56 protein-coding genes, 3 tRNA genes and 3 pseudogenes (1 of these 62 cut by a window edge) are annotated in these 54,823 nt (G+C 72.9%); 33 read left to right on the top strand and 29 right to left on the bottom strand.

What is annotated here, in order from left to right:
- Positions 1-72 precede the first annotated feature (72 nt).
- Positions 73-279 carry a hypothetical protein gene (locus JT723_RS07260; RefSeq protein WP_205043669.1) on the top strand — a complete coding sequence of 69 codons (207 nt, stop codon included), beginning with the start codon at positions 73-75 and terminating at the stop codon, positions 277-279.
- A 202-nt stretch (positions 280-481) separates the two neighbouring features.
- Here the strand turns inward: JT723_RS07260 and JT723_RS07265 are convergent, their stop codons facing one another.
- The gene (locus tag JT723_RS07265) at positions 482-979 is read right to left on the bottom strand and encodes an RrF2 family transcriptional regulator (RefSeq protein WP_251513292.1); all 498 of its coding nucleotides are present in this window, start codon (positions 977-979) and stop codon (positions 482-484) included.
- Between the two features lie 184 nt (positions 980-1,163).
- Here JT723_RS07265 and JT723_RS07270 point away from each other — a divergent pair, with 184 nt between their 5' ends.
- The 5 genes from JT723_RS07270 to JT723_RS07290 all read left to right on the top strand — a co-directional run bounded on the left by JT723_RS07270 (position 1,164) and on the right by JT723_RS07290 (position 6,111).
- Positions 1,164-1,904 carry an SDR family oxidoreductase gene (locus JT723_RS07270; protein ID WP_205043670.1) on the top strand — a complete coding sequence of 247 codons (741 nt, stop codon included), beginning with the start codon at positions 1,164-1,166 and terminating at the stop codon, positions 1,902-1,904.
- 302 nt (positions 1,905-2,206) lie between these two features.
- Positions 2,207-2,512, top strand: a complete 306-nt coding sequence (locus JT723_RS07275; protein WP_205043671.1) for a hypothetical protein — start codon at positions 2,207-2,209, stop codon at positions 2,510-2,512.
- A gap of 214 nt (positions 2,513-2,726) precedes the next feature.
- The gene (locus JT723_RS07280) at positions 2,727-3,587 is read left to right on the top strand and encodes a DUF1906 domain-containing protein (protein WP_205043672.1); all 861 of its coding nucleotides are present in this window, start codon (positions 2,727-2,729) and stop codon (positions 3,585-3,587) included.
- Between the two features lie 225 nt (positions 3,588-3,812).
- On the top strand, positions 3,813-4,337 hold the full coding sequence (locus tag JT723_RS07285) for a SigE family RNA polymerase sigma factor (protein WP_205043673.1): 525 nt from the start codon (positions 3,813-3,815) through the stop codon (positions 4,335-4,337).
- 124 nt (positions 4,338-4,461) lie between these two features.
- The gene (locus JT723_RS07290; RefSeq protein WP_205043674.1) at positions 4,462-6,111 is read left to right on the top strand and encodes a long-chain fatty acid--CoA ligase; all 1,650 of its coding nucleotides are present in this window, start codon (positions 4,462-4,464) and stop codon (positions 6,109-6,111) included.
- Between the two features lie 446 nt (positions 6,112-6,557).
- Here the strand turns inward: JT723_RS07290 and pdxR are convergent, their stop codons facing one another.
- Complete coding sequence (pdxR, locus tag JT723_RS07295; protein ID WP_205043675.1) at positions 6,558-8,021, bottom strand: MocR-like pyridoxine biosynthesis transcription factor PdxR; 1,464 nt, start codon at positions 8,019-8,021, stop codon at positions 6,558-6,560.
- A gap of 47 nt (positions 8,022-8,068) precedes the next feature.
- On the opposite strand from pdxR, the gene JT723_RS07300 reads away from it, so the two are divergent.
- Entirely contained in the window at positions 8,069-8,563 is a 495-nt protein-coding gene (locus tag JT723_RS07300; RefSeq protein WP_205043676.1) for a carboxymuconolactone decarboxylase family protein, read from the top strand.
- A gap of 30 nt (positions 8,564-8,593) precedes the next feature.
- Here JT723_RS07300 and JT723_RS07305 read toward each other — a convergent pair whose 3' ends face one another.
- Complete coding sequence (locus tag JT723_RS07305; protein WP_205043677.1) at positions 8,594-12,145, bottom strand: hybrid sensor histidine kinase/response regulator; 3,552 nt, start codon at positions 12,143-12,145, stop codon at positions 8,594-8,596.
- 349 nt (positions 12,146-12,494) lie between these two features.
- Positions 12,495-12,995, bottom strand: coding sequence for an SSI family serine proteinase inhibitor (locus tag JT723_RS07310; protein WP_240165245.1), 501 nt, complete (start codon positions 12,993-12,995; stop codon positions 12,495-12,497).
- Positions 12,996-13,209: 214 nt separating this feature from the next.
- On the opposite strand from JT723_RS07310, the gene JT723_RS07315 reads away from it, so the two are divergent.
- Positions 13,210-13,303, top strand: a tRNA-Ser gene (locus JT723_RS07315).
- 158 nt (positions 13,304-13,461) lie between these two features.
- Positions 13,462-13,534: transfer RNA gene (locus JT723_RS07320), tRNA-Arg, on the top strand.
- Positions 13,535-13,616: 82 nt separating this feature from the next.
- Here JT723_RS07320 and JT723_RS07325 read toward each other — a convergent pair.
- Positions 13,617-14,033, bottom strand: a pseudogene (locus tag JT723_RS07325) (site-specific integrase); the annotation flags it as partial.
- Positions 13,988-14,095 (bottom strand): annotated as a pseudogene (locus JT723_RS07330) (mobile element transfer protein); the annotation flags it as partial. The pseudogenes JT723_RS07325 and JT723_RS07330, both read right to left, overlap by 46 nt.
- A gap of 407 nt (positions 14,096-14,502) precedes the next feature.
- On the opposite strand from JT723_RS07330, the gene JT723_RS07335 reads away from it, so the two are divergent.
- Positions 14,503-15,009, top strand: a complete 507-nt coding sequence (locus tag JT723_RS07335) for a hypothetical protein (RefSeq protein WP_205043678.1) — start codon at positions 14,503-14,505, stop codon at positions 15,007-15,009.
- A 244-nt stretch (positions 15,010-15,253) separates the two neighbouring features.
- Complete coding sequence (locus tag JT723_RS07340; RefSeq protein ID WP_205043679.1) at positions 15,254-15,880, top strand: DUF6461 domain-containing protein; 627 nt, start codon at positions 15,254-15,256, stop codon at positions 15,878-15,880.
- Between the two features lie 396 nt (positions 15,881-16,276).
- Here JT723_RS07340 and JT723_RS07345 read toward each other — a convergent pair whose 3' ends face one another.
- Positions 16,277-16,609 (bottom strand): hypothetical protein, encoded by a 333-nt coding sequence (locus JT723_RS07345; protein WP_205043999.1) that lies wholly within the window; start codon positions 16,607-16,609, stop codon positions 16,277-16,279.
- Positions 16,610-16,861: 252 nt separating this feature from the next.
- Complete coding sequence (locus tag JT723_RS34920; protein WP_240165246.1) at positions 16,862-17,638, bottom strand: ATP-binding protein; 777 nt, start codon at positions 17,636-17,638, stop codon at positions 16,862-16,864.
- A gap of 228 nt (positions 17,639-17,866) precedes the next feature.
- Between JT723_RS34920 and JT723_RS07360 the strand changes: the two genes are divergently transcribed.
- A complete protein-coding gene (locus tag JT723_RS07360) occupies positions 17,867-19,120 on the top strand; it encodes an NsdA family TPR-like regulatory protein (protein ID WP_205043680.1) in 1,254 nt (417 codons plus the stop codon).
- Between the two features lie 71 nt (positions 19,121-19,191).
- Here JT723_RS07360 and JT723_RS07365 read toward each other — a convergent pair whose 3' ends face one another.
- Both JT723_RS07365 and JT723_RS07370 read right to left on the bottom strand, forming a co-directional pair.
- Positions 19,192-19,662, bottom strand: coding sequence for a hypothetical protein (locus tag JT723_RS07365; RefSeq protein WP_240165247.1), 471 nt, complete (start codon positions 19,660-19,662; stop codon positions 19,192-19,194).
- 51 nt (positions 19,663-19,713) lie between these two features.
- Positions 19,714-20,103, bottom strand: coding sequence for a hypothetical protein (locus tag JT723_RS07370; RefSeq protein WP_205043681.1), 390 nt, complete (start codon positions 20,101-20,103; stop codon positions 19,714-19,716).
- Between the two features lie 66 nt (positions 20,104-20,169).
- Here JT723_RS07370 and JT723_RS07375 point away from each other — a divergent pair, with 66 nt between their 5' ends.
- The 8 genes from JT723_RS07375 to JT723_RS07410 all read left to right on the top strand — a co-directional run bounded on the left by JT723_RS07375 (position 20,170) and on the right by JT723_RS07410 (position 29,059).
- Positions 20,170-20,796 (top strand): histone deacetylase, encoded by a 627-nt coding sequence (locus tag JT723_RS07375; protein WP_205043682.1) that lies wholly within the window; start codon positions 20,170-20,172, stop codon positions 20,794-20,796.
- Between the two features lie 103 nt (positions 20,797-20,899).
- A complete protein-coding gene (locus JT723_RS07380) occupies positions 20,900-21,403 on the top strand; it encodes a GNAT family N-acetyltransferase (RefSeq protein WP_205043683.1) in 504 nt (167 codons plus the stop codon).
- Positions 21,404-21,493: 90 nt separating this feature from the next.
- Positions 21,494-22,249, top strand: a complete 756-nt coding sequence (locus JT723_RS07385) for an aminoglycoside 3'-phosphotransferase (protein WP_205043684.1) — start codon at positions 21,494-21,496, stop codon at positions 22,247-22,249.
- Between the two features lie 44 nt (positions 22,250-22,293).
- Positions 22,294-22,956, top strand: coding sequence for an HAD-IA family hydrolase (locus JT723_RS07390; protein WP_205043685.1), 663 nt, complete (start codon positions 22,294-22,296; stop codon positions 22,954-22,956).
- Between the two features lie 404 nt (positions 22,957-23,360).
- Entirely contained in the window at positions 23,361-24,149 is a 789-nt protein-coding gene (locus tag JT723_RS07395; RefSeq protein ID WP_307794092.1) for a response regulator transcription factor, read from the top strand.
- The gene (locus JT723_RS07400; protein ID WP_307794091.1) at positions 24,146-25,720 is read left to right on the top strand and encodes a sensor histidine kinase; all 1,575 of its coding nucleotides are present in this window, start codon (positions 24,146-24,148) and stop codon (positions 25,718-25,720) included. Before JT723_RS07395 ends, JT723_RS07400 begins: the two co-directional genes overlap by 4 nt.
- Before the next feature lie 25 nt (positions 25,721-25,745).
- Positions 25,746-27,038: a bifunctional glycosyltransferase family 2/GtrA family protein gene (locus JT723_RS07405; protein WP_205043686.1), complete on the top strand. Its 1,293-nt coding sequence runs from the start codon at positions 25,746-25,748 to the stop codon at positions 27,036-27,038.
- On the top strand, positions 27,035-29,059 hold the full coding sequence (locus tag JT723_RS07410; RefSeq protein ID WP_205043687.1) for an ArnT family glycosyltransferase: 2,025 nt from the start codon (positions 27,035-27,037) through the stop codon (positions 29,057-29,059). The genes JT723_RS07405 and JT723_RS07410 overlap by 4 nt, the downstream gene beginning before the upstream one ends.
- Before the next feature lie 374 nt (positions 29,060-29,433).
- Here JT723_RS07410 and JT723_RS07415 read toward each other — a convergent pair whose 3' ends face one another.
- A complete protein-coding gene (locus JT723_RS07415) occupies positions 29,434-29,895 on the bottom strand; it encodes a PPOX class F420-dependent oxidoreductase (RefSeq protein WP_205043688.1) in 462 nt (153 codons plus the stop codon).
- Positions 29,896-30,095: 200 nt separating this feature from the next.
- A pseudogene (locus JT723_RS07420) lies at positions 30,096-31,613 on the bottom strand (MDR family MFS transporter); the annotation flags it as partial.
- Positions 31,614-31,806: 193 nt separating this feature from the next.
- On the opposite strand from JT723_RS07420, the gene JT723_RS07425 reads away from it, so the two are divergent.
- Positions 31,807-31,995 carry a hypothetical protein gene (locus tag JT723_RS07425; RefSeq protein ID WP_205043689.1) on the top strand — a complete coding sequence of 63 codons (189 nt, stop codon included), beginning with the start codon at positions 31,807-31,809 and terminating at the stop codon, positions 31,993-31,995.
- A gap of 25 nt (positions 31,996-32,020) precedes the next feature.
- Here JT723_RS07425 and JT723_RS07430 read toward each other — a convergent pair whose 3' ends face one another.
- The 4 genes from JT723_RS07430 to JT723_RS07445 form a co-directional block, all read right to left on the bottom strand.
- Positions 32,021-32,860 carry an RNA polymerase sigma factor SigF gene (locus tag JT723_RS07430; RefSeq protein WP_033173262.1) on the bottom strand — a complete coding sequence of 280 codons (840 nt, stop codon included), beginning with the start codon at positions 32,858-32,860 and terminating at the stop codon, positions 32,021-32,023.
- 166 nt (positions 32,861-33,026) lie between these two features.
- The gene (locus JT723_RS07435; protein WP_205043690.1) at positions 33,027-33,848 is read right to left on the bottom strand and encodes an RNA polymerase sigma factor SigF; all 822 of its coding nucleotides are present in this window, start codon (positions 33,846-33,848) and stop codon (positions 33,027-33,029) included.
- Positions 33,849-34,037: 189 nt separating this feature from the next.
- Positions 34,038-34,331 (bottom strand): Dabb family protein, encoded by a 294-nt coding sequence (locus JT723_RS07440; RefSeq protein ID WP_205043691.1) that lies wholly within the window; start codon positions 34,329-34,331, stop codon positions 34,038-34,040.
- A 23-nt stretch (positions 34,332-34,354) separates the two neighbouring features.
- On the bottom strand, positions 34,355-34,519 hold the full coding sequence (locus JT723_RS07445) for a hypothetical protein (RefSeq protein ID WP_198535697.1): 165 nt from the start codon (positions 34,517-34,519) through the stop codon (positions 34,355-34,357).
- A gap of 160 nt (positions 34,520-34,679) precedes the next feature.
- Here JT723_RS07445 and JT723_RS07450 point away from each other — a divergent pair, with 160 nt between their 5' ends.
- Complete coding sequence (locus JT723_RS07450) at positions 34,680-35,666, top strand: NAD(P)/FAD-dependent oxidoreductase (protein WP_205043692.1); 987 nt, start codon at positions 34,680-34,682, stop codon at positions 35,664-35,666.
- A 12-nt stretch (positions 35,667-35,678) separates the two neighbouring features.
- On the opposite strand, the gene JT723_RS07455 is transcribed toward JT723_RS07450, so the two are convergent.
- From JT723_RS07455 to JT723_RS07475, 5 genes are all read right to left on the bottom strand, one after another.
- A complete protein-coding gene (locus tag JT723_RS07455) occupies positions 35,679-36,893 on the bottom strand; it encodes a GNAT family N-acetyltransferase (RefSeq protein WP_205043693.1) in 1,215 nt (404 codons plus the stop codon).
- Between the two features lie 93 nt (positions 36,894-36,986).
- A tRNA-Ser gene (locus tag JT723_RS07460) sits at positions 36,987-37,073 on the bottom strand.
- A 41-nt stretch (positions 37,074-37,114) separates the two neighbouring features.
- On the bottom strand, positions 37,115-37,552 hold the full coding sequence (locus JT723_RS07465) for a nucleoside deaminase (RefSeq protein WP_205044004.1): 438 nt from the start codon (positions 37,550-37,552) through the stop codon (positions 37,115-37,117).
- A gap of 83 nt (positions 37,553-37,635) precedes the next feature.
- Positions 37,636-38,175 (bottom strand): tRNA adenosine deaminase-associated protein, encoded by a 540-nt coding sequence (locus tag JT723_RS07470; RefSeq protein ID WP_205043694.1) that lies wholly within the window; start codon positions 38,173-38,175, stop codon positions 37,636-37,638.
- Positions 38,176-38,430: 255 nt separating this feature from the next.
- Positions 38,431-38,595 (bottom strand): hypothetical protein, encoded by a 165-nt coding sequence (locus tag JT723_RS07475; RefSeq protein WP_205043695.1) that lies wholly within the window; start codon positions 38,593-38,595, stop codon positions 38,431-38,433.
- A gap of 158 nt (positions 38,596-38,753) precedes the next feature.
- On the opposite strand from JT723_RS07475, the gene upp reads away from it, so the two are divergent.
- Positions 38,754-39,389 carry a uracil phosphoribosyltransferase gene (gene upp / locus JT723_RS07480; RefSeq protein WP_205043696.1) on the top strand — a complete coding sequence of 212 codons (636 nt, stop codon included), beginning with the start codon at positions 38,754-38,756 and terminating at the stop codon, positions 39,387-39,389.
- 497 nt (positions 39,390-39,886) lie between these two features.
- Here upp and JT723_RS07485 read toward each other — a convergent pair whose 3' ends face one another.
- The 3 genes from JT723_RS07485 to JT723_RS07495 form a co-directional block, all read right to left on the bottom strand.
- On the bottom strand, positions 39,887-40,552 hold the full coding sequence (locus JT723_RS07485; protein WP_205043697.1) for a LytR C-terminal domain-containing protein: 666 nt from the start codon (positions 40,550-40,552) through the stop codon (positions 39,887-39,889).
- A gap of 21 nt (positions 40,553-40,573) precedes the next feature.
- Positions 40,574-40,870 (bottom strand): type II toxin-antitoxin system VapB family antitoxin, encoded by a 297-nt coding sequence (locus JT723_RS07490; RefSeq protein ID WP_033173270.1) that lies wholly within the window; start codon positions 40,868-40,870, stop codon positions 40,574-40,576.
- Positions 40,871-41,015: 145 nt separating this feature from the next.
- Positions 41,016-41,915, bottom strand: a complete 900-nt coding sequence (locus tag JT723_RS07495) for a LysR family transcriptional regulator (RefSeq protein ID WP_205043698.1) — start codon at positions 41,913-41,915, stop codon at positions 41,016-41,018.
- A gap of 153 nt (positions 41,916-42,068) precedes the next feature.
- Between JT723_RS07495 and JT723_RS07500 the strand changes: the two genes are divergently transcribed.
- The 4 genes from JT723_RS07500 to JT723_RS07515 all read left to right on the top strand — a co-directional run bounded on the left by JT723_RS07500 (position 42,069) and on the right by JT723_RS07515 (position 46,409).
- Complete coding sequence (locus JT723_RS07500) at positions 42,069-43,517, top strand: MFS transporter (RefSeq protein ID WP_240165248.1); 1,449 nt, start codon at positions 42,069-42,071, stop codon at positions 43,515-43,517.
- Between the two features lie 27 nt (positions 43,518-43,544).
- Positions 43,545-45,251, top strand: a complete 1,707-nt coding sequence (locus JT723_RS07505) for a SpoIIE family protein phosphatase (protein ID WP_205043700.1) — start codon at positions 43,545-43,547, stop codon at positions 45,249-45,251.
- Between the two features lie 66 nt (positions 45,252-45,317).
- Positions 45,318-45,815, top strand: coding sequence for a DnaJ family domain-containing protein (locus JT723_RS07510; protein ID WP_205043701.1), 498 nt, complete (start codon positions 45,318-45,320; stop codon positions 45,813-45,815).
- 12 nt (positions 45,816-45,827) lie between these two features.
- Complete coding sequence (locus JT723_RS07515) at positions 45,828-46,409, top strand: hypothetical protein (protein WP_240165249.1); 582 nt, start codon at positions 45,828-45,830, stop codon at positions 46,407-46,409.
- A gap of 15 nt (positions 46,410-46,424) precedes the next feature.
- Here JT723_RS07515 and JT723_RS07520 read toward each other — a convergent pair whose 3' ends face one another.
- Positions 46,425-47,459 (bottom strand): TolB-like translocation protein, encoded by a 1,035-nt coding sequence (locus tag JT723_RS07520; protein ID WP_240165250.1) that lies wholly within the window; start codon positions 47,457-47,459, stop codon positions 46,425-46,427.
- A 288-nt stretch (positions 47,460-47,747) separates the two neighbouring features.
- Here JT723_RS07520 and crcB (JT723_RS07525) point away from each other — a divergent pair, with 288 nt between their 5' ends.
- The 4 genes from crcB (JT723_RS07525) to JT723_RS07540 are packed head-to-tail and all read left to right on the top strand — an operon-like array spanning position 47,748 to position 49,261.
- Entirely contained in the window at positions 47,748-48,176 is a 429-nt protein-coding gene (crcB, locus tag JT723_RS07525) for a fluoride efflux transporter CrcB (RefSeq protein WP_205043703.1), read from the top strand.
- Between the two features lie 14 nt (positions 48,177-48,190).
- Positions 48,191-48,577 carry a DUF190 domain-containing protein gene (locus tag JT723_RS07530; protein ID WP_205043704.1) on the top strand — a complete coding sequence of 129 codons (387 nt, stop codon included), beginning with the start codon at positions 48,191-48,193 and terminating at the stop codon, positions 48,575-48,577.
- Complete coding sequence (crcB, locus tag JT723_RS07535) at positions 48,574-48,948, top strand: fluoride efflux transporter CrcB (protein ID WP_205043705.1); 375 nt, start codon at positions 48,574-48,576, stop codon at positions 48,946-48,948. Before JT723_RS07530 ends, crcB (JT723_RS07535) begins: the two co-directional genes overlap by 4 nt.
- 40 nt (positions 48,949-48,988) lie before the next feature.
- Entirely contained in the window at positions 48,989-49,261 is a 273-nt protein-coding gene (locus JT723_RS07540) for a hypothetical protein (RefSeq protein ID WP_205043706.1), read from the top strand.
- 79 nt (positions 49,262-49,340) lie between these two features.
- Here JT723_RS07540 and JT723_RS07545 read toward each other — a convergent pair whose 3' ends face one another.
- A complete protein-coding gene (locus tag JT723_RS07545; RefSeq protein ID WP_205043707.1) occupies positions 49,341-49,844 on the bottom strand; it encodes a DUF5949 family protein in 504 nt (167 codons plus the stop codon).
- Between the two features lie 179 nt (positions 49,845-50,023).
- Here JT723_RS07545 and JT723_RS07550 point away from each other — a divergent pair, with 179 nt between their 5' ends.
- Positions 50,024-50,308 (top strand): chaplin, encoded by a 285-nt coding sequence (locus tag JT723_RS07550; RefSeq protein ID WP_205043708.1) that lies wholly within the window; start codon positions 50,024-50,026, stop codon positions 50,306-50,308.
- A 186-nt stretch (positions 50,309-50,494) separates the two neighbouring features.
- On the opposite strand, the gene JT723_RS07555 is transcribed toward JT723_RS07550, so the two are convergent.
- On the bottom strand, positions 50,495-51,364 hold the full coding sequence (locus tag JT723_RS07555; RefSeq protein WP_205043709.1) for a tyrosinase family protein: 870 nt from the start codon (positions 51,362-51,364) through the stop codon (positions 50,495-50,497).
- Between the two features lie 34 nt (positions 51,365-51,398).
- Positions 51,399-51,794 (bottom strand): tyrosinase family oxidase copper chaperone, encoded by a 396-nt coding sequence (locus tag JT723_RS07560; protein ID WP_307863924.1) that lies wholly within the window; start codon positions 51,792-51,794, stop codon positions 51,399-51,401.
- A 432-nt stretch (positions 51,795-52,226) separates the two neighbouring features.
- Between JT723_RS07560 and JT723_RS07565 the strand changes: the two genes are divergently transcribed.
- The gene (locus tag JT723_RS07565; protein WP_205043711.1) at positions 52,227-53,642 is read left to right on the top strand and encodes a glycoside hydrolase family 26 protein; all 1,416 of its coding nucleotides are present in this window, start codon (positions 52,227-52,229) and stop codon (positions 53,640-53,642) included.
- Positions 53,643-53,663: 21 nt separating this feature from the next.
- Here JT723_RS07565 and JT723_RS07570 read toward each other — a convergent pair whose 3' ends face one another.
- On the bottom strand, positions 53,664-54,823 hold the 3' portion of the coding sequence (locus JT723_RS07570; protein ID WP_251513287.1) for a GNAT family N-acetyltransferase. 43 nt of this gene lie beyond the right edge of the window; 1,160 of the gene's 1,203 nt are visible here — the last part of the coding sequence; its start codon lies beyond the right edge, outside the window — the gene reads right to left on this strand; the stop codon is at positions 53,664-53,666.

Consider the following 54,823-nt stretch of genomic DNA (forward strand, 5'->3'; position numbering starts at 1 on the left):
CTGTGGCTGTACCCGGGCAACGGCCGCGGAGGGTTCGGTGCGCGAAAGCTTGTCGGCGCCGGATGGAATGCCATGGCTGCTTTCATCTCCGTGGGTGACACCACGGGAGATGGCAGGAGCGACCTGCTGACCGTCACCAACAGCCAATACCGGAGCCAGAACCCCCAGACGCCCGGTGGCGCCGGTCAGCAGATCAGCTATGCGGCCAACGGGCGCGGCTCGTTGTACGGCCCCACCTGGGTCGACAACTCCTGGTTCGGGCTCCACGGGGTGTCGTAGCGCCGGCAGGGCAGGGGAGTGCCTGATTGCGGGCGCTCGGTGGGTCGTTGTGGTGCTCGGGAACTGCCCCGCCACCTGCTCGGCGGACTCCGCCGCCATGGGCGGCCTCAAGGCGGACGGACCCGGTGACCCGGATGTCGTGGCCACCGCGGCGGCTCCCGCTGAGGCCGCGGGGCTGACGGCTCCCGCCGAGGCCGCGGGGCTACAGCGAGGGTGAGCCGGGGGCCGGGGCGGACAGCCATGTGCTGATGCCTGCCATCGTCTCGGGCCCGTAGTCGTCGTTGACGCTCGCCGCCAGGTCGGCGACGGTTATCGCCCGCAAGGTGGCGCGCCATGCCGCGTCGGCGGCGGACATCGCCCGGGAGATGGGGCAGGGCCGGGTGCAGGCCTCCTCGGGTGCGGCCAGCGGGCCGCGTTTACGGATCTCCGTGCAGACGAAGGCGGGCTGCGGGCCGTCGATCGCCGTGACGACGTCGAGGACGGTGATCAGCTCGGGGGACCTGGTCAGGACGTATCCGCCGGCCTTGCCCTGGACGGAGCGTACGAGATCGGCGCGGGAGAGCGCCTGGAGCTGCTTGGCCAGGTAACTGCCGGACACGTCGTGGAGTTCCGCGAGGCGGGCCGCGGGGACCGGCTCGTCGGCCGCGGTCAGGACGACGCAGCAGTGCAGCGCCCACTCGACGCCACCGGACAGCTTCACGCCCCCGCACCTCCTCGGCTTGACCCGGACCTCGGCTGGACCCCTACTTCGGCTCGGCTCAGGCCCCGGCTTGACTCGGACAAAGACTATCCGACTATTATCTCGGATAAGAAGTGTCCGAGTTGCGGAGGCGGCGTCCTCCCTCGACCCTGCGTGCCCTCGGCACGCGCGAAAGGCGGCAGACATGAAGGTCACCGTTATCGGCGGCACGGGACTGATCGGCTCGCAGGTGGTCAGGCTGCTGACCGGCGCCGGGCACGAGGCGGTGCCGGCGGCGCTGTCCACCGGGGTCGACCTGATCAGCGGGGAGGGCCTGGACGAGGCGGTCGAGGGCGCCGACGTCGTCGTCAACCTGTCGAACTCGCCGACCTTCGACGCCGCCTCCCTGGACTTCTTCCGCACCTCGATGGGCAACCTGCTGGCCGCCGGCGAGAAGGCGGGGGTCGGGCACCAGGTCATCCTGTCGATCGTCGGCGTGGACAAGGTGCCCGCTCTGGACTATTACCGAGCCAAGGCGCTCCAGGAGGAGCTGCTGCAGCAGGGGCCGACGCCGTACTCGATCGTGCGCGCCACGCAGTTCTTCGAGTTCATGGACGCGGTCCTGTCCTGGACCTCGGACGCGGAGACCGTACGGCTGCCGGCGACGCCCGTGCAGCCTATGGCCGCGGCCGACGTGGCCGCCGCGGTCGCCGAGGTCGCGACCGGTGCGCCGCTGCGGGGCATCCGCAACGTCGCGGGTCCCGACGTCTTCCGGCTCGACGAGCTGGGCAAGGTCACGCTGGACGCGCAGGGCGACGGCCGGCCCGTCGTCACCGACGACCAGGCCGGGATGTTCGCGGCCGTCGAGGGCGACGTCCTGATCGGCGGCCCGGACGCGCACCTGGCGCCCACCCACTACCGCGACTGGCTCCAGCAGGCCCGCTGAGTACGCCCCCGGGTGCGCCTGCCGCTCAGTCGCTACGGGTGCGCCTGCCGGCCTCGCGCGACCCGTGGTGAGGGGGCGCGCGCCCGGCGCCCGGATGCCCCCAAAACGGGCATCAAGCAGGTTTGTCGACAGATCGTCACGCGTGCGAGGGAAATGGATCAAGCGGGCGCGTTCCGCGCGGATGCCCTGGGCAAGTCTGGATTCGGCGACGCCGTCAGAACACCAGGTGGAGCGGTCGGCCGGCCGCTCCACCGCAGACAGCAGGTCCGAGTTCGGAATTCTGTCCCCTGGGAGGGAACACCATGGCAAGCATCCGTACCGTCCGTGTCCTGGCCGCCGTGGCCGCACTGCCTGTCGCGGCAGTGCTGTTCGCCGGCACCGCCGTGGCCGACGACGGCGCTTTCGCGGGTGGCCACTCGAACGCGACGGTCGTGAGCAACTCCGGCGGCAACGTCGGCGGCTTCAACTTCGGCAACGTGACGACGACGCAGCAGGCCGCCACCGGCGACGGCGCGTCGAACCAGAACAACACCGCGAGTGTGGCCGGCGCCGGCTTCACCGCCATCGACCAGAACACCGTCAACATCCACTTCTCACCGCTCTGGTGACCCATCGGGGGGCCTCGACGCCCGCGCGCTGAGGAGGTGCGGGCCGGCTGGCAGCAGCCAGGGGCGCGCGACGGCATCCCCGTGCCGTCGTGCGCCCCGCTGGTTTTCCACAGGCTGTGGACAATGTGCGGCCGGCAGGTCGAAGGGCGTCACGGACGGGTGTGCGGCGGCGTGTCTGCGTGCCACGGGGCCGCTCGCCACGTTCACTCACGGAATGAGCGAAACAAGTACTTTTATCCGTTATGTCCGCCGCCTGCTGGTCGGCACCCTGACGCTGACCGGTCTGCTCCTTCCCGCGGCGACCGCCGCAGCCGCCTCGGGGGCCGGCGGTGCCAACCGGGGCGACACCGCACCCCGCATTTTCCAGGGTCGCGGCTTCGACACGTGCCAGGCACCCGACCTGGCGACGATGCGCGCGTGGCGGGCGTCCTCCGCCTACCGCGCCGTCGGCATCTACTTCGGCGGCCGGGCGCGCGCCTGCAAGAGCCAGCTGAACCTGACCACCGACTGGGTGCGGCAGACCACCGCGGCGGGGTGGAGCCTGCTGCCGATCTACGTCGGGTCGCAGAGCCCCTGCGTGGGCGGCACCAACAAGAACCCCTACCGCATCGACCCGGCGAAGGCGGCGTCACAGGGCGGCACCGAGGGCGGCGACGCGGTGACCGCCGCGAAGGCGCTTGGCCTGGGCAAGGGCAGCGCCCTCTACCTCGACATGGAGGCGTACGACATCGGCAACACCGCCTGCGCCGCCACCACCCTGACGTTCCTGCGCGGCTGGGACCGCCAGGTGCAGGCCGCCGGCTACCTGGCCGGCTTCTACAGCAGCGCCGACTCCGGCATCAAGCACGTCGAGAGCGCCCGCAGGGCCGGTGTCGCCGACCTGCCGGACGCCGTCTGGTACGCCCGCTGGGGCGTCAGCGCGACGCTGACCGACGAGCCCGCGCTCAGCCCCACCGCGTGGGCGTCGCACGCCCGCATCCACCAGTACACCGGCAGCGTCACCGAGTCCTACGGCGGCAAGAAGCTGACCATCGACCGGGACCTGATCGACGCCCCGGTGGCTGTGGTCGACTGACGCGGGACGGTACGGCCGGCAGGCCGCCGGGAGGCGTCCCCGGTTGCTGCCGGGTGCCGCTGGGAGGCGTCCCCGTACGCCCTCGGGTGTATCCCCTGCGGGAAAGGCGCGTGCGGCTCCCCCCTCGGGGGGTGGGGAAAGCCCCCGCCCTACGACCTGAGGGTGATCCCGTTTCGGCACCTGCGGCCGATCCGCGAGGGGTGCCCGGCAACCTAGCGTGGAGCCATGACCACGCCTGTGTGCACCAGCGCCAGCACGACGCAGTTCACGGCCTACGTACGCACCAAGGGTCCGACGCTGCTGCGCACCGCGCGCTCCCTGACCCCCAACCCCGCCGACGCAGAGGACCTGCTGCAGACCGCCCTGACCAAGACGTACCTCGCCTGGGACCGGATCGACGACCACCGGGCCGTCGACGGGTACGTCAGGCGCACCCTGGTCAACACCAGGACGTCGCAGTGGCGCAAGCGCAAGGTCGACGAGTTCAGCACCGACGAACTGCCCGAGCCCGCCCCCGTCGGCGCTCCCGACCTCACCGAGCAGCAGGCGCAGCGCGACGCCCTGCTGCGCGCGATATCCCGGCTCCCCCCGCGCCAGCGGGCCATGGTCGTACTCCGCTACTACGAGGACATGAGCGAGGCGCAGACCGCGGAGACCATGGGCGTGTCGATCGGCACCGTCAAGAGCGCGGTCTCGCGCGCACTGGGCAAGCTGCGCGACGACCCCGAGCTGGAGCTGTGCGTGGCCTGAGGGCATAGGGCCGGGGGTCCGGGCGCCGCAGGCCGCGCGGGGGGTAGTGACATACCACCTGGTATGCCAGCACAATCGCGGGATACCGACCTCGCCGACCTCACGTAGCCGCCGGAGGCCCGCTGTGCTGAGCACCATGCAGGACGTACCGCTGACAGTGACCCGCATCCTCGTGCACGGGACGGTGGTCCACGGCAGGTCCCAGGTCACGACGTGGACTGGCGACGGCGAACCGCAGCGCCGCACCTTCCGCGAGGTGGGCCTGCGTGCGGTGCAGCTGGCGAACGCACTCCGCGACGAGCTGGGCGTGGCCGAGGGCGACCGGATCGGCACCCTCATGTGGAACAACGCCGAACACCTGGAGGCGTACCTCGCCATCCCCTCCATGGGCTCGGTACTGCACACCCTCAACCTGCGGCTGCCCGCCGACCAGCTGGTGTGGATCGTCAACCACGCCGCCGACCGGGTGGTCCTGGTCAACGGGACGCTGCTGCCGCTGCTCGCCCCGCTGCTCCCGCAGCTGGAACCGCTGGAGCACATCGTCGTCGTCGGCCCCGGCGACCGCGGCCTGCTCGACGGCTGCCGGCCCGCGGTGCACGACTACGAGGAGCTGATCGCCGGCCGCCCCGAGACCTACCCCTGGCCCGAGCTGGACGAACGCAGCGCCGCCGCCATGTGCTACACCTCCGGCACCACCGGTGACCCCAAGGGCGTCGTCTACTCCCACCGCTCGGTCTACCTGCACTCCATGCAGGTCAACTCGGCCGAGTCGATGGGCCTCACCGACCACGACACGACACTGCCGGTCGTGCCGATGTTCCACGTCAACTCGTGGGGACTGCCGCACGCGGCCTTCATGAGCGGCGTCAACCTGCTCATGCCCGACCGCTTCCTGCAGCCCGCGCCGCTCGCCGAGATGATCGAGAGCGAGCGGCCCACGCACGCCGCCGCCGTACCCACCATCTGGCAGGGGCTGCTGGCCGAGCTGACCGCCAAACCCCGCGACGTCAGCTCGCTCAAGCGGGTGACGATCGGCGGGTCCGCCTGCCCGCCCGCCCTGATGAAGGCCTTCGACGAGCAGCTCGGCGTGCAGCTCTGCCACGCCTGGGGCATGACGGAGACCTCCCCGCTGGGCACTGTGGCGCTGCCGCCCGCGGGCGTCGACGGCGAGGAGGAGTGGGCGTACCGCATCACGCAGGGCCGCTTCCCCGCGTCCGTCGAGGCCCGGCTGATCGGCCCCGACGGCTCGGTGATGCCCTGGGACAACGAGTCCGCGGGCGAACTGGAGGTCCGCGGACCGTGGATCGCCGGTGCGTACTACGGCGGCGCCGGCGCCGAACCGATCCGGCCCGAGGACAAGTTCAGCCCCGACGGCTGGCTGCGTACGGGCGACGTCGGCGTCATCTCGCCCGACGGCTACCTCACCCTCACCGACCGGGCCAAGGACGTCATCAAGTCGGGCGGCGAGTGGATCTCCTCCGTCGCCCTGGAGAACGAGCTGATGGCGCACCCGGACGTCGTCGAGGCGGCGGTCGTCGCCGTCCCCGACGAACGGTGGGGCGAACGGCCCCTCGCCACGGTCGTCCTGGCGGAGGGCTCGGCCGCGGGCTACGCGGAACTGCGGGAGTTCCTCGCGGGGCGGGTGGCGAAGTGGCAGGTGCCGGAGCGGTGGGCGATTATTTCGGCGGTGCCGAAGACGAGTGTGGGGAAGTTCGACAAAAAGGTGCTCCGCAGGTCGTACGCCGACGGTGAGCTGGACGTCACCCAGCTCTAGCGCGGGGGCGGCGCCCCCTGCTGGCCGCGGTGGGTGTGCGGCTCCCCTTCGGCAGGGGGTGCCCACCAGGGGCGCGGGGAACTGCGCGCTCAGCCCTCCCCCAGGGCTTTGCCTGGGGGTGCCCCCATCTCGCTTCGCTCGCGGCCGGTGGTCCGGCTCCGGACCGAAGAGCCCCTTCGGGTCGGTGACGACCCGCGCCCCGGTGGGGGCTGGTCGCGCAGTTCCCCGCGCCCCTGGGGTGGTTGCGGTCCGTCGCCACACGACGGTTGTGGTGGGCTGGTCGCGCAGTTTCCCGCGCCCCTATGAGCTCGGCCCAGGCGCAGGGGCGCCCTGCGGGTAGCGCGGCCACGCGGCGGCAGCCGCAGATCAGGTGCAGCCCCGTGGCCCTATGTGCTTGGCCCCGCCGAAGAGGCAGCCTGCGGGGGCGCCCCCCCGCGTAGGGGGCGTTACCACGGAGGGGGCGGGAGGATGTCGGTGAGGGCGGTGAGGGCTGAGGGGAAGGCGGGGTCGGGTGGGGCGGCGTAGCCGACGACGAGGCCGTCGGGGGCCGGGGAAGTCGCCGACGGGTGGCGGAAGTCGGCGAGGGGGTCCAGGGCGAGGCACTGGAAGGCTGCGGCCCGGGCCGCAGCCGCCTCGGTGCCCGGGGGCAGGCGGAGCACCGCGTGGAGGCCGGCCGCGATGCCGGTCACCTCGATGTGCGGGGCCAGTTCGGCCAGGACGGAGGCGAGCTGGTCCCGGCGGCGCCGGTAGCGCTGCCGCATGCCGCGCAGGTGGCGGTCGTAGCCGCCGGACTCGATGAAGTCGGCGAGTGTGAGCTGTTCGAGGACGCTCACCGTCGGCTCCCGCTCGCCCTTGGCCGCGACGACGACGTCCACCAGGTGCGCGGGCAGGGCCATCCAGCCGAGCCGGAGCGCGGGGGACAGGCTCTTGCTGGCCGAGCCCAGGTAGGCGACCCGCTCCGGGTCGAGGCCCTGTACGGCGCCCACCGGTTGCCGGTCGTAGCGGAATTCGCCGTCGTAGTCGTCCTCGAAGACGAGTCCGCCGGCTTCCCGCGCCCAGCCGACGGCCGCGGCCCGCCGGTCGGGGTGCAGGGCGACGCCGGTGGGGAACTGGTGCGCGGGGGTGAGCAGGACGGCGGCCGCGCCGCTGGTGGCGAGGCCCGTGGGGTCGGCGCCGCGCGCGTCGACGGGCAACGGGAGGGTGGTCAGGCCCGCGGCGGTGAGGATGCGGCGGTGGTGCGGCAGTCCGTACTCCTCCACCGCGACCGGTGCGGACCGCACCTGCGGGACGGTCGCGAGCAGCCGCAGCGCGCCTGCGACGCCCGAGGTGACCACGATCCGCTCGGGCGAGGTCCGCACCCCGCGCGCCCTGGCCAGGTAGCCGGCCAGTGCGCGGCGCAGTTCGATGCGGCCGCGCGGGTCGCCGGGGCCGAAGGCGTCGTTGGGCGCGGCGGTGAGCGCCCGCCGGGAGGCGGCCAGCCAGCCGGTGCGGGGGAAGGACCCGGTGTGCGGCACTCCTTGCCGCAGGTCGTAGGCGGGCCGGGGTGCGGGGGCCGGTGGCGGGTCGGGTGCGGGGGGCGGCGCGGCCCGTTCCGCGACCCGGGTGCCGGAGCCCTGCCGTGCGGTGAGCCAGCCTTCGGCGACGAGTTCCGCGTAGGCGTCGGCGACGGCGTTGCGCGCCATGCCGAGGTCGGCGGCGAGAGAGCGGTAGGGCGGCAGCCGGGTGCCGGGCGGGAGCCGCCCGCTGCTGACGGCGTCGCGCAGCGCCCTGGCGAGGACGGCCCGCTTGCCGCCGCGGGTGCTGCCGCCGTCGGCGGTCAGTTCGAGGTGCAGGTCGCGGCCGAGGGCCGCGGCTGCCTCCGCCCACCCGGCGTCCGCGCCGTCCACCGAATTGACCCGTTCATCTGTCATGGAATTGCACTCTACGCCCGGTCACTGTGCCTTCTAGGCTGATCATCATGACAACGACGACAGACGCAGCCGAAACGACCACCGCCGACCGTATCGACATCGCCACCGCGGCCCCCAAGGTCTTCAAGGCTCTCATCGGTTTCGACGCCGCCTCGCGCGCGGGCCTCGACCCGACCCTGGTCGAGCTGGTGCAGACGCGCGCCTCGCAGATCAACGGCTGCGCGTACTGCCTGCACATGCACACCAAGGACGCCCGCAGGCGCGGTGAGACCGAGGAGCGGCTGTACCTGCTGTCGGCCTGGCGCGAGGCACGGCACTTCTACACCGCCAAGGAGCAGGCCGCGCTCGCCTTCACCGAGGCCGTCACGCTGGTCGCGCAGGCCGGCGTACCCGACGACGTGTACGACGAGGCCGCCGCGCACTTCGACGACGCGGAACTGGCCCAGCTGCTGGGCCTGGTCCTGACCATCAACGCCTGGAACCGCATCGCACTCACCAGCCGCCGCCGCGCCGGCACGGACGCACGGGCCGCCGCACACTGACCGCACCGGATACGACCCGACGGTTGACGGTCAGGTGCCGATCTTGCCGAGCAGGTCCACGATCCTGGACTGCACGTCCGTGCTCGTGGAGCGCTCGGCGAGGAAGAGCACGGTCTCGCCGGACGCCAGCCGGGGCAGCTCGGCCGGGTCGATGTCGGCGGAGGTGTAGACGACCAGCGGGGTGTTGTTCAGGCGAGCGTGCCCGCGCAGCCAGTCCACGATGCCCTGCCGCCTGCGGCGGATCAGCATCAGGTCCATGACCACCAGGTTCGGGTGGATCTGCGCCGCCTTGGTCATCGCCTCCGCCTCGGAACCTGCGTGCGCGACCTGCATGCCGCGCCGTTCCAGCGTCGCCGCGAAGGCCTGCGCGATCGGCTCGTGCCCCTCCACCAGCAGCACCCGCGGCGGGTGCTGCTCGCTGTCGCGCGGCGCCAGCGCCTTGAGCAGCACGGCGGGGTCGGCGCCGTACGCCGCCTCCCGCGTCGCCTGGCCGAGCCCGGCCGTCACCAGCACCGGTACGTCGGCCGCCGCGGCCGCCTGCCGCAGCGCCTGGAGCGCGGTCCGGGTGATCGGGCCGGTCAGCGGGTCCACGAACAGCGCCGCCGGCGGCTCTGCGACCTGCGCGTCGACCTCCTCGCGGGACCGTACGATCACCGGCCGGTAGCCGCGGTCGGTCAGCGCCTGCCGCGTCGACACGTCGGGCTCGGGCCACACCAGCAGCCGGCGCGGCTCGTCCAGCGGCTCCTCGACGCGGTCGTCGGCCACGTCGGTGACGTCCACGGCGCCGTTCGGCCCGTCCAGCGGCTCGGGACCCTCGTCGGCGCCGGCCGCGGGCGCGCCTATCGCGTACGACCTGCCGGGGGCCTGCGGCTGCGCGGGTGCGGGCGGCACCGGGCGCAGCAGGGCCGTCTCCTCCTCGGGCGCGGGCGGCGCCTCCTGGAGGTCCTGCGGGCTCTGCCGGTCCTGCCGGCTCGGGCGGTTCACCGGCAACTGGCCGCTGTCCGGGTCCGCCTGCGGGTGCTGGCGGGCCTGCGTCTCGCCGCCGGGGCCGTGCGGCTGGCTCGGCACCTGCTGGATGAGGCTGCGGCTCGACGGCTCGTTGTCGGCGGCTGCCCGGTCCGGGTTGAGCCGGCGGCGGCGCCCGGAACCGCCCGCCGCGACCTGCGCGGGCAGGCCCTGCGGGCTGTGCGCCTCGACCGCCTGCGTCTGGCTCTGCGGGTCCTGCGAACCGTCGGGCCGGTGCCCGTACGGCACGCCCTGGCCGAGGGTGCGGACGCTTATGGCCCTGCCGTACGTACTGGTGCTGTGCGACTGGTCGTGCTGCGGCGGGGCCGGCGGCGCGGAGGCCACGGGACCCGGCTGCGGGACCGCGGGCGCGGGCGGCGGAGGCGGCGGGGGTGCCGCGGGAGCCGGGCGGGTGCCCTGGGCCGCGGGCCAGTTGGTCGCGGGCGGCAGGGCGTTGCGCGGGGTGCCGCCGTCGGTTGCGGCGGGGGGCTCGGGCGCCGACTGCGGCTTCTGCTGGTTCTGCTGCGGAAGCTGGGGCTGGGCCGCGGGGGCGGTCTGCGCGGACGCGTTGGGCCAGGCCTGCGGGGTCGGCGGGGCCGGGAGACCTGCGGCGGGCCAGGACTGCGGTGCGGGCTGCGGCTGCGGCGGCACCGGTGCGGCGGGGGGCTCGACGGCGCGGCGGGCCGCACGGCGGCCGGTCTCCGGCGTCGCGTCGGGGGTGGCGGGCGGCAGCGCGTTGGGGATCGGCGCGGCGGGCAGCTCGGCCCGGTCAGGCGCCGGGTCCAGCTCCTGCGGCTGGCCCTGCGCCTCCTCGGTGCGGGCCGCCCTGCGACGCCCCGTCGGCTGTACGGGCGCGGGCGCCGCCTCGACCGGTGCGGGCCGGCCCTCGGGCCTGCGCAGCGCACGCCGGCGCCCGGTCGGGGCGCCGTCCTGCGGTGCCTGGCCGGCTTCCGCCGCGGGAACCTGGCCCTGCGTGCCCCGGGCGGGCTCCGACGGCAGCGGCATCACGGTGGTGTCCGACTCGCGCGGCTGGTCGCCGTCGCCGGCCGCGGCGGAACGGGCGGCCGTACGCGTACCGCCGTCCGACTGCGCTGCGGCGGCCTGCTGCGGCACACCGCCGTTGCCCTTGCCGGCGGGCACCTCGAGGACGTAGGCGCTGCCCTGGCCCGGCACCTCGTGGGTCTGCAGCACACCGCCGTGCCGCTCCACGATGCCGCGGGCCAGCGGCAGATGCACCGGGTCGCCGCCGGCGTGCGGGCCGCGGACGTCGATCCGTATCACGTCGCCGCGCAAGGCCGCGGCCACCACGATCGTCGAGTCGCCGGTATAGGCGATGGCATTGCCGGCCGAGTCGATGCCCGCGACGTCCGCGACCAGGTGGGCCAGCGCCTGCGCCATCCGCTCGCCGTCGACCGCCGCCTGGATCGGCGGCGCGTGCACCGCGAACTGCGCCCGGCCCGGGCCGATCAGCTCCGTCGCGCCCTCCACGGCCGCCGCGATCACCTGGTCGAGGCCGACGTCCTCGCGGCGCAGCTTGTCCTCGCCGCGGTCCAGCCGCTGGAAGGCCAGCACATTGTCGATGAGCGTGGTGATACGGGCGTAGCCGGCCGCCAGGTGGTGCAGGATCTGGTTGGCCTCGGGCCACAGCTGCCCCGCAGGGTCGGCGGCCAGGCCGGTCAGCTCGCCCCGCAGTTCGGCCAGCGGGCCGCGCAGCGAGGTGTCGAGCAGGGCGCTCAGCTGACCGCTGCGGGCGGCCAGCGCGTCGTACGCCGTCCGGTCGGTGAAGGTCATCACCGCGCCGACCAGCTGGTCGCCGTCGCGCACCGGCGCCGTCGTCAGGTCGACCGGCACAGGGCGGCCGTCCTTGCGCCACAGCACCTGCCCGCGCACCCGGTGCTTGCGCCCGCTGCGCAGCGTGTCGGCCAGCGGCGTCTCCTCGTACGCCAGCGCGCTGCCGTCCGGGCGCGAGTGGTGCACCAGCGGGTGCAGCTCCTTGCCGCCCAGGTCGGTGGCGCGGTAACCGAGGATCTGCGCGGCCGACGGGTTGACCAGGACGACCTTGCCCGCCGTGTCGACGCCGACCACGCCTTCGGCCGCGGCCCGCAGGATCATCTCGGTCTGCCGCTGCTGGCGGGCCAGTTCGGCTTCGGTGTCCATGGTGCCGGTCAGGTCGCGGACCACCAGCATGAGCAGCTCGTCGCCGGTGTAGTGCGGCACACCGTCGCCGTAGTCTGCGTACGGGGTGCGGCCGTTCTCCAGGTTCGCGCTGGTCACCTCGACGGGGAAGTCCGTGCCGTCGGTGCGCCGGGCGACCATCCTGGTCGGCTTCGTCCTGGTGTCCTCCGCCGCCTCGCGCGGGCTGCGCATGGAGCCGGGGATGCGCTTGGAGTCGAAGGACGGGAGCAGGTCGAGCAGACCCCGGCCCACCAGGGCGGTCCCCGGCGACTCGAAGGTCTCCAGCGCTATGGCGTTGGCATTGACCACGGTGCCGTTGACGTCGACCAGGAGCAGGGCGTCGGGCAGGGCGTCGAGTATGGAGGCGAGGCGAGCAGCGCCTCTGGATGGCCTGCTGCTCACGAGACGCGTCCTCTCTGCTTTCCGCTCTGTTCTTGTCCCGGGTGGCTTGCCGCGCACGGCGCGATCCCGCCGGTGCCGTCGGCTGTCTTTACGGGCGGCCCATCTTGCCGCCACCCCCGGGCCATGTCACTAGACCGAGTGTACGGGTCGGGTCCCCGCGTGCGGCTGCGGATGCCCATGTGGGGCTGTGCGCATAGGGGTTCGGATATGTGGGGGGTTTGTGTGGTGTGCGTCACGGGTGGGGCATGACGTGCGGATATGCGCTCCCTGTGCCTTGTCGAGTGCTCGGGCGGCCGGGTGCTCAGGCGCTGGGGCGCTCACGTTCTCGGGCGCTCGGGCGCTCACGCGCTCAGGTCGCGAGCATGCGGCGGCCGCCGTCCGAGCCGCCGACGGGCGAGGGGAGCGCCGGCACCATGCGGTTCCAGCGGGCGACCTCGCAGCCGTCCGTCCTGCGGTAGGTCTCGTCCACCACCTCGCCGCCCCACACGCCGGTGACATGCGCGGTCTGCGGGCCGCCGTAGATCATCGAGCACATCTGCCCGGACGGCACCGGCGCCAGCGGCCCGCCCAGCTCGTCCAGCCGCGCGCACGCGTCCCGCTCCTCCGCGGTCGCGGCCAGGCCGCAGGTCAGCGTGCGGGTTGCGGTACGTCCGGCGCCGTCGTCGTACACGACGGTGAGCCGGTCGCCGAGCCCGGCGACGCCCGGCCGGGGCAGTCCGACAGCCCCCGCAGGGCCGGCGAAAACGGCGGCCAGGGTGTACGCGGCCGCGCACCAGGCCAGCCGGCGGGCGAGGCGGGGGCGGAGCCGGTCGGTCGGCCGGGGCGTGGTGCGGGAAGTCATGTGAGGCATGCTCCTCCTTTATCCCGGCGGAACCCGGCAACCCACGCATTCCACCCGTTCGTGGGCGTGCCGCCCCCGGCTCAGGCCTCCCTTCCGCCGCCCCGCCGAAGCCAACCCCTTTGCCCTGCCGACCGGCGGCCTTGTACCGTAGTCTGCGATTGGTCGCAGCCCGCAGGGCTGTGTCATCATCTGCACACGCACCCGCTCACCCGGGTTGCACGCTGGAGGCGTCGCCTAGTCCGGTCTATGGCGCCGCACTGCTAATGCGGTTTGGGCTTTACCGTCCATCGAGGGTTCAAATCCCTCCGCCTCCGCCACCACCCGGAACCCCGCTCGTCCCCCCGGACGGCGGGGTTCCCGCGTTCCCGCCCCCTCCCCCGCCCCGCCCCCCTTACCGATTTCACCTCCCGCCCCACCTCATGTAATGTTGTCTCCGCAAGCCGCCGACCGGCCCAAAACGCCGCGAAGCAGCCGAGCACTCGTAGCTCAACGGATAGAGCATCTGACTACGGATCAGAAGGTTGCAGGTTCGAATCCTGCCGAGTGCACAGCAGGTCAGAGCCCCGCCCGGATCATCCGGAGCGGGGCTCTTCCGTGCCGTACAGCAGCGAAGTACAGCAACGGCTGATGTCAGCCGGTGCCCATCGCCTCCGACAGCTGCCGGAGTGCCGTCCGCACCTCTTCCTCGCTCGCCTCCGCGTAGACCTCCATCGTCATGGCGATCTGCGAGTGACGAAGGATGCGCTGTGCCACCTTCGGGTGGACCGTGAGCGCCACCAGGAGCGAGCTGCACGTGTGCCCGGGTTTCCGCAGCGGGATCACGCGCAGGCCCGCCCGACGAGCGCGTAAGACGAACATCCGGGTGAGGTTGCCCGGCTCGATAGGGGTGCGGTACTTCGTGGTGAAGACCAGGCCGTGAGCGTCCTGCCACAGGTCCCCGGCCTTCTTTGGGTCGCCGTCCTGCTGGGCTTGGCGCATCCGGAGTGCTCTCAGGCACAGTTCGGGCAGCGGCAGGCGCGGGAATGGCAGCCGGTGGAGAAGCTGCAGCGAGGGGCGGTGCAAGCCGCGGTGTGATTCTCGTGGCTTCTCTGGTCGTAGGCGGTGCCGACACCACGAACGACGCCGAGGCCGAGTTACAACTTTCTCTACGAGTTCAAGGCACCCGGCTGCGCTACCGCTCCGCCGGGCGCGCGTCCGGCTCCTGGCCGGCCGTCGCTCCTGTCTCCGCCCCGCTCGGCTCGGCCGGCGCCGCGCGCGCCCACGAGGGTTGGCCGGCGGCATGAGGTCAGAACCGTCGTCAGCTGGGGCCGGTTGGCTCCACGGCTTTAGGCAGCCACCATGGGGCGAGCCTCGAAGATCGGGGCCATTATCGGGCCTTAACGGGCAGGTCCACAGACCGCCCGAAGCGCCGCAAGCTTACTGGCCCCGATCTCTCGCCCCATGGCAACTCCCGCCCAAAGCCGCTCCACCGACCTCGCTGTACCGTCTCCGCAGACGATCACAGGGGAGGGCCACGATGACGGATGATCTCCAGTTCAGCTGGGAGCTACGCGGTTCAGGCTGGGCCACGTGCCGTATCGCTGACAGCAACTCGGAGCGGAAGGATGCTGTCAGCTACTGCACGGACGCTCTTGCTGACCTGCTGCATGGCGTTGTGGGCCTCTATGGGGCATCGGCTGTCCAGCGAGTTTCCTTCGACCTTGAGCCGGCCGAAGTCAGATGGGTCCTCCGGAGTCGAGGATTGAATGTGGACATCGCTATCTACCGGTTCCCGGATATAAGCACGAGTTGGGACGCGCCTGACGAGCAGGGCACCCTCGCCTGGAGTTCCACACAACCCCGTCGCGTCCTCGGCCACGTGGTCATAGATGCAGCACAGGCCGTTCTACAGCTTCACGGCGAGGATGGCTACCGAGAGAAGTGGGTCCAGCACCCCTTCCCCGTTGCCGCACTGCAGGACCTCCACCGGCTGCACCTGAGACAAGACAGATGTGACCGCCAGCACGAGCTGTCGTTCCCTTAACCGTGCCTGGGCCGTCGCTGGGCCGTCCGAGGGCGGCCGAAGGCGACCAACGCTGACAACCGGTGACGGCTCAGCCACAGGTCACGGCGTTGGTCGCTCGGAAGGCCCCAGGTCGGCGGAGACCCGCACCACTTCCAGAAGAACTAGCCTGCAGCACGCGCAGTCGGCCCCTAACCAGCGGTTCCCGCTGTTGCCGGAGGCTCTGTCGTACCCCGGACCTAGGCTCCGCGGTATGGGCTTTCGGATGGACAGCGTGGAGTGGGAAGCACTCGTAGCGCGGTACGGGTGGGCCGATGGTGACGAGTTCGACTGGTACACCGTGTCGGTTGTCGCCGGTAAGACCGAGGACCAGGTGATCGCCGCGTTCGGCGGGGACCCTGCCGGTACGTCCAGAACCATGACGTTCGGCGAGGCCATCGAGGACACCGCAGCACACCTGTACAAGGATTACCACCTGCTGGGTGTACTGGCGGAAGGGCGGCATGTCTGGACCATGGAGCCCGGCTACCACGGCAACATCCCGGAGATCGCCCGGCGGGCCTCGGCCAACGGCGGTGAGTTCTTCAGCGTGTACGAGGACATCAACGCGCGTTGCCAGGTGATGCACGCTGCCGACGGCCGGGTGACAGGAGCCTTCGACCCCATCGGCCTGGAGGACGCCGACTTCTACCACGACTTGCCGGAACTCCCGGCCTGGGCGGAGGGGGCCACCTTTCCAATGGAGCAGCTCAGTGCCGTTACCTTCGCCCTGATGGAACGCACCATGGGCGTCCCTTTCGATCCGGACCTGTTGCGCACCCCGGTCCGCACCGTGACGCTCCCTGCCCCCGGCGTGCTCTTCACGGATACCGACGCGGCCTGGCGGCCATGAGGCCCCACCAAAGCCTAGAGTCGGGCTCTCACGTGGTGGCGTGGCATTGGGCGTCATTCATTGGCGTGGAGGACGGGGAGATAGCTGGAGGAGCGCGCGCGTGCCCGCTGCGTGCCCGTCTGAGGGGCGAACGAGGGGAACCAACAGCGGGCCGGACGCCCCGGAAGCCCTGTACGACGCTGTAGGAGGTCACCGCGGGGGCACCGCACTGGTCTTCCAAATTAGTGCTCTTCGCCACCGGGAAACCCGTGCCACTACCGGGCAAACTCGGTCGGGGGTCACGGGGGAACAGAGGTAAACGACGGGAGGGATGATCGCCGCGTCAGCTCAGCAAGCCGAAGTGCAGGTCACGGCCCCGATCGGCTACTCGCTCTCCTGAAGCCGTGATTGCTCGACCTACCGCTGTAGGCGGGCGCAGGCCACCAGTGCGCCCCCGTCTTCGGTGAAATAGCACAGGAAGGACCATTTCTGATCGGCAGAATCGATCAGCCCTCCGCGCACCGGCCGACCATGTTCGCGGAGGAGTCGCACCATTCTTTCCAACCCGAGAGGTTCGACCCCGCGCTGCCGCATGCGCGGAAGCCGGAGTGCAAACACTCCGGCATGTTGTTCTGCGGGATGCGTCGTATCCCACACGCTGTAGGTGGCGGCGCTGCGGAGGGCGGCCAGAGCAGCCGCGGACACCTCGTCGTCACCGGCCAACAGCTTCTCCAGTACCTGCCGTTCCATGGTCACCCCCGTGGCGATCCTGCGGTACAGGAGCCAGGTACAGCAACCCCAGCAACCGTCCCCGTCCGGTAGCGTCCATTGGGAGCCCGATGAGGGCCGCAATGGCCGTCCCCGACCGTTCTGGCCAGAGCTACGGGTCAGAAGGTTGCAGGTTCGAATCCTGCCGAGTGCGCACAGGTCAAAGGCCCCCCGGGATCACCCGGGGGGCCTCTGCGTTTGCCCTCGCGGCAGCCTTCGGCGGCAACCCCGCAGTCAAGGCGTGGCCTGGCTGCGGGGGGCCGCGCCGTGCGGGCGTTTGCGCTCCAGGACCACGACGGGGCAGTTCAGCGCTTCGGCGATCTTCGCCAGATTCGCGGGGGTGGCGCTGCGCCAGCCGGATTCGACCTCGCCCATCAACTGCTCGGAAATGCCAACCAGCTCGGCGAGCCGCCGCTTCGTCAGGCCGTTCCTCTCGCGCGCCCAGGTCACGGCTTCCGGCTCCTGGTTCAGCCTGCGGGGACGCTCCCGCCGACGCCCGCCCCTTACCTCAGCGGTCATCTCCCCACGGTCGTCGTCAGCTGCACATTCGGCCCACAGGAGTTTCCCGACCCCCTCACGGCCGCTCGCCCCCCAGCGCCCGCTCGTGAGCGCATCCACCAAGGCCAGGCCACGCCCCGACTCGGCGTCCGGAGACAGCTGACGAAGCTCCGGCTTGTTCTCGTTCGCATCGTGCACTTCGATGCGCAGATCACCACCTGGCAGCCGTTCGAACCGCGTCTCGACCAGGGCGTCTTCCGGTCCGTGGGCATGCTGCACGGCGTTGGTGACCAGCTCCGACACGACCAGTTCAGCCACCTCGGCGAGCCCTTGTAGGCCCCAGGCGTCAAGGTGCCACACCAGTAACCGCCGCACGCTGACCACGATGCGCGGGTCGCGGTGCCAGCGATACACCAGAGTCGACGGCAAGCCGCTCGCCACCGTCTGCGGGCGGTCGGGCTCAAGGTCGTCGGCCAGGCCCGACAGGAACGAGTCCGCGTCATCGGTGCTCAAGTAGCAGGGCCTACCGCCCTCGCCTGTCCATGGAAGCAACCGCATCAGCCCACCACCCACTCGGGTGAACCCTCGATAAACTTGCGCATGCGCGACGCTCCTATTCAGCGTTGGGCCATGCCCCCGGACCGTTCACGCGGTCGCGGGGGTCCTTGTCACCAAGACCTTTGCGTCGGCTACTCACCGTTCCCATCCCATGGCGCTATGGGAGCGTCCTATATTTGAACTATGGGGGAAACTCCCGAGATCCTTTGGTCCCACCCGCAGTTGGCCGCAGCAGTCGCCCGCGATGACTGGGGCACCGTCTTCCGCACGTACCGCAAGCTCACCGGGCTGAGCCAGACCAAGCTGGGCGAACGGGTCGGCCTCGTACAGCCCGACGTCTCCGACATCGAGCGCGGCCGTCGCCGCGTCACCTCCGCCGAGGTGCAGCAGCGCATCGTCGCCGGGCTCGGCATCCCCGGCACGCTCCAGGAAGCCGGGGCCGGCGCGGCAGCCGGCCAAACTCCGGTCTCAGGCCTGGCTCTGCCCAGTGCGATGCCGGACGGCGACCTGATGCTGCGGGTGGCGGGCGCTGTGGACAGCTCGCGCCGCGTCGATGCCGCCACCCTGGACTGGCTCGACCGCTTACTCGCAGAACACCGCCGAGCCGAAGACCAGATCGGCTCACGCCCGCTGGTCACCGTGATGCGCCGGCAACTCGACACCGTCGTGGACCTTTACGCCGGAGCACGCGGACCACTTGCCGACCGCGTCGTACGACTGGCCGCAGAACACGCGCAGTTCCTCGCGTGGATGGCACAGGACCAGGACGACACCGCCGCCGCCCTGTCCTGGTACGACCGCTCCCACGAATGGGCGCTGGAGGCCGGCGACGCCGACATGGCCGCCACCACCCTCAACATGAAGGCCCACATGGCGTGGTCCAAAGGCCGCGCCGACCGTTGCGTACGCCTCGCGGAGGCATCCCGCTGGTCCGCCCCCGGCACATCACTCGGCGTCCAGGGCCACGCCGTGCAGATGGCAGCCCGCGGCCACGCCCTGGGCGGCGAGAGCGACGAAGCCCGCCGACTGCTCGACGAAGCGCAGGACATCATCAGCCGCGCCGCCGAGCACCCCGAGGACGAACCCGTCTGGATGTACTTCTACGACGAGACGTGGTTCACTCTCCAGCGCGGTATGGCCGCCATGCACCTGCGCGACTGGCACACCGCCGTCGACCACCTCACGGTAGGACTCGACGCGCTGCCGGACGACTATCGCCGCGACAAGACCTGGTACCGCACCTGCCTCGCCCACGCCCTCGCCGCATCCGGCGAATCAGCCCGCTCCGCCACCGTGGCCATGGCAAGCGTCCCCGACGCCGCGGACATCGGCCGCCCCCACTCCTGGAACGAACTCCACACCACCGCCGCCGTCCTCATACGCCAAGGAGCCAAGGAAGGCCGGCTGCTGATCGGCCTTCTCAGGGAGCACGACTGACCGCCGGGAGCGGTACGGCCGGGGCCGTTATGGGCTGGGCTCCTCCGGGAGCGTCATGGGGAGGGTGGCGCTTACCGCGTGGGGGTCGTTGGTGCCCAGGTGGTGGATGGAGGACCAGCGGTCGAGGTTTTCGCAGGCCCATGCGGGGTCGTAGGCCGCCGGGGGGAGTTGGGGACGCGTTTGCGGCCGGTCTTGTCGGGGCGGTAAGGCTCCGCGAAGGCTGTGTGCCAGGCGGCCAGGTCGGGGGTGAAGCGCGCTTCTGCTTCTGCGGGGTCGATGCCCAGGTACTGGGCGATCTCCTGCCACGAACTGCCGCGCTCGCGCTCGTAGATCGCGGCTGACGCCAGCAGGCGTTCGGCCAGTTCGATGAGGTGGACGGCCTCGCTGGCCCGGCCGCCGGGGCCGCAGTAGGGGTCTTGCCGGGTGCCCACCAGTGCGGATGCGGCCGCCGCGAGTCCCATCGCGCCGTCTGACAGCACGAGGCGGGCGAGCCCTTCGCGGGTGAAGCGGCCTCGCTCGGCGTCGTACGGGGTCTCGGGCACGCCGTCAGCGTCGCAGAGAGGCGTTGTCGGGCGTAGGGGTTATTCCGGGGGCTAGGGGAGGGCGGGGACGAAGCCGCCGTGGGTGGTGCCGGGGGTCAGGAAGGTCGGCCAGTCGAGGGTCGGGGGGAGGTGGTCCAGGGACAGGACGACTGCTCCGCCCGCCCGTTCGGCGTCCTCGCACCAGTCGGCCATCTCGCCGGGTTCGGTGTCGGTCGTGCCCATGACGGGGGCGGCGAGGGCGGGGATGAGGACGCCGTGGTCGCCCGGGCCGTCCACGACGCAGAGGGTGAGGCGGGGGACGATGCTCCAGCCCTCGCAGCGCGGCAGCGTCTCGCCGGGGTCGGTCAGGCGCGGCAGCGCGTCGTGGACGGGGGCGCCGGCCAGCAGGAGCAGCGGGGTGGCGCCGCGGACGAACAGGGTCTTCTCGGCGGGCAGCAGCACACCGTCACCCTTTCAGACCCGCGGGCAGCGCCGGGTCCAGGGGCCGGTGGTCGTTACGCTCACGCCATGCAGCGGGTCTGGTACGTGGCGTACGGCTCCAACACGGCTGCGGGGCGGCTGCGTTGTTACCTGGCCGGCGGGCGGCCGCCGGGCGGGGCGCGTACGTACCCGGGGGCGCGGGACCGCAGCATGCCGCTGCGCTCGGCGGCCGTGGAGCTGCCGGGGCTTGTGTACTTCGCGACCGAGTCGCCGGTGTGGCAGGGCGGCCGGGCCTTCTACGACCCGGACGCCGACGGCACCGCGTGGGCGCGGGCGCACCTGCTGACGGCGGAGCAGTTCGCGGACATCGCCGCGCAGGAGATGTACCGGGCGCCCGGGCGGGACCTCGACCTCGGGCCGGTCCTCGCGGAGGGCAGGGCGCGGCTCGGGCCAGGGCGCTACGAGACGCTGGTGCACCCCGGCGACCTGGAAGGCGTACCCCTGCTGACCTTCACCGCGCCCTGGCGGGCCGCCGACGTGCCGTGGACGGCGCCGTCCGCCGCGTACGTACGGGTGCTGGGCGGCGGGCTGCTGGAGGCGGGCCGGTGGGGGGCGGACGAGGTCGCCGGCTACCTGGCGTCCCGGCCGGGCGCCGCCGGGCGCTGGACTGCCGCGGAGGTCGGGCGGCTGCTGGCGGAGGGCGCTGGGGGCTGAGCCGCGGGGCCGGGGCGGAAGTTGGGCCGCGAGGCCGGGGGAGAGGCTGGGCCGCGGGGTCGGCCGGGGCCGAGTGTCAGACCCCCGCTCTACGGTGGTCGGTATGGATGACGCACGGGTGGAACTGGTCGGCTGGGGCGAGGGGGACTTCTGGCTGCTGGAGCGCGCCAACGCGCCCGAGATGACGGCGCATCTCGGGGGGCCGGAGAACGCGGAGCAGCTGGAGCGGCGGCACCGGCGGTATCTGGAGCTGCCGGCTGGGGGGATGTACCGGCTGGAGCTGGCCGGGAGCGGGGAGACCGTCGGTTCCGTCGGGTTCTGGGAACGGCAGTGGCGGGACACCACGGTGTGGGAGACCGGCTGGGAGGTGCTGCCGGAATTCCAGGGGCGGGGGCTGGCCGTGGCCGCGGCCAGGGGGGTGCAGGCGGCGGCGCGCGCGACGGGGGCGCACCGCTACCTGCACGCCTTCCCGCGCGTCGACCACGCGGCGTCCAACGCGGTGTGCCGCAAGGCGGGGTTCGAGCTGCTGGGGGAGGTGGAGTTCGAGTATCCGAAGGGGAGTTGGCTGATGTCGAACGACTGGCGGGTGGACCTGGCGTCCGGCTGAGCGGCCCGGGGCGCGAGCGGGAGCGGCCGGGGCGCGGGCGGGGCGGAAAACCGGTCGCCTGGCCCGGCGGGGCGGGGGCAGCATGCGGGGGTGGACTACTCAGGACCGCCGCAGGGCGAGACAGCGGTGCCCGCACCGATCACGGCCTGTGCGGCCGGGCGCCCGGTGCTGCCGGTGTGGGTCAACCGGTCGGGCGGTACGACCTTCCAACTCGGGGACGGCGAGGGCCGGCTGTTCGCCAAGTGGGCGCCGGCGGGCTCCGGGATCGACCTCGGGGCCGAGGCCGCCCGGCTGCGGTGGGCCGCGGACTTCACGCCGGTGCCGCGCGTGCTGGACCACGGGCTGGACGCCGCCGGCCAGTGGCTGGTCACGGCGGGGCTGCCGGGGGAGAGCGCGGTGAGCCCGCGCTGGAAGGCGGACCCGAAGGCCGCGGTACGGGCGCTGGGCGCGGGGCTGCGCGCGCTGCACGACCGGCTGCCGGTGGACGAGTGTCCTTTCAGCTGGTCGGTGGAGCGGCGCCGTGCGCGGGACCCGGACCTGGACATTGCCCTGGCCGCGGACCCGGCGCTGGCCGTGCCGCCGCCGGTCGACCGGCTCGTCGTCTGCCACGGTGACGCCTGCGCGCCCAACACCCTGCTGGACGAGGACGGCCGGTGGTCCGCCCACGTCGACCTCGGCGCGCTCGGGGTCGCCGACCGCTGGGCCGACATCGCCATCGCCGTCTGGAACCTGGACTACAACTACGGCCCCGGGTGGACCGACACGTTCTACGAGGCGTACGGCATCGCGCCCGACCCGGAGCGGGTCGCCTTCTACCGCCGCATGGGCGGGGTCAGCAAGGTCTGACCCCGCCGGTCCGTGCCGCGTGGCACGGGTGCTATGCAGGACCGGTGACCACGAAGCCCGCGCCGCGCGCCTTCGACGCCGTCCTGTGCGACGTCGACAACGTCATCCGCCACTACGACCAGGCACCGCTCGCCGCGCTGGAGCGGGCCGCAGGGGTGGCCGAGGGTACGACGGCACGGATCGCGTTCACGCCGGAGGTGGACCTGCCGCTGCTGCTCGGGGCGGTCACCCCGCAGCAGTGGGTGGGGGACGTCACGGCGGCCCTCGCCGAGCAGGGGGTGCTCGACGCGGTCGCGGCCCGGCCGCTGGCCGCCGCCCTCGCCGGGGCGCCCTTCGCTGCCGACGAGGCGGTCGTCGGGCTGCTGCGCCGGGTGCGCGAGGAGGCCGGGCTGCCGCTGGTCCTGGTGAGCAACGCCTCGGTCGACCTGGAGGACGACCTCGCCGGGCTCGGCCTGGCCGCGCTCGCCGACCATGTGGTCAGCAGCGCCCGGGTCGGGGTGGCCAAGCCCGATCCGCGGATCTACGCCATCGCCGCCGAGCGGGCGGGGGTCCCGGCTGAGCGCTGCCTGTTCGTGGACGACTCCCGCGCGAACGTCGAGGCCGCCCTCGCCCTGGGCATGAGCGCCCTGCACTACCGCACCCCCGCCGATCTGCACACGGCGCTGCAACCGGCCTTCACCGCCACCGCCCCGCCGACATCCCCCTGACCCGCCGCGGCCCGGCGGGCGGCCCGGCGCCGCGTCGCCGCCGCCCACGGACCTGCCGCTGACCCGCCCGCCGGTCCGCGGGCGGACCGGCACCGCGTCCCGCGACGACGTTGCGAGCCTTCCCGCGTCCCGCGCCGCCCACCGACGTGCCCCTGACCCGCCGCGGGCCGGCGGGCGGCCCGGCACCGCGGTCCGCGCTACCCACGGACGTCCCCCTGACCGCCCGCCGGGCCGGGGGGTGCCCGGGACCGCGCGCCGGCGTCTCCCTGACCCGCCCGCCGGCCGCGGCCCGCGGCGGGTCGCGAGCGCCCGGACGCCGCCCGCAAGCCGCGCGCCGCGCATTCTCAGACGATTCACAGAATCGGCCAAGACTGCTCTCATAGCGCGCGCACAGGCTGGTGCGCATGACGACGACACCCATCGCAACCACCGCGAGCGCCGCCCCGCACGCCGCCGCGAAGGCCACCGCACCCGCCGCCGACCTGGCGCGCCCCGACGGCTCGCCGGTGCGCGTGCTCGTCGTGGACGACGAGACACCGCTTGCCGACCTGCTGTCGATGGCCCTGCGCTACGAGGGGTGGCAGGTGCGTACCGAGGGCGACGGCGCGAGCGCGCTGCGCGCCGCCCGGGAGTCGCGGCCCGACGCGGTCGTGCTCGACGTGATGCTGCCCGACATGGACGGCCTCGAAGTGCTGGCCCGGCTGCGGCGCGAGACGCCGGACGTACCGGTGCTGTTCCTGACCGCGAAGGACGCGGTCGAGGACCGTATCGCCGGGCTCACCGCGGGCGGCGACGACTATGTGACCAAGCCCTTCAGCCTGGAGGAGGTCGTGGCCCGGCTGCGCGGTCTGCTGCGCCGCTCCGGCGCCGCCGCGGTGCGCAACGAGTCGCTGCTGACCGTCGGCGACCTGGTGCTGAACGAGGACAGCCACGAGGTCAGCCGCGGCGGCGTCGGCATCCACCTGACGGCGACGGAGTTCGAGCTGCTGCGCTACCTGATGCGCAACCCGCGCCGGGTGCTGAGCAAGGCGCAGATCCTGGACCGCGTGTGGTCGTACGACTTCGGCGGGCAGGCCAACGTCGTGGAGCTGTACATCTCCTACCTGCGCCGCAAGATCGACGTGGGGCGCCCGCCGATGATCCACACCCGGCGCGGCGCGGGTTACCTGATCAAGCCGGCGGAAGCGGCGTGACGCTGCCGCGCAGGCGTCCGAGGGCGGGCCGTGCGACGTGGTCGCTGCGGCGCCGGCTGGTCGCGTCCTGCGTGGCCCTGGTCGCCGCCGTCTGCACGGTGATCGGCGCGGTCACCATCTTCGCGCTGCACGACTTCCTCCACGGCCAGCTGGACGGCAAGGTGCACGACCTCGCGGTCCGCGCGTCGGGGCCGCACTCCGGCCCTGGCGGCCCCGACCACGGCGACGGGCCGCCGCGCAACCGGCCCGAGGGCGTACCCATGGAGTTCCTCGGCGGCGGCGGGCAGCCCGGCGAGACCGTCGTCGCCGTCGTCACCGCGGGCGGCGGAATCGGGCAGGCGGCGGTCAGCGCGACCGGGTCCACCGGCTCGGGCGCTCTGGTCGCGGAGCCGCTGACGGCCGCGCAGGCCGCCGCCTTCGCGCACGTACCGCTGGACGGCCGCCCGCACACCCTGGACGTGCCCGGGCTGGGCGGCTTCCGGGTGGAGTCGGCGCGCCCGTTCGCGGACGGCAGCACCGTCCTGGTCGGGCTGTCGACGAAGGGCACGCAGGACACCCTGTCGACCCTGTTGTGGGTCGAGGTGTCGGTGTCGGCCGCGGGGCTGGTCGCCGCGGGGCTCGCGGGTGCCGCGCTGATGCGGATCGCCCTGCACCCGCTGGGCCGGGTCGCCGCGACCGCCACCCGGGTGTCGGAACTGCCGCTGCACCGCGGCGAGGTGGCCCTGCACGACCGGGTCCCGGACTCCGACACCGACCCGCGCACCGAGGTCGGCCAGGTCGGAGCCGCGCTCAACCGCATGCTGGGGCACGTGAGTTCGGCGCTGCACGCCCGGCAGGCCAGCGAGACCCGGGTACGGCAGTTCGTCGCGGACGCCAGCCACGAGCTGCGCACCCCGCTCGCCTCCATCCGCGGATACGCCGAACTCACCCGCCGCGGCCACGAGTCCGTAGGCCCCGACACGCGGCACGCGCTGGGGCGTATCGAGTCCGAGGCCGCCAGGATGACCACCCTGGTCGAGGACCTGCTGCTGCTGGCCAGGCTGGACGCGGGCCGCCCGCTGTCCCCCGCGCCGACCGACCTGTCGCCCCTGGTGGTGGACGCGGTCAGCGACGCGCGCGCGGCCGGCGGCGGGCACGTGTGGCGGCTGGACCTGCCGGACGACCCGGCCCTCGTGCACGGCGACCCGCAGCGGCTGCACCAGGTGCTGACGAACCTGCTGGCCAACGCCCGTACCCACACACCGCCCGGGACCACCGTCACCGCGAGGGTCGCCGCGGATCCCTCCGGCGGCGTCCTGCTGCAGGTCGAGGACGACGGCCCCGGCATCCCCGCCGCGCTGCAGCCGGTGGTCTTCGAGCGCTTCGCCCGCGGTGACGCCTCACGCGCCCGCACCGCGGACACCGCCGGCAGCAGCGGGAGTACGGGCCTGGGCCTGGCGATCGTGCAGTCCGTGGTGGCCGCGCACGGCGGCAGCGTGGGGCTGGCCAGCGAACCGGGCCGCACCGTCTTCACGGTCACACTGCCCCCGGCGGACTCACAGCCCCTCCCCAGCCTCAGCACATCGTCGTGACAGGGCGCCCGGCGAGTGTCGGGGCATGCGAACCCCACTCGGCGACCTGCCCGCCCGGCAGCACCTGCCGGTCGCGGACGCAGGCCCCACGGCCGGTACCCCGGTGCTGGACGTCGTCATTCCCGTGTACAACGAGGAGGACGACCTGGGCACCTGCGTCCGCCGTCTGCACGCCCACCTGTCGGCCACCTTCCCCTACCCCTTCCGCATCACCGTCGCGGACAACGCCAGCACCGACCTGACCCCCGCGGTCGCGAAGGCGCTCGCCGACGAACTGCCGGAGGTCGTCGGCTTCCGGCTGGAGCAGAAGGGCCGCGGACGCGCCCTGCGCACGGTCTGGACGGCGTCGCAGGCGCCGGTGCTCGCGTACATGGACGTGGACCTGTCCACCGACCTCAACGCACTGCTGCCGCTGGTCGCCCCGCTGATCTCCGGCCACTCCGACCTGGCCATCGGCTCCCGGCTCGCCCGCTCCTCGCGGGTGGTGCGCGGCGCGAAGCGGGAGTTCATCTCGCGCGCCTACAACCTGGTCCTGCGCGGCTCGCTCGCCGCCCGCTTCTCCGACGCCCAGTGCGGCTTCAAGGCGATCCGCGGCGACGTGGCGCAGCGGCTGCTGCCGATGGTCGAGGACAGCGGCTGGTTCTTCGACACCGAGATGCTGGTGCTCGCAGAACGCGCGGGCCTGCGCATCCACGAGGTGCCGGTCGACTGGGTCGACGACCCCGACAGCAGCGTCGACCTCGTCAGGACCGCGACCGACGACCTGCGGGGCGTCTGGCGGGTCGGACGGGCGCTCGCCACCGGGCAGTTGGCGCTCGACCGGCTGCGCCGCCCCTTCGGTGACGACCCGCGCGACCGCGAACTGTCCGGTGTGCCCGCGGGACTTGCCCGCCAGGCCGTCGGCTTCTGCGCCGTCGGGGCGCTCAGCACCCTGGTCTACCTCGCACTCTTCTCGCTGCTGCGGCCCGGCACCGGCTCCCAGGCCGCCAACGCGCTGGCCCTGCTGCTGTCCGCGCTCGGCAACACCGCCGCCAACCGGCGCCTGACGTTCGGGGTACGCGGCCGGGGCCGCGCGATGCGGCACCAGGCGCAGGGACTTGTGGTCTTCGCCATCGGCCTCGCCCTGACCAGCGGTTCGCTCGCCGCGCTGCACACCGCGACCGACACGCCCTCGCACGGCAGCGAACTGGCGGTGCTGGTCGCGGCCAACCTGGCGGCGACCGTGCTGCGCTTCCTGCTCTTCCGCGCCTGGGTCTTCCACGAACCCGAGCCCATGGCCCCCGAGTCCCCCAGGACATCCGACAGGAGTGCTCGATGACCGCGCTGACCCACCCGCCGACCGCTCCCGCCGCCTCGCTCGGGCGGCGCACCTGGCGCGGCCGCCCCGACGACCCCGCATGGGCGCGCCCCGCACTGCTGGCCCTGCTGCTCGGCACCCTGGTCCTCTACCTCTACGACCTCGGCGCGTCCGGCTACGCCAACTCCTTCTACTCCGCCGCCGTCCAGGCCGGCAGCCAGAGCTGGAAGGCCTTCTTCTTCGGCTCCTCCGACGCCGCCAACTCCATCACCGTCGACAAACCCCCGGCCGCGCTGTGGCCGATGGCGCTGTCGGTACGGCTGTTCGGCCTCGGCTCCTGGCAGATCCTGGTGCCCGAGGCCCTGATGGGCGTCGGCACGGTGGCGCTGCTGTACGCCTCCGTACGCCGCCGCTTCGGTGCCGCCGCCGGGCTCGTCGCCGGTGCGGCGCTCGCGGTGACGCCGGTGGCCGCGCTCATGTTCCGCTTCAACAACCCCGACGCGCTGCTCGCGCTGCTCATGGTCGCCACGATCTACAGCGTGCAGCGCGCACTGGAGGACGCCCGCACCAGGTGGCTGCTGGCCGCCGGCGCACTGCTGGGCCTGGCCTTCCTGACCAAGACGCTGCAGGCCTGGCTGATCGTCCCGGTCCTCACCGCCGTCTACGCCGTCTGCGCCCCCACCCGGCTGCGCCGCCGGCTGCTGCAACTCCTCTACGCCGGCGGTGCGATGCTGCTGGCCGGCGGCTGGTGGGTGGCGGTCGTCGAACTGTGGCCCGCCTCCTCCCGCCCCTACATCGGCGGCTCCCAGGACAACAGCTTCCTGGGCCTGACCTTCGGCTACAACGGCTTCGGCCGCATCACCGGCAACGAGACCGGCAGCGTCGGCGGCGGAGGAGGACCGGGCGGCGGAGGCGGCGGCATGTGGGGCGCCACCGGCATCGGGCGGCTCTTCAACTCCGACATGGGCGGGCAGATCGCCTGGCTGCTGCCGGCCGCCTTCGCGCTGCTGCTGGCCGGGCTGTGGTTCACCCGGCGCGCCCCGCGCACCGACCAGGAACGGGCCGCCTTCCTGCTGTGGGGCGGTTCGCTGCTCGCCACGTTCGTGACCTTCAGCTTCATGTCCGGGATCTTCCACCAGTACTACAACATCGCGCTCGCGCCCTACATCGCGGCGGTCACCGCCATGGGGGCGGTCCTGCTGTGGCGGCGGCGCCGGTCGCCGCTGGCCGCGGCCGTACTCGCCGCCACCGCGGCCGGCACCGGGGCGATCTCCTACGTCCTGCTCGACCGCTCCCCCTCCTGGCACCCCTGGCTGCGGTACGCCGTCCTCGCCGTCGGCATCGCCGCCGCAGTCGCCCTGCCGGCCGCGCCCTACGTGCGGTTCGCCGCGCTCGCCCGCACCGCGGCCGTCCTCGGCCTCGCCGCCGCACTCGGCGGACCCGTCGCCTACACCCTCGACACGGTGGCCACACCGCACCAGGGCTCCATCGTCACGGCCGGCCCGGCCGTCGCCTCCGGCGGTTTCCCCGGGGGCGGCGGGCGGCCCAACGGTGGGCCGCCCACCGGTACGTTTCCGGGTGCCCCCGGGGGTCGCGGCGCCGGCCAGGGCTTCGGGCAGCCCGGCCGGCAGGCACCCCCGCAGGGCCGCGGCGGCGGTGGCGGCATGGGCGGGCTGCTGGACGGCGCGCAGGTCAGCGCCGAGATGACGGCGCTGCTCAAGGCTGACGCGGGCCGCTACACATGGGTCGCCGCCGCGGTCGGGTCGCAGAACCAGGCCAGTTACCAGCTGGCGAGCGGGGAGCCGGTGATGTCGGTGGGGGGCTTCAACGGAAGCGATCCGTCTCCGACGCTGGTTCAGTTCAAGCGGTACGTTGCGGCCGGCCGCATCCACTACTTCATCGCCTCGGGCGGCGGGGGGATGGGCGGCGGTATGGGAGCGCAGATGGGCGGCTCCCGGGCCGCCTCCGAGATCGCCTCCTGGGTCGCGGCCACGTACCCCGCGAAGACGGTCGGCTCCACGACCGTCTACGACCTGTCCTGACCCTGCCCCTTGCGGTTGCACCTTCCGGTGCGTATGGGCTGGTCGCGCAGTTCCCCGCGCCCCTTCAGGTCCTGCCCCTTGCGGTGGGCGGTCGCCTTTCCCGCCATGGTGGCTGGTCGCGCCGTTCCCCGCGCCCCTGGGTGGTTGCCACTTGCTGTGGCGTTGCTTTCTTCCGGCCCGCTCGGGCTGGTCGCGCAGTTCCCCGCGCCCCTGATGGTTGCCCCCTTCTCGCAGAAGCAGGCGCCATCGGGGGCGCCGTCTGCCTGCGAGGGTGAGCGTTTTTCAGGGGCGCGGGGAACTGCGCGACCAGCCCACCACCGGGGGAAGGTCCGGCAGAGAGCGTGCCCGGCAGGGTGGGGGGAACCCGGGGGAGGCTACGCCAGCCTGGCGGGGAAGCCGCCGGTTGCCAGGGGGCCCCAGTGCGTGGGGGTGATGCGGATCAGGGACTTGCCCTGGCGGAGCATCGCTTCGCGATACTCCGCCCAGTCGGGGTGCTCGCCGCTGATGTTGCGGAAGTACTCGACGAGCGGCTCGACGGCCTCCGGCACGTCGAGCACTTCGGCGGTGCCGTCGACCTGGACCCACGGCCCGTTCCACTCGTCCGACAGGACGATGACGCTGACCCGCGGGTCGCGCCGCGCGTTGCGGGTCTTGGCCCGCTCGGGGTAGGTCGACACGACGATGCGCCCGGCGTCGTCGACGCCGCAGGTGAGCGGCGAGCCCTGGGGGCGCCCGTCCGCACGGGTGGTGAGGAGGATCGCCCGGTGCCTGGGGCGTACGAATTCGAGCAGCTCTTCCCGCGAGACCGCGGTGTTCGTGGCGATGTTGGGGGCCATACCCGCACCCTACGTCGCGCGCCCCGCCGCGGAGCGGTGCGCGGATGCCGGCGTCGGCCTCGGCCGTCCCCTGCCGTGGCCGCCGCCGGTATCCAGGGCCTGGCGTCCAGGCCCTACCCGAACCTCCGTGCCTGGACCTCTCCGCTGTGGGCACAGGCCGGGTGGACGGGAACCTCAAAGCCCGGTCGCCGTCACTCCTTTGCCGTCGCCGTACCCGGTGCGGCCTGCTGCAAACCGCTGCGGGTGCGCAGGGCCACCTCCTTGACGAAGACGACGAGCAGGAAGGACAGCAGCGCGAACGGTGCCGCGTAGAGGAAGACGTCGCCGATGCCGTGGCCGTAGGCGCTCTCGACGACGCCGCGGACCGGTGCGGGCAGGGTCGCGACGTCGGGGATGCCGCCGCTGTCGCCCGCGGCGGCCTTGACGTGGAGTGCGGCCAGGCCGTCGGTGACGAAGTGGGTGACGCGGTTGCCGAGGACGGCGCCGAGCGCGCTGACGCCGACGGCGCCGCCGAGCGAGCGGAAGAAGGTGACCAGCGAGCTGGCGGCGCCGAGGTCCGCGGTGGAGACCTGGTTCTGCACGGCGAGGACCAGGTTCTGCATCATCATGCCGACGCCGAGGCCGAGCAGCGCCATGTAGACGGCGACCTCCCAGTAGGGGGTGTCGTAGCGGATGAGGCCGAGGGTCGCGGAGCCGGCGGTGAGCAGCAGGCCGCCGGCGACCAGGAAGGCCTTCCAGCGCCCGGTGCGGGTGATGATCTGGCCGGTGGCGGTGGAGGCGACGAACAGGCCGCCGATCAGCGGGATCGTCATGATGCCGGACATGGTGGGGGTGCGGCCGCGGGCCAGCTGGAAGTACTGGCTGAGGAAGACCGTGCCGGCGAACATGGCGACGCCGACGAAGAGGCTGGCCAGCGAGGTCAGGGTGATGGTCTTGTTGCGGAAGAGCCGCAGCGGCACGATCGGCTGCTCGGCGCGGGACTCGACGTAGAGGAAGACGCAGCCGAGCAGGACGGCGGCGGGCACCATGACGAAGGACTGCCAGGACATCCACGCGTAGTTCTGGCCGGCCAGCGACACCCAGATCATCAGCAGCGAGACCGCGGCGGTGATGAAGAAGGCACCGGCCCAGTCAATCGTGACCTTCCGCCGGACGACCGGCAGGTGCAGCGTCTTCTGCAGCACGACGAGCGCGATGACGGCGAAGGGCACGCCCACGTAGAAGCACCAGCGCCAGCCGAGCGCGGAGTCGACGATGACGCCGCCGACGAGGGGGCCGCCGACGGTGGCGACGGCGAAGGTGGCGCCGAGGTAGCCGCTGTAGCGGCCGCGTTCGCGGGGCGAGATCATCGCGGCCATGATCACCTGGGTGAGCGCGGACAGGCCGCCGGCGCCGACGCCCTGGACCAGGCGGCAGCCGATGAGCATGCCGGGGCCGGTGGAGAAGCCGGCCACGACGGAGCCGAGCACGTAGATCACCAGTGCCAGCTGGATCAGCAGCTTCTTGCTGAACAGGTCGGAGAGCTTGCCCCAGATCGGGGTGGTGGCGGTGACGGCGAGCAGCGAGGCGGTGACGACCCAGGTGTACGCGCTCTGGCCGCCGCCGATGTCGGCGAGGATGCGGGGCAGCGCGTTGGAGACGATGGTCGAGGACAGGATCGCCACGAACAGCCCGAGCAGCAGCCCGGAGAGGGCTTCCATGATCTGCCGGTGGGACATGGCCGCCCCGTCCGGTGTGCTGGGCGGGGTGCTGGTGTGTGCGGTTGTCGACGCGGTCGCCATCAGGCCTCCATTTGATTGCCTGAAGCAACCATACGATCAGATGGTTGTATACGGCAAGCTCTGTGGGCCGCCTGTGGTGTACGCCACGGGGGGTGCGGGGGATTCCGCCGACACGCTAGGGTCAGGCGGCATGTCGAACAACCCTGAGAACAACTACGACCCGGCCGGCAGCACCCAGATGTTCCGGGCCTTCGTCGACGAGCAGCCGCAGACCCCGGAGGTCCAGCGCGCTCAGGCGCGGCCGCGGACCGGAATGATCGTCGGGCTGATCGTCGGGCTCGTGATCGTTGTCGGAGTGGTCGCACTCGCCATGAAGTAAGGCGCCCGACCACTCCGTCCCGTCCTCATCCCTCTGCGGTCAGACCCTCACGCAGCTGCGACAGTGTGCGGGTCAGCAGCCGGGAGACGTGCATCTGGGAGATGCCGACCTCCTCGCCGATCTGCGACTGCGTCATGTTCGCGAAGAAGCGCAGCATGATGATCTGGCGCTCGCGCGGCGGCAGTTGGGCCAGCAGCGGCTTGAGCGACTCGCGGTACTCGACGCCTTCGAGTGCGGCGTCCTCGTAGCCGAGCCGGTCGGCGAGCGTGCCTTCGCCGCCGTCGTCCTCGGGCGGCGGGGAGTCGAGCGAGCTGGCCGTGTAGGCGTTGCCCACCGCCAGGCCGTCGACCACGTCCTCCTCGGACACACCGAGGCACAGGGCGAGTTCCGCCACGGTCGGCGAGCGGTCGAGCCGCTGGGACAGCTCGTCGCTGGCCTTGGTGAGGGCCAGCCGCAGTTCCTGCAGCCGCCGCGGCACCCGGACCGACCAGGAGGTGTCGCGGAAGAACCGCTTCACCTCGCCGACGATGGTCGGCATCGCGAACGTCGGGAACTCCACCCCGCGCTCGCAGTCGAAGCGGTCGATGGCTTTGATCAGGCCGATGGTGCCGACCTGGACGATGTCCTCCATCGGCTCGTTGCGGCTGCGGAAGCGGGCCGCCGCGTACCGCACGAGCGGGAGGTTCAGCTCGATCAGCGTGTCGCGTACGTAGGTGCGTTCCGGGCTGTCCGCCGGGACTTCCGCAAGTCGCAGGAAGAGCGAGCGGGACAGCGTGCGGGTGTCGATGGCCTCGCCGTGAAGAGCATCGTGCGGTGCGTCGTCATTGGGACGGAGCACCTTGGGACTGCCCACCTGTACGGACATGCCACCCCCTTGAGGTCGCGGACGGGTGTCGCGAGCGACGTTGTTCCTCCACTGGAATACCGGAGGTGCGCTCGCGACAAACGCGGTATCCGCAGAATGTCACATGTCGGCAACACGCTGTAGCGCCAAGTCGACATATCTGCGCAGGTGGCTTAATCCCTTTCGGTTACGCTTCGAGCTGGTTTGCGGAACGCAGCCGGGCGAAGCTGCGGGACAGCAGCCGGGAGACGTGCATCTGCGATACCCCCAGCTCAGCGCTGATCTGGGACTGCGTCAGGTTGCCGAAGTAGCGCAGCAGCAGGATGCGGCGCTCGCGCTCGGGGAGCTGCACCAGCAGATGCCGGACCAGGTCGCGGTGCTCGACGCCGGACAGCGCCGGGTCCTCGTAGCCGAGCCGGTCCAGCAGGCCCGGTGCCCCGTCGCCCTCCTGTGCCGCCTCCAGCGAGGTCGCGTGGTAGGCGCGGCCCGCCTCCAGGCAGGCCAGCACCTCCTCCTCCGACAGCTTGAGCCGCTCGGCGATCTCGGCGGTGGTGGGGGACCTGCCGTGCAGCACCGTCAGGTCCTCGATCGCACCGCTGACCTGCACCCACAGCTCGTGCAGCCGGCGGGGTACGTGCACGGTCCGCACGTTGTCGCGGAAGTAACGTTTGATCTCCCCCACCACGGTCGGCATCGCGAAGGTCGGGAACTGCACCCCGCGGTCCGGGTCGAAGCGGTCGATCGCGTTGATCAGGCCGATGGTGCCGACCTGGACGACGTCCTCCATCGGCTCGTTGCGGCTGCGGAAGCGGGCGGCGGCGTACCGCACCAGCGGCAGGTTGACCTCGATGAGCGCGGCGCGGACCCGGGTGTGCTCGGGTGTGCCGGGTTCCAATGTGCGAATCTGTTCGAACAGCACCTGTGTGAGTGCCCGTGCGTCCGCCGCGTTGGTGCTGGGGGTACGCGTCCTGCCGCGGGGATACGTCGTTGACGCCGTACGGGCCGGCACCGGCACATCACACCCCACACTGTCGACTCATCCGGCAAAAGCGGTCATAGCATCACAATTCATGTGTGGTGTGCGCAAGCACCGCATATTGCCGTGTTGTACAACCGCAGTGCACCCGGGCGCGAAGAAGCCCCCCGCCGGACCCGGCAGGGGGCTCGCCGCGCTACCGCGAAGGGCGGCCGGCGCGGCTCAGATCTCGTAGTCGGCGATCACCCAGGTGGCGAATCCGGCCCAGGGCGCGACCGCGGCCTGGTGCGCCGGGTGTTCGAGATACCGCACCAGGGCGTCGCCGTCCGCGACCGAGGAGTTGATCGCGAAGTCGTACGCGACCGGGCGGTCGCTGATGTTCCAGCCGCACTCCCAGGACTCGACCTCGGGCACCAGGGCGCCCAGCTCGGCGAAGGCCCGCGCCCCGTCGGCCACCCGCGGCTCGTCCCGCGAGACGCCCTCGTTGAGCTTGAACAGCACCAGATGCCGGATCATCGAACCCCTCGCTCGCCGTCGTGCTAGTTGACCAGGTCGTGCATGAACTGCCCGATGCTCTTGGCCGCGTTCGATATGCCGACGAAGCCTACCTGTACCAGGTCGGCGGCCCGGGCGGGCTGGTTGATGATCGTGTAGAGCACGAAGATCACCAGCACGTACGTGGCGACCTTCCTCGCCTGCGCCATGCTCCTTGCCCTCCCCAGCCGCAGTTACGCACCAACGGTCACAAGTGTGCAATCAACAAAGTCTATCCATCAGTTGGCGCAATCAGGCGCTCACCCGTCCCACTGATCCTATGAACGCCCGACGCGTCGCCGGCGCCGGGCCTGTGCCATCGTCGGTGCCATGGCGAAGCCGACGAACCAGGGCCGCCCCGACGTCGTGGTTGTCGGCGCGGGCGTCAGCGGGCTGACCACCGCGGTCTGCCTGGCCGAGTCCGGCTTCGCCGTCCGGGTGGACAGCGACCGGCCGCCCGCAGCCACCACCTCGGCCGCCGCGGGGGCCGCGTGGGACCCCTACCTCGTCGAGCCGCAGCAGGCCGTCAGGCGGTGGAGCGCCGTCGCACTTGCGGACTTCGCCGCCCTCGCCGCCGACCCGCAGGACACCGGGGTGCGGATGGCCGGCGGCACCCACCAGTCCCGGGTGCCCTGCCCGGCACCCGACTGGGCCGCCACCGTCGGTGCCCGGGCCTGCACACCCGCACAGCTGCACCCCGGCTACGCTGTCGGCTGGCACTACACCGCGCCGCTCGTCGACATGCCCCGCTACCTCGGCTACCTGGTGCGGCGGCTCACCGCGGCCGGCGGCCGGCTGCGTGCCCACCGCTACGGCTCCCTCGCCGAGGTGCTGGCCGAGGCGCCCGCGGTGGTCAACTGCGCGGGCAGCGGCGCGCGGACCCTGGTGCCGGACCCGGCCACCGACGCGGTCCGCGGCCAGATCGCGGTGGTGGAGAACCCGGGCGTCACCGACTTCTTCTGCGACGACACACCGGGCGCCCAGGACCTCGTCTACGCCTACCCGCACGGCGCCGCCCTGGTGCTCGGCGGCACCGCGGACCCGGGCGACTGGGACCTGCGGCCCGACCCCGCCGCCACCGCCGCGATCATCCGGCGCTGCGCCGCGGTGCTCCCACAGGTACGGGACGCCGCCGTCCTCGACGTCCGGGTCGGCCTGCGCCCCGTACGCCCCCGGGTGCGGCTCGCGGCCGAGCCCACCGCGTCGGGGCTGCTGCTGCACAACTACGGGCACGGCGGCGCGGGCGTGACCGTGTCCTGGGGCTGTGCCAGGGAGGCCGCGGCGCTGCTGCGCGACCGCTGGCCGGCCACCGCCTGAGCCACCCCCGAGTCACTGCCTGATCTGCCACACCCGCCGGTGCACGGCGACCCCGGACTCGGCCCCGCGGCGGAAGAGGTAGACGGCCGCGCGGGCCGCCAGCGCGGTCATCAGGACGGCGGTCGACGGCCAGCTCGGCAGCCCCGCGGCCACCGTGATCACGCTCGCGGCGGGGGCGAGGCTGGTGACCGCGGCAAGCGCCGTGGACCACGGCGTCCAGCGGAAGCGGTGCGCGATCGAGAACTCCGACCGCTCGTAGAGCGCGAGCCCGGCGCTGAAGGCCAGCCCGGTCAGCACCGTCAGCCAGGCGGAGGCGCTCAGCTGCGCATAGGTGATCGGCAACGAGGCCAGGAAGGGCAGCACACCGCCGTACTCGGACAGCACGTTGCCCCACTTCATGATCCGGCCGAAGGCGTTGGAGCGTATCCGGGCCAGCTCGCCCGCGGCGCTGGCGTAGACGATCAGCGACATGGTGGTGACGAAGGTCGCCACGATCAGCAGCAGCCGCACGTCGTCCGGGTAGTGCGAGGAGGCGAAGGAGAAGCCGACCAGGAAGGTCAGCGAGGCCAGCACGGAGCCCGAGAAGGCGATGCCCGCCTGGGCCTCGCCGGACTGCAGGGCCGAGGGGTCGTCGCGCTCGAACCGCGATATCTCGAAGGCCGGTTCGCCGGACAGCACCGCGAGCGCGGTCACCGCGTGGTCGTCCGGCGCGAGCGAGTCGGCCAGCTGCTCGGCGTCGGCGACCGGGACGAGGTGGCGGGCGTCGGGGTCGACGTACTCCACCCGCACCTTGTGCTGGTAGTACAGCCGCAGCGCGCGCCCGCCGGGGCCCGTGCGCAGGGTCCTGGTGCCGAGGAAGCCGTGGGCGAGCAGCAGGCCCGCCAGCGCAGTACCGCCGGGGTCCGCGACGCAGGAGACGGTGCCGCCGGCCGTCTCGGTCCCCCGGGCCTCCGCCAGCACATGGCCGAGCAGTGCCGAGCCCACCCCGCGCCTGCGCCGGCCGGTGACGACCCCGATGCAGGCCAGCCGCACATGGCCGGGCAGCGGGCGCTCCAGCACCGCAAGGCCGACCGTCTCGCCCAGCACCTCGGCGACCCTGACCAGCCCGTCCCGCACCGCCTGTTCGAGCCCGGCGCCGCTCGGACACCCCGGGATCCGCAGCTCGGCCGCCAGAGCAAGCACCGCGGGGAGGTCCCCCGGCACGGCCGTCCTCGTCGTCGCCGTCATCGCGACCCGTCCCTCCCCCAAGGCACCCCGCGGCCGCAACGACGAAGAGCACCTGCTCGGTTGAGGAGGTGCTCTTCGCCATGACGATCAGAGCGGTAGCGGTGGGATTTGAACCCACGGAGGAGTTGCCCCCTCACACGCTTTCGAGGCGTGCTCCTTAGGCCGCTCGGACACGCTACCGAGACAGATCCTAGCCCACGCGGGGGGATGCTCAGAAACCGTTATGGGGCAGGCGGGCGGAAGAAGTGGCTGAGAAGGGCCGCGGCGGGGGCGGGCAGGACGCCGGCGACGACCTCGGGGCGGTGGTTGAGGCGGCGGTCGCGCACCAGGTCCCACAGCGAACCTGCCGCGCCGGCCTTGGGGTCGGTGGCCGCGTAGACCACCCGGTCCAGCCGGGACTGGACGATCGCGCCCGCGCACATCACGCACGGCTCCAGGGTGACCACCAGGGTGCAGCCGGTGAGCCGCCACTCACCGGTCGCTTCGGCCGCCCTGCGGACGGCGAGGACCTCGGCGTGCGCGGTCGGGTCGCCGGTGGCCTCCCGCTCGTTGCAGGCGCGCGCGAGCACCGTCGTACCGTCCGCGGCCAGCACGACCGCGCCCACCGGGACGTCGCCGGTGAGCGTGGCCTTCTCCGCCTCCGCCAGGGCCAGCCGCATGGCGGCCGCCCACGGGTCGCGCACCGGGTCTGCCGGGTGCGCCGCGTCCCCTGGCGGAGGCTGCGATGCCGGTGGGTGTGCTGTCAGCGGACCGCCTCCAGCACGTCGGCACAGCCCAGCGCCTCGGCGATCTCGCCCAGCGCCTCACCGGTGAGCGCGCCGTCGCCGCTGAGCGCCAGCAGCTCCTTGGTGCTCATCCCCAGGTCGGCCAGCAGGTCGGTCTCCCCGAGCGGGCCGGTCGGCACATGGTCTTCCGAGGGGCCCGCCACGGCGTCCTCGTCGTCGTCGGTTTCGCCGTCCTCGGTGCCGTCGAGGTCGACCAGTTCGTCGAGGTCCTCCGGGTCGCGGCCCAGCACCTCGTCCGTGAGCAGGATCTCTCCGTACGAGCTGCGGGCGGCGGCTGCCGCGTCGGACACGTAGATCCTGGGGTCCTCTTCACCGTCGACCCGGATGACGCCGAACCAGGCGTCCTCCTGCTCGATGAAGACCAGAACCGTTTCCTCCTCGTCGCCGGCCGCGCGGGCCAGATCGCTCAGATCGGCGAGGGTTTCCACATTGTCGAGATCGGGTTCGCTCGCGTGCCAACCGTCCTCGGTGCGCGCGAGCAGTGCGGCGAAGTACACCGTGACTCTCCCACTGGTCTCAGGCCGTCCGGACCGGGTGGGGCCGCTTTCGACTTTCCGTCGGCCCCGCCCATCGGCATCGTGGCAGAAACCGGGGCGTTGCGAAGGGTCTTCGGCACTGCGACGTGCCAGGTCTTCGTCACTTCTGCGAGATTCGGCGATCTTGTACGGCCATTGTGGGGGTCCCGAGGTCACCCGGAGGCCGTCAAGCGGTCACGCTGCGCTCACCAAGCGCACAACGGAGATCACGGACATTCACCAACGGAACGTCCGCATCCGCATCTGCTGCCGCATCCGTGCGGCCCTGGCCTTGCGGGGCTGGACGCGGTCGCGCAGCTCCTTGGCCTCGTTCAGCTCCCGCAGGAACGAGGCGCGCTTGCGGCGGCGCTCCATGTCGCGTTCGTCGTCGTGCTCCGCCATGGGCGCCCACCGTCCCTGCACTCGGTTCACCCGGGTGGCGCGCCGGGTGTACAGACCCAGTTTCCCTCTTACGGGCGGTTTACCCCACCGGCGGCGTACGAGCCGGGGGTGAAGCGGGGCTGGCAGCGCCCCCCGGGGCGCCGGTTACAGTCATCGGTATGCGTCTCCACGTTGTCGACCACCCGCTGGTCGCGCACAAGCTCACCACCCTGCGCGACCAGCGCACCGACTCCCCGACCTTCCGGCGGCTCGCCGACGAGCTGGTCACCCTGCTCGCCTACGAGGCGACCCGCGACGTCAGGACCGAGCAGGTCGACATCCGCACACCCGTCGCCCCGACCACCGGGGTGCGGCTCTCCCACCCGCGGCCCCTGGTCGTGCCGATCCTGCGGGCCGGCCTCGGCATGCTCGACGGCATGGTCCGGCTGCTGCCCACCGCCGAGGTCGGCTTCCTCGGCATGGTCCGCGACGAGCAGACCCTGGAGGCGCGCACCTACGCCACCCGGATGCCGGACGACCTGTCCGGCCGGCAGGTCTACGTCGTCGACCCGATGCTCGCCACCGGCGGCACTCTGGTCGCGGCGATCAACCTGCTGATCGACCTGGGCGCCGACGACGTCACCGCCCTGTGCCTGCTCGCCGCCCCGGAGGGCGTCGAGCTGATGGAACGCGAACTGGCCGGCAAGCCGGTCACCGTCGTCACCGCAGCGGTCGACGAGCGCCTCAACGAACGCGGCTTCATCGTCCCCGGCCTCGGCGACGCGGGCGACCGCCTCTACGGCACGGTGAGCTGACGCCCGTCGGCTACGCCTCCACCCTCTACGGCACCCCTTCGCAAGGGGGCAGCCACCTGCGCTGCGGTGCCTTCTCGCCTGGCGGCGAGCGTTTTCAGGGGCGCGGGCCTGCATCTGGTCTGCGGCTGGCGCCGCGTGGGCGCGCCCGGCTCCCACGGGCCGTCGTGTGGCGCCGGACCGCCACCACGCCAGGGGCGCGGGCCTGCATCTGATCTGCGGCTGGCGCCGCGTGGGCGCGCCCGGCCCGCACGGGCCGTCGTGTGGCGCCGGACCGCCACCACGCCAGGGGCGCGGGGAACTGCGCGACCAGCCCCCACCGGCCGGTGGTCCGTCTCCGGACCGAAGTGCCCCTCTGGGTCGGTGACGACCCGCGCCCGGTGGTGGGCTGGTCGCGCAGTTCCCCGCGCCCCTGAAAAGCACCGCCCGCCGCAGAGGCGCCCCCGGCGCCGGAAACGCTCGCCCTCTGCGGAAGAGGGCGCCCGGGGGCACCCCCCGGGTCAGTGGCGGGACGGGGCAGTGGGCGTCGGGGTGCAGGCGGGCTTGGCGGGGGGAGGATTGGCGGCGACAATCCGAGCCTTGGCTGCGTCGGCCGGCGAGGCCAAAGAGCTGAACGCAGTCCCGATCATCAGATCGACCGTCTTGTCCTTGCGCGTCGTGTCGATTTTCACCGTCGACCCCGCCACTTGGGTGCCGGCCTCCCTGGCGGCGGCCTCCGCGGCGGGACCCGCCACGATCAGCGCCGACTGGGTGACCTTCTTGTCGTAGGGCGCGGGAGCGTTGCCGAACGTCTTCACCTTGAAGCCGCGTCTGGCCAGCTCGTCCGCCGTGGACTTGGCCAGGCCGCCGCGCACGGTGGCGTTGTAGACGTTCATCGTCACCCCGGCCGGCTGCGGCAGCGCCATCGGCTTCAGCGCGGGCGTCGGCGTGGCCGTCAGCGTGCACGGCCGGCTCTGCGGTGCCGCGTTGGCCTTGGTGTCCCCGTCGTCGCCGTTGAAGACGTGGAAGAGCTGCAGCGCGCCCCAGCCGAAAAGGCCCAGCACGACGACCGAGGCGACGAGCGCGGCCACGATGCGGCCGCGTTTTCTGGGTCGCCGCATCCGCGGGTACGTGTCCCCGGTGACTCGGTACTTACCGCCCATCCCAGAGGGCGTCAGCATGCTCATGAGCGCAGCGTAAGCGGATTGTCAGTCCATCTCCAGGACCCGGGCGTGGAGCACTTGACGCTGCTGCAGGGCGGCGCGAACCGCTCGGTGCAGGCCGTCTTCCAGATAGAGATCACCCTGCCATTTGACGACATGTGCGAAGAGGTCGCCATAGAAGGTGGAGTCCTCGGCGAGCAGCGTCTCCAGGTCGAGCTGGCCCTTGGTGGTCACCAACTGGTCCAGCCGCACGGGTCGGGGGGCGACGTCCGCCCACTCACGCGTACTCACCCGGCCGTGGTCCGGGTACGGCCGAGTGCTTCCGATGCGCTTGAAGATCACACGGAAAGCCTACCGGTCCGGCTTGTGCGGGCGCAGCAGTGGCGCCGCGGAGCCATGGCGGCGAAACGCCCATATCAGGATGGGACGGGAACATGTCATCCCGGAAGACGTGGTGCGGCCGTCGTCGTAGGGCCGCGGACACGTCCTAGGTGGCCGCGTAGAGCAGGGCGCGGGTGGTGGGGTGGGCGGCCGCGGAGGGCGGCCAGGTGAGGCGGAGGTGCAGCGTCGGCAGCGGCAGGTGCAGGGCGACCAGCGTGCCGGCGGCCAGGTCCGGGGTGACCGCGAAGGCGGGCAGGAGGGCGACGCCCACACCCTGCCTGGCCCAGGCCCGCATGACGGCGACGCTGCCGGCCTGGACGCGTTCGACGCCGGGGCCGAAGAGCCGGTCGGCGGCGAGCGCGAAGGAGCAGGCGGACGCGGTGTTGACCAGCAGCCGCTGCCCGTCGAAGTCGGCGGCGGACAGCCCCGTGGCGCCCGCGTGGGGGTGGTCGGGCGGGCCGACCAGGACCAGCGGCACCGGTTCGAGGTCGAGGAACTCCAGCGGGCCGACGGACGGCACGGGAAAGCCCAGGTCGCCCAGGGCGGTGCCGGTGTCGAGCACCAGGGCCGCGTCCAGCTCTCCTGCGCCCACCGCGCCGAGCAGGGCCTCGCGTGAGGGCTCGGAGCGGACCTCGACGCGCAGCCCTGGGCGCCGGGCGGCCAGCCGGTCCAGGATCGCCGGCACCAGTTCCGCGGCGATCGACTCCAGCGCCCCGAGCCGCACCCGGGTGACCTCGCGGTCGGCGGCGTCCGCCGCGACGACCTCGCGGCGGGCCTGCTCCGCCTGGTCGAGCAGCCGCCCGGCCCAGGAGAGCAGGCGTTCGCCCGCGGCGGTGGTGCGCATGCCGCGCGGGTCGCGCACGAAGAGCTGGACGCCCAGCGACCTCTCCAGGGTGCGGACGGCCTGCGACACCGACGACGGGGCAAGGCCGAGGGCGACGGCGGCGTCGGTGACGCTGCCCTCGCGCACGACGGCCTCGAAGGTCCGCAGCTGACGCAGTTCCATCGCTCACTTCCCGTTCAGTTGCGTTCGGTGCGGCCGAACGCAGCGTGCGGCCGCGCCGGTGGAGGCGGTGCACGCCCGGCCGCACCCTGGCAGGCGTTCCCCTGACGCAGCGCTCCGGGCACTTCCCGGAGGACCGGAGTGGTGATGCCCGGCATGTCCCCAGAGCAGAATCCGTACGGCCGTCCGGCGCCGGCCCCCGAACCGAAACCGTACGCTCTCGCCGGTATAGCGCTCGGCTACTTCATGGTGCTCCTCGACATGACGGTGCTGTCGGTCGCCGAGCCCGACCTGTCGCATGCGCTGGGCGGCTCGGTGGCCGGGCTGCAGTGGGCGGTGACCGGGTACACGGTCGCCTTCGGCGCGCTGCTGCTGTCGGCGGGGGCGGCGGCCGACCGCTTCGGCGCCCACCGGCTCTTCCGCGGCGGTGTCGCGGTCTTCGGCGCCGGGTCGCTGCTGTGCGCGGCGGCGCAGGGGCTGTGGACGCTGGTCGTGCTGCGGGCGGTGCTGGGCGCCGCCGCGGCGGCCTGTGTGCCCAGCTCGATGGCGCTGATCGCCCGGCTCTACCCCGACCCGGCCAGGCGGGGCCGTGCGGTCGCGGTGTGGGCCGCGGTCAGCGGGGCGGCGCTGGCCGCCGGGCCGATCGCCGGCGGGCTGCTGGTCGGGCTGGCCGGCTGGCGGGCCGTCTTCCTCGTCAACGTGCCGATCGCCGCGCTCACCCTCGCCCTGGTGTCGGGAAACGCGGTGCGCTGCCCGGCCGCGCCCGGCCGGGGCATCGACCGCACGGGTCAGGCGCTGGCCTGCGCCGCCCTCGCGCTGGGCACGGACGCGCTGATCGCGCTGGGCGGGCGGCACTGGGCGCACACCGCGTGGTCCTTCGGCGCGGCAATTGCGGCGGGCGGGCTCTTCGCGCACCGGGAGGCGCGCAGTGCCTCACCCGTGCTGCCCACCGCGGTGCTGCGGGCGCCCGGCATGGCGTCGATGCTGCTGGCGGGCGCCGCGGTCGGCTTCACCCTCACCGGGGTGCTGTTCGTGCTGCCGCTGCTGCTGCAGCAGCGGCTCGGCTACAGCGCCGTCGGCACGGGCCTGGCCTTTCTGCCGATGACGCTGCCGACCGCCTTCAACCCGCTGCTCACCGGGCGGGTGGTCGCCCGCACCGGGCCGCGCGGGCCGGTCCTGGCCGGGCTGTGCCTGCTCGCGGCGGGCGGCGCCGTGATGGGCGCCGCGGTGGGGACGGGCACGCCCTACCCGCTGCTCGCGGCGGGGCTCGCCGCGTCCGGCTTCGGCGTGTCCTTCGCGCTGCCCGCGCTGACCACCGCGGTCGTCACGCTGGCCCCCGAGGGCGCGGCAGGTGCGGCGGGCGGCGTCTTCAACGCCCTGCGGCAACTCGGCGCCACCCTGGGCGTCGCCGTCCTGGGCGCCTTCGTCACGGTCGGCCCGCACCAGGGGACGGGCCGCGCCGACCGCGGTGTGGCGGGGGCGCTGCTGGTGGCCGCCGCGGTATGTGCGGCGGCGGCCCTTGCCGCGGCGCGGGGGCGTAGCGGCACGCGTTCTCGGCCCGGAGAGCGGAACGGGCCGCGGGCGCGCACTGTGGAACGTACGTAGGTGAGGACGGCGCGAGGAGGGAAGGGGATGCACGACGACCCTCCGGCGGACATCCCCGCGTGGGTGTGGCAGGCGCTGCTGAACGGCACCACGGCCGGTGTCGCGGTGCTCGACACCGACCTGCGCTACGTCTACGTCAACCCGGCGCTCGCGCTCATGAACGGGCTGGACGCCGACGCGCACGTCGGGCGGACCATCGAGGAGATCGTGCCCCTGGTGGACGCGGGCGAGGAGACCCTGCGCCAGGTCCTCGCCGACGGGCGCACCCGCGAGCTGGTCTCCAGCGGGCAGACCCGTGCCGACTCCCCGCACCGGCTGCGCGTGTGGCGCGGCAGCTACCACCGGCTGGAGGACGAGCAGGGCCGGGTCCGGGGCCTGGGCGCGGTGATCCTGGAGGTGAGCGCGGACCGCGAGATCCAGGCCGAGCTGGAGCGCACCAGGGAGCGGCTGCAGCTGCTGGACGCGGCGGCGGTGCGCATCGGCAGGACCCTGGAGGTGGACCGCACCGGGCAGGAGCTGTGCGACCTGCTGGTCGAGGTCATCGCGGACGTGGCCAGCGTCGAGGTGCTGGCGACGAAAGGCAGTGCCGGGCGCCGCCCGCCGCAGGACGGCATGGTGCGGCTGCGCCGCGCGGCGCTGGCGGCGGTGCCGGGGCTGCGCGAGGCGGTGCAGCAGTTCGGGATGCCGGGCGAGCACATCGACTACCAGCCGGGCTCGGCGATCCCGCGCTGCCTGGAGACCGGCCACCCGATGACGTACAACGTGCCCGCCGACGCCACCCTGCGCCGCTCGGCGCCGAACGCGGACCGGGTGGACGCCTACCGTGCCGCGGGCATCCACTCGGCCCTGGTGGTGCCGCTGGCGGCGCGCGGGGCGCAGCTGGGCACGGTCACGCTGGTCAGGGCGGGATCCTCGCCCGCCTTCGACGAGGAGGACGTGTCGGTGGCCGTGGCGCTGGCGGACCGGGCGGCGATCAGCATGGACAACGCCCGCCGCTACAGCCGCGAGCACGGCATCGCGGTGGAGCTGCAGCGGGCGCTGCTGGCCGCGCCCGGCACCCCGCACCCGCAGATCGACGTCGCCACCCGCTACCTGCCCGCCGGGGCGACGGACCTGGTCGGCGGCGACTGGTTCGACACCCTGGCGCTGCCGTCGGGGATCACGCTGCTGGCGATGGGCGACGTGATGGGCCACGGCGTCGAGGCGGCCGTGGAGATGAGCCACTACCGCTCGATGCTGCGGGTCGTGGCGGGCGAGGGCGACCCGCCGGACCGCATCCTGCGCCGGATGGACGCGCTGCTGGCCGCGGCGGGCACCGAGCGCCCCGCCACGTGCATGCTGGCGCTGGCCGACCCGGTGCGCGGCGGCTGCTGGTTCGCCAACGCAGGCCACCTGCCGCCCGCGGTCGTCACCCCCGACGGCCGGGTGCGGCTGCTCGACGTGCCGACGGGGCCGCCGCTGGGCGCCGACCTGCGCGGGCAGTACGAGGCGGTGTACGTGCGCTGGCCGCCGGGCGACACGCTGCTGCTGTACACCGACGGCCTGGTCGAGCGGCGCACCGAGGACATCGACACCTCGCTCGGCCGGCTGGCCGGCATGGAGCTGCCGCATGCGGCGGGGCCGCTGGACGCGCTGCTGGCCCGGGTCGTGCACCGGCTGGCGCCCTCGGTGGTGGAGGACGACGTGGCCTTGCTGGCGGCCCGCGCCCGGCCGCGCTTCGAGGCCGGCTTGTAGCCTGGAGGCGTCGTCGCGCGCGCGTCCCGGGGCACGGGGGCGGTGCGGGAGCGGGAGGAGTGCGGCATGACCGAGCGCAAGCCGCCCGGCGTCTCCTGGGAGACCTGGGCCGACAAGCAGATCCGCGAGGCGGAGGGCCGCGGCGAGTTCGCCGCGCTGCCAGGCGCGGGCAAGCCGCTGCCGTCGCTGGACGCGCCTTATGACGAGCTGTGGTGGGTCCGCGGCAAGATGCAGCGCGAGGGCCTGTCGGCGCTGCCGCCGTCGCTGGTGCTGCGCAAACAGGCAGAGGACGCGGAGCAGGCCGCCATGCAGGCGGCCACCGAGGCGCAGGTGCGGCGCATCGTCGGGGAGATCAACGACAAGCTGCGGGAGGCGCTGCGGCGCCCTCCCGAGGGGCCGCCGCTGGGCCGCGGGCTCTTCGACACCGAGCAGGTCGTCGCCGACTGGCAGGCGGCCAGGGCGGCGCAGGCCGCGCAGGCACCGGCGCAGGCGCCGCCGCCCGAGCCCGAGGCGCCGGTGAAGGGCCGCCGCGGGGGACTGTTCCGCAGGCGCCGCTCCGCCTGATAAGCAGGGCGGATGCGCTTCGAATCCGTGCCCATGCCGCAGTCGGTCCAGGACAGGCCGCGCGATACGCGCGGCTATCCGGTGCCCGCCATCACCCCGTGGGAGGGCGGGCAGCCGCAGTTCGCGCTGACCGACTACGACCGCAGTGCGAACTGCGCCAGGCAGCGGCTGTGTTCCGTGTGCAATGTGCTGATGCCGCGCGGCCCGGTGTGGCGGGTGGTGGGCGGCCCGGAAAGCGCGGCAATAGGCGAGGCGCTCGCGGCCGGGCGCCCGTACCGCAACATGGCGCCCACCCTCGAAGGCCCCGGCCACCGGGCGTGCATGCTCTACGCGTCGATGGTCTGCCCGTACCTGGCCAGGCCCAACGCCCGCCGCGGCACCAGCGCGCAGACCCCGGACGGCATGACGTCGCATGTCGTCCGGGGTGCGGTGCGCGGTTCTATGGGCGCGGTGGTGGGATTCGCCGACTACGAGTTCGCGGTGACCGCCTCGCAGGTGGCCTTCCGCTTCCTCGACGTCGTGGAATTCCTGCCGCATGACGTCGCCGACGCCCATATCGACGAGCTGCGGGCGGAGTTGGCCAAGGGCCGGTAGAACCCTGGCGGTGCGTCAGGCGCGGTAGGCGGGCAGGCCCACGTAACCGGACACCTTCACCGGGGCCTTGGAGCCGTCGGCGGGCAGCGTCACGATGCCGTCGGGGGTGCGGGCGGCGATGGTCCTGCCGTCGGGGGAGAAGGCCGGCTCGGTGTAGTCGGTGGTGGCGTTCGGGGTGAGGTCCTTGAAGACCGGGCCGTCCGTGCCCGGCGTCTCCCGGAAGAGGTGGTCGTGGCCGCCGACGGAGCGGACGAAGACGAAGCCGTCGTCGTCCACCGGTGCCGAGGCCGGCTCCGAGCCCTTGGTGATGGCCGCACCCTGCTGCCGGAGGTAGTCGTCGCGGATGTAGACCTGCCCGTCGGTGCTGTTGGCGTAGACGGAGGCGCCGTACGTGCCGCCGCCGCTGGGCCACACGTTGCCGGTCTGCGGCAGCGGCTTGACGTTCTCACCGGACTCGTGGCCGAGGCCGAGCAGGGCGGGCGTGGCGTTGTGGGCGGTGGCCGGGACGCCGTAGAGCCGGGAGACGCCGTCCTTGCGGGCGGCGAAGAGCAGGTTGTTGAGCGCCGGCTGGCCGTCCGCGGTGTCTGCCTTCCTGATCTGCCAGGTCGGGTGGGACCAGTTCTGGTTGCCCGGGTTCTTCGCGACGACCGTACGGCTGCTGCCGTCGGGGTTGCTGACGACCAGGTCGCCGTCGCCGTCCACGAAGGCGGCCTTCCTGCCGTCGGGCGACCAGGCCAGGTCGCGGACGGCGGTGCCGAAGTCGACCCGGGTGCCGTTCATCACCACGAAGCGGGTGCCGTCGCTGATCGTCAGGCCGTTGTGCGCGGTGCCGTTGAGCGGCGGGACCGTCTTCGCCGGCGTACTGGCGACGGGCCTGGCGGTGCTCCCGCTGCCGCCGGTGCCGCCCGTGCCGCTCGTCGCGGTGCTCGTCGCCGACGGGTCGGTGCCGTCGGCGCCGGTCGCGTCCTCCGGGCCGCAGGCGGTCAGCATGAGGCCGAGCCCGGTGATGCCCGCGGTGAGGGCGATGGCGGTGGCGGTGGTGCGTCGCATGGCACGAGCAGGCATGGCGGTGTCCCCCTGGACAAGCACGAAGTCGGTACCGCGGCCCGGTCGGTGTCCTGCGGTACTCAAAGAATGGGCCGGGGAGATCCCTCTCCTGTCCGTCCGCTGTCACGCGCATGCAACAGCGCCCGCGTGCTCTGTAACGGGAGAACATTTCCCCCGGTGAGCGGACACGCCCGCACCCTGGCCGCGCCCTGCGGGCCGCGGCAATGCGCCCGGGAGCCGCGCACTACGCTGGCCGTCCCGACGGCAGCGAGCAGCAGGAGACGCCCGACCATGCAGGCGCAGCACCGGCCAGGCCTCATGCACGACCAGTGGCCCGTCGTCGCGGCGGTCGCGGTCGGTGGCGCGGGCGGGGCGTGCGCCCGCTACGGCGCCACCCTGCTGTGGCCGCAGACCCCCGGCCACTTCCCGTGGACCACTTTCTGGGTCAACATCACCGGCTGCGCGGTCATCGGGGTCTTCATGGTGGTGATCACCGAGGTCTGGGCGGCGCACCGCCTGGTGCGGCCCTTCTTCGGCACCGGGGTGCTCGGCGGCTACACCACCTTCTCGACCTACGCCGTCGAGATCCGCCGGCTGACCGACGCGCACGAGGCCGTGACCGCCTTCGGCTACGCGGCCGGGACCCTTGCGGCGGCGCTCGCCGCGGTGTGGAGTGCGGCGTGGGCGACCCGCCGGGCGCTGGCGTGGAGGGCACGATGAGGGATGTGACGACCATGGCGACCGACGATCAGGGCGAGGGCGGCGGCGAGCGGCGGCTCTCAGGTGCCGCGCTGCGCATGACGGTGCTGCTCGGCGAGAGCGACCGGTGGCACCACAAGCCGGTCTACACCGAGATCGTGCACCGGGCGCAGCGCGCCGGACTCGCCGGCGCGAGCGTCTTCCACGGCATCGAGGGCTTCGGCTCCTCCTCGCTGATCCACACCTCCCGGCTGCTCTCGCTCAGCGAGGACCTGCCGGTGGCGGTGGTCGTGGTGGACACCGAGGAGCGCATCCGCGGCTTCCTGCCGGAGCTGGACGAACTCGTCGGCGAAGGCCTGGTGGTCCTGGACGCCTGCGAGGTCGTGCGGCACACCGCGCGGACCGGCGGTGCGGCGTCGTGAACTGGCTGCTCGTCATCGCGGGCGCGGCCGTCGGGGCGCCGGTGCGCTACCTCACCGACCGGTGGGTGCAGTCCCGGCACGACTCGCTCTTCCCGTGGGGCACCTTCACGGTCAACCTGGGCGGATCCCTGATCCTCGGCATCCTGACGGGCGCGGCCATCGAGGGCGCCGCCTCCTCGCACCTGCAGCTCCTGCTCGGCACCGGGCTGTGCGGCGCGCTGACGACGTACTCGACCTTCTCCTACGAGACGCTGCGGCTCGCCGAGAGCGGCGCGAAGGCGTACGCGGCGGGGAACGCCCTGCTCACCGTGGTCTGCGGCCTGGGCATGGCCTTCGCGGGCGTGACGCTGGGCACCACCGTGTGGGGGTGACCCGGCGTGCCCTGGCGGGCGGCCACTCGTTGGACGGTCCATGAACGTACGCCGAATCCTCAGCAAGGCGGCGGCAGGCTCGGTCCTGCTCGCCGCCGCCACGTCCGCGACCGCGGCGGCCCAGGCCGCCGACCTCGGCAGCACCCTCAGCGGTACGGCGGTGACCGCACAGGCCGCCGGTGAGCAGGCCACCACGGCGACGCAGGGAGTGCTCGCGCAGTCCGGGGTGGGCCAGAAGGTCTCCGCCGTCCAGAAGGCCGTACAGGCCGGTTCCGACGCCGTCAGCGCCGGCAACCAGCTGGTGAACTCCTAGGCCCACGCCTGCGGCCGCCGTCCCCGCCCTGTGGCGCAACCGGGCGGGGACGGCGACCTGCGGGGCTGACCAGGGGCGTTCAGGACGTCAGGGAGCCCACGGGGACGAGGCAGTGCGCGGCCGTGCGCAGGACGTCCTCGTCCGCCGCGAAGGCCTGCAGCGCCGCCTCGGTGACCGCGCGGCCCGGCACCGCCTCGGGCCAGGGCCGGCTGGCGAGGATCACGTAGACCGTCCCTCTGGCCCGCGCGGCGGTGACCCACTGCTCGGGGACGGGGCAGGCCACGTGCAGGTACGGCATCGTCAGCACCGCCTTGCCGGCCTCCACCAGCACCTTCACCGGGGACTTCGGTACCTGCGCGACGTCGAGGACCGCGCCGCCGACCGGCAGCCCCGCCTCCTTCGCGACGGTCAGTGCGGCCTCTTCCGAGCCCTCGCGGCCCGAGACGCCGTCACCGAGGGTGTATGCCATCAGGAATGCCATGTCCCGGCCGTCGTCCTGGTGTTCGCCGGCCCACGGGATCACCACGAGGGTGCCGAGGCGGCTCATCAAAGACGTGGCGGACGCGGTATTGGTCTGGGTCATGCGCCGGACCCTAACGGCCGCGAGCGCGGGACACCGGCCCTTGTCACTCCTTCGGCGGAATCCGATAACGAATCACCGGTTCGGCTCAACTTGCGTGACTATTCGTGATCTCCGCACGTTGCGCACTGCGTCAAAGCCGCGGTATTCCGCGGCTGCTTTTTCGTCTCAGGGAGATCTTGATGTCGCGTATCGCAAAGGCAGCGGCTGTCACCGCCGCCGCGGGTGCCGTTCTGGCCGCGGGCGCCGGAATGGCCGCCGCCGACTCCGGTGCCATGGGTGCCGCCGTCGGTTCCCCGGGCGTGCTGTCCGGCAACCTGATCCAGGTCCCGGTGCACGTCCCGGTCAACGTCTGCGGCAACTCCGTCAACGTGATCGGCCTGCTGAACCCGGCGTTCGGCAACCAGTGCGAGAACAGCTCGGTCACGCACGTCAGCGACGACGACGGTGACAACGGCGAGTGGTGATACCCGCACCAGCACGCGGCCTCCCGTCACCTTGCGTACGGGAGGCCGTTTTGTGTGCCCGGCGGCCGCGTCAGCCCTCCTCCTCGTCTGTCGGTCTTCCTGCTCTCCCCCTGCCTTCGGCGGGAGGTGCCCCCATCCTTCGCGGACGGCCTCGTCCCTCGGCCGGCCACTGCGGAAGCTCGGGCGTCAGCCCTCTTCGTATGCGTAGAACTTCCGGTGGTCCATCACCGCCGACGGCTTGACGTTGAAGGGCGGCATCGGCTCGTCCAGGCTGACCACCCGGCCGTGCTCGGGGTCCTTGGCGGCCAGCGGCCGGGCCGGCAGGTAGCCGGACTTGGGGTGCAGGCGCTGCCAGCGCGCCCAGATCAGGTCGATGAAGGCGTGGTGCAGCCAGAAGACCGGGTCGTTGGGCGAGGCGGCGCCCACCATGTGGCCGCCGACCCACTGGTGCACCCGGTTGTGCAGGTAGCCGCCCTTGGTCTCGCTGACCGTCCAGCCCTCGATCTTGTTGCGGAAGCCCTGCGTGGTCGGCGCCGAGTTCCACGGCGACGCGTCGTACGTGGCGATGGCGAGCGCCCCGTCCAGCTCGGCCTTGGTGGGCAGCGCGATGGGGCGGTCGGGCCTGCCCATGTTCCGCGTCAGGTACTTCTCGTCGGTGACGCCGTAGGTGATCGGCCAGGACCCGGTCCGGTACGCGAACGGGCCGGTCATCACCTGCCCGTCGCTGTCCCGGCCGTTGCCGCCCATGAAGTCCGCCGCCCACAGCGCCGACGACGCCTTGTTGTCGGTGGTCCAGTCCCAGTACGGGATGGTGACCTCGGGGGCGATGCCCTGCAGTTCGTGCTCGAAGACGAGCAGGAACTGCCGGTGCCAGGGGAAGAACGTCGGCGCCATGTGCGCCATCCGCAGCCCGCTCTCGCCGTCCGCGGCGAAGTACTCGGCGTGCAGCCGCACGTACTTGTCGTAGCCGCCCGAGCGTTTGAGCGCGACGACCGCCTCGACGAAACGGGTGCGCTGGCTGCTGGTCAGATTCCGCTGGTTCATGCGGGTGTACACCGGTGACGGCCCCGTTCGGTGGTGGTGCGGCGGGTCAGTGGTGGTGCTCGGTGGTCATGGACAGCTCGGCCCGCCCGATGACGTCGACCGCGCCTCTGGCGGTGGCCAGCGGCGTCGTGAAGGGCTGGTAGTGGTTGGCAGCGCTGATCCAGCTGCCGTCCACCCGCCGCATGACCTGCAGGGGCATCCCGTCGACCTTGATGGCCACGCCGTCCTCGCCCGCGTCGGGGAAGCCCTGGATGCGGCGGCCCCGGTAGACCTCGTCGAAGAGCGCGGGCACGGCGCCGGGCGCGAGCGGCGCCTGCGGTGCGCCGCCGGCTCCGGTGCCTGCGGCGGGGTCGCCGGGCGCGCCGTCGGTGTGCTGCTGACCTGCCGTCAGCATCGGCCGCAGCGCCGCCGCGGTCCCCGACACCGCGGCGACGGTCGTCACACCCGACCTGATCACACGTCTGCGCGTCACGGAGGAGCGCGGAGATCTCCCGCGGCTTTTCCCGGTGGCATCGGATTCGCCCATGGCCGACTCCTCTCGTCCGTTTGTGACCGGTCGGCTGCCGGGCAATCATGCAGCCGTAGGGGTGAGAAACTGCGGATTATCGGTGAGCGCTGGCCGGAAATTCATCCGCCCGAGTGATGCCCACGTCTGCTTCCTGCCGCTATGGAGCAGCGGTACTGACGATACGTCGGAAAGCGGCGGCGAGTCGAAATCCGTCATACGTGCGATGTCTGACGACGCGTATGGAGCATGTCGAAGCGCGCATTAATTCCTCATACGTTATGACTGGCCGAGAGGAGGCACGCTCACCACCCCGTGCCTGTGCGTGAGCGTCTTCCGGCACCCGCGCCCGACGAGCAAGGAGTGACCATGGCCAACCGACGCCAGTGGACGGCGGGTGCGGGCGTCGGAGCCGCCGTTGCCGCTCTGCTGATGACCGGCCTGACGACCGACGCCCTCGGCTCCGGCTACCCCGGCACCCACACCCCGCCCACCGGCGCCTCGGCGCACCCCGCGCCCCTCGACGTCCCCTACCTGGGCGCCTTCACCGACTCGGGCACCCCCGGCATCCAGGCCATCGCCGGCCTGCAGGACTGGCTCGGCGGCACACCGGTGCGGGTCGGCCACACCTACCTGCCCGGCGACAGCTGGGACGCCATCGAGGGGCAGCAGGACCTGCTGGGGCCGTGGGCGCAGTGGCGCAAGGCCGACCCGAGCCGGCTGTTCGTGCTCAACGTGCCGATGCAGGCCCGCAACGAGGACCACCTCGGCGACAGCCAGGTCCGCTCCCTCATCCGGCAGGGCGCCGCCGGCGCCTTCGACCAGCACTTCACCCGCCTCGCCGAGCACCTGGTGGAGCTGGGCCTGCCCGACACCGTGGTCGTGCTCGGCTGGGAGATGAACGGCACCACGTACTCGCACCGCTGCGGCCCCGACCCGCAGAACTGGAAGGCGTACTGGAACCGCATCGTCGCCGCCATGCGGGCGGTCCCCGGCCAGAGGTTCCGCTTCGACTTCGCCCCCAGCCGCGGCACCGACGACATCCCGTGGACCGAGTGCTACCCCGGCGACGACACCGTCGACGTCATCGGCATGGACTCCTACGACCAGCCGCCGGGCGAGTCCTTCACCGAGCAGGTCACCGAGCCGTACGGGCTCCAGGCGCAGGTCGACTTCGCGGCGGCGCACGGCAAGGAGGTCTCCTACCCCGAGTGGGGCCTGTTCAGGAACGGCGACGACCCCGACTACGTCGCACTCATGCTGCGCTGGATGAGCGACCACAACGCGCTCTACCAGACCGTCACCGACTACTGCCCGCACGGCGTGTGGCAGTGCGAGCAGAACCCGCTGTCCTCGCGGGTCTTCCGCGCGATGCTCTACGCCCGCAACACCAGGCCGGAGCCGCTGCCGGAGCCGACGGGGTCGGCGACACCCGCTCCCACGGCCACACCCTCGCCTTCCGCGACGCCTACCGTGGCGCCGACGCCCAGCACGTCGCCCACCCCCGCCGCCACGCCCTCCGCGACGCCGAGCCCGGTCTCCGCGAAGCCGACGACCGTACCCACCGTCGTACCGACGACACCGGCGCCGTCGAGTGCGCCCGTGACGCCGCCGGGGGCCGCGCCGGTGCCGCAGCCCTCACCCGCCGTCGAGGCGTGCCTGCCGCTCCAGCTGACCGACGAGATGAAGAAGCAGTACGAGAGCGGCGAGGTGTGCTTCCGCCTCACCCCGAAGCCGCAGCCGTCGGCGTCCGCGTCGGCCTCGGCCCCGAAGAAGACCGCCTGACGCGGGCGGCGGGCGCGTGCCTCACGCCCGCCGCGCCCGCAGGTCGTTGAGCCGGGCACGCCAGGCCCGCAGGGCGGGCAGCCTGGCCGCGGCGGCCCGCGCCAGCCGGGTGCGGCCGCCCGCCAGCGCATGGCGGGCGGCCAGGACAGGGCCGAGCGGGCGGGCGGCGAGCAGCAGCCGCTCGTTGGCCACGTGCGCGGGCCGCCAGTGGAATTTGTGCGGCTCCGCGCCCCGCAGCAGCGTCAGCACGGGCCGTCCCGCGCCCGCCGCATGGCGTACGCCGTGCCGCATCAGCAGCGTCGTCACGTCGACCCTGGTGCCGCGCAGGTCCGGGTGGGCGCCGTAGAGGTAGCCGCCGGCCAGGGCCGGCGACAGCACGGTCAGGTTCGCCGCGACGACCCTGCCGCCGACGCTGAATTCGGTGACCACCGCGTCGCCCGCCGCCACCATCGCGCCCGCCGCCCGCGCCAGGTGCTCGGCGAACCGCGGCCGCACGTGCTCGGGCGTCACCCCGCGGCCCTCCCACTGCATATGGTGCAGCCGCAGCATGGTGGCCACCGCGTCCGCCACCTCGTGCGCGGGCACGTCCCGCTCGGTCACCCCTGCCGCGTCGAGCCTGCGCAGGTTGGACCTGATGCGCTGCCCGCGGGAACTCCCCACCCGTGCGACCAGCCCGTCCATCGGCAGCCCCGGCAGCTCCAGGCACACCGAGTCGGTGCCGCGCCGCTTCGGCCCCCGCCACGCCTCGTACAGCGCCATGGCCGCGGCGCCCGGCCGCACCTCGCGCAGGTCGACCACCGCACCGCGTGCGGCCCGCCGCACCCCCGCCGCGAGCGCCGCGACGACGTCCGCGTCGGGTGCGCCACCGCCGGCCCCGGGGACCACCAGGACGTCGGCGTAGTCCGTGATCGCACCACCGAGCGGCACCAGCACCGGCAGCGGGCGGTACGTCCGCTGCAGCGGCGCCGCCCCCACCAGCTCGCCCTGCCGACGCACCAGCACCACCCGCAGGCGGTCGCGGCCGGTGGCGTACGACAGCCACCACGAGTGCAGCCAGGCGTGGCTCTGGAAGGGCGTCGCCTGCGGGCAGCGCCGGTGCAGCGCCGTCCACTCGGCCGCGAGCCCCGCGAAGTCCCGCGGCTCGCGGCAGACGTCCACCACCAGGCCGCCCGCGCCGGCCC

Source organism: Actinacidiphila bryophytorum (assembly GCF_016916835.1).
Lineage (GTDB): Bacteria > Actinomycetota > Actinomycetes > Streptomycetales > Streptomycetaceae > Actinacidiphila > Actinacidiphila bryophytorum.

Excerpts from the sequence above, each read along its gene's own strand:
- JT723_RS07260 (WP_205043669.1), top strand. The coding sequence starts at position 73 with ATGGCTGCTTTCATCTCCGTGGGTGACACCACGGGAGATGGCAGGAGC.
- JT723_RS07270 (WP_205043670.1), top strand. The coding sequence starts at position 1,164 with ATGAAGGTCACCGTTATCGGCGGCACGGGACTGATCGGCTCGCAGGTG.
- JT723_RS07275 (WP_205043671.1), top strand. The coding sequence starts at position 2,207 with ATGGCAAGCATCCGTACCGTCCGTGTCCTGGCCGCCGTGGCCGCACTG.
- JT723_RS07280 (WP_205043672.1), top strand. The coding sequence starts at position 2,727 with ATGAGCGAAACAAGTACTTTTATCCGTTATGTCCGCCGCCTGCTGGTC.
- JT723_RS07285 (WP_205043673.1), top strand. The coding sequence starts at position 3,813 with ATGACCACGCCTGTGTGCACCAGCGCCAGCACGACGCAGTTCACGGCC.
- pdxR (WP_205043675.1), bottom strand. The coding sequence starts at position 8,021 with ATGACAGATGAACGGGTCAATTCGGTGGACGGCGCGGACGCCGGGTGG.
- JT723_RS07300 (WP_205043676.1), top strand. The coding sequence starts at position 8,069 with ATGACAACGACGACAGACGCAGCCGAAACGACCACCGCCGACCGTATC.
- JT723_RS07310 (WP_240165245.1), bottom strand. The coding sequence starts at position 12,995 with ATGCCTCACATGACTTCCCGCACCACGCCCCGGCCGACCGACCGGCTC.
- JT723_RS07335 (WP_205043678.1), top strand. The coding sequence starts at position 14,503 with ATGACGGATGATCTCCAGTTCAGCTGGGAGCTACGCGGTTCAGGCTGG.
- JT723_RS07340 (WP_205043679.1), top strand. The coding sequence starts at position 15,254 with ATGGACAGCGTGGAGTGGGAAGCACTCGTAGCGCGGTACGGGTGGGCC.
- JT723_RS07345 (WP_205043999.1), bottom strand. The coding sequence starts at position 16,609 with ATGGAACGGCAGGTACTGGAGAAGCTGTTGGCCGGTGACGACGAGGTG.
- JT723_RS07360 (WP_205043680.1), top strand. The coding sequence starts at position 17,867 with ATGGGGGAAACTCCCGAGATCCTTTGGTCCCACCCGCAGTTGGCCGCA.
- JT723_RS07375 (WP_205043682.1), top strand. The coding sequence starts at position 20,170 with ATGCAGCGGGTCTGGTACGTGGCGTACGGCTCCAACACGGCTGCGGGG.
- JT723_RS07380 (WP_205043683.1), top strand. The coding sequence starts at position 20,900 with ATGGATGACGCACGGGTGGAACTGGTCGGCTGGGGCGAGGGGGACTTC.
- JT723_RS07395 (WP_307794092.1), top strand. The coding sequence starts at position 23,361 with ATGACGACGACACCCATCGCAACCACCGCGAGCGCCGCCCCGCACGCC.
- JT723_RS07405 (WP_205043686.1), top strand. The coding sequence starts at position 25,746 with ATGCGAACCCCACTCGGCGACCTGCCCGCCCGGCAGCACCTGCCGGTC.
- JT723_RS07410 (WP_205043687.1), top strand. The coding sequence starts at position 27,035 with ATGACCGCGCTGACCCACCCGCCGACCGCTCCCGCCGCCTCGCTCGGG.
- JT723_RS07415 (WP_205043688.1), bottom strand. The coding sequence starts at position 29,895 with ATGGCCCCCAACATCGCCACGAACACCGCGGTCTCGCGGGAAGAGCTG.
- JT723_RS07425 (WP_205043689.1), top strand. The coding sequence starts at position 31,807 with ATGTCGAACAACCCTGAGAACAACTACGACCCGGCCGGCAGCACCCAG.
- JT723_RS07430 (WP_033173262.1), bottom strand. The coding sequence starts at position 32,860 with ATGTCCGTACAGGTGGGCAGTCCCAAGGTGCTCCGTCCCAATGACGAC.
- JT723_RS07440 (WP_205043691.1), bottom strand. The coding sequence starts at position 34,331 with ATGATCCGGCATCTGGTGCTGTTCAAGCTCAACGAGGGCGTCTCGCGG.
- JT723_RS07445 (WP_198535697.1), bottom strand. The coding sequence starts at position 34,519 with ATGGCGCAGGCGAGGAAGGTCGCCACGTACGTGCTGGTGATCTTCGTG.
- JT723_RS07450 (WP_205043692.1), top strand. The coding sequence starts at position 34,680 with ATGGCGAAGCCGACGAACCAGGGCCGCCCCGACGTCGTGGTTGTCGGC.
- JT723_RS07455 (WP_205043693.1), bottom strand. The coding sequence starts at position 36,893 with ATGACGGCGACGACGAGGACGGCCGTGCCGGGGGACCTCCCCGCGGTG.
- JT723_RS07465 (WP_205044004.1), bottom strand. The coding sequence starts at position 37,552 with ATGCGGCTGGCCCTGGCGGAGGCGGAGAAGGCCACGCTCACCGGCGAC.
- JT723_RS07475 (WP_205043695.1), bottom strand. The coding sequence starts at position 38,595 with ATGGCGGAGCACGACGACGAACGCGACATGGAGCGCCGCCGCAAGCGC.
- upp (WP_205043696.1), top strand. The coding sequence starts at position 38,754 with ATGCGTCTCCACGTTGTCGACCACCCGCTGGTCGCGCACAAGCTCACC.
- JT723_RS07485 (WP_205043697.1), bottom strand. The coding sequence starts at position 40,552 with ATGAGCATGCTGACGCCCTCTGGGATGGGCGGTAAGTACCGAGTCACC.
- JT723_RS07495 (WP_205043698.1), bottom strand. The coding sequence starts at position 41,915 with ATGGAACTGCGTCAGCTGCGGACCTTCGAGGCCGTCGTGCGCGAGGGC.
- JT723_RS07500 (WP_240165248.1), top strand. The coding sequence starts at position 42,069 with ATGTCCCCAGAGCAGAATCCGTACGGCCGTCCGGCGCCGGCCCCCGAA.
- JT723_RS07505 (WP_205043700.1), top strand. The coding sequence starts at position 43,545 with ATGCACGACGACCCTCCGGCGGACATCCCCGCGTGGGTGTGGCAGGCG.
- JT723_RS07510 (WP_205043701.1), top strand. The coding sequence starts at position 45,318 with ATGACCGAGCGCAAGCCGCCCGGCGTCTCCTGGGAGACCTGGGCCGAC.
- JT723_RS07515 (WP_240165249.1), top strand. The coding sequence starts at position 45,828 with ATGCGCTTCGAATCCGTGCCCATGCCGCAGTCGGTCCAGGACAGGCCG.
- JT723_RS07520 (WP_240165250.1), bottom strand. The coding sequence starts at position 47,459 with ATGCGACGCACCACCGCCACCGCCATCGCCCTCACCGCGGGCATCACC.
- crcB (WP_205043703.1), top strand. The coding sequence starts at position 47,748 with ATGCAGGCGCAGCACCGGCCAGGCCTCATGCACGACCAGTGGCCCGTC.
- JT723_RS07530 (WP_205043704.1), top strand. The coding sequence starts at position 48,191 with ATGGCGACCGACGATCAGGGCGAGGGCGGCGGCGAGCGGCGGCTCTCA.
- JT723_RS07540 (WP_205043706.1), top strand. The coding sequence starts at position 48,989 with ATGAACGTACGCCGAATCCTCAGCAAGGCGGCGGCAGGCTCGGTCCTG.
- JT723_RS07545 (WP_205043707.1), bottom strand. The coding sequence starts at position 49,844 with ATGACCCAGACCAATACCGCGTCCGCCACGTCTTTGATGAGCCGCCTC.
- JT723_RS07550 (WP_205043708.1), top strand. The coding sequence starts at position 50,024 with ATGTCGCGTATCGCAAAGGCAGCGGCTGTCACCGCCGCCGCGGGTGCC.
- JT723_RS07565 (WP_205043711.1), top strand. The coding sequence starts at position 52,227 with ATGGCCAACCGACGCCAGTGGACGGCGGGTGCGGGCGTCGGAGCCGCC.